At 45.9% G+C, this 57,671-nt stretch carries 55 protein-coding genes (1 of these 55 running past the window's edge); 40 read left to right on the forward strand and 15 right to left on the reverse strand.

What is annotated here, in order from left to right:
* Positions 1–277: 277 nt before the first annotated feature.
* Genes HNR77_RS20290 through HNR77_RS20310 form a run of 5 tightly spaced genes read right to left on the reverse strand, consistent with a single transcriptional unit; the run spans position 278 to position 3,123 of the window.
* Positions 278–577: a metal-sulfur cluster assembly factor gene (locus tag HNR77_RS20290; RefSeq protein ID WP_184188320.1), complete on the reverse strand. Its 300-nt coding sequence runs from the start codon at positions 575–577 to the stop codon at positions 278–280.
* A 25-nt stretch (positions 578–602) separates the two neighbouring features.
* Positions 603–1,835, reverse strand: coding sequence for a hypothetical protein (locus tag HNR77_RS20295; RefSeq protein WP_184188323.1), 1,233 nt, complete (start codon positions 1,833–1,835; stop codon positions 603–605).
* A gap of 13 nt (positions 1,836–1,848) precedes the next feature.
* The gene (locus HNR77_RS20300) at positions 1,849–2,502 is read right to left on the reverse strand and encodes a DUF2249 domain-containing protein (protein WP_184188326.1); all 654 of its coding nucleotides are present in this window, start codon (positions 2,500–2,502) and stop codon (positions 1,849–1,851) included.
* Complete coding sequence (locus HNR77_RS20305) at positions 2,495–2,872, reverse strand: hypothetical protein (RefSeq protein ID WP_184188329.1); 378 nt, start codon at positions 2,870–2,872, stop codon at positions 2,495–2,497. Before HNR77_RS20305 ends, HNR77_RS20300 begins: the two co-directional genes overlap by 8 nt.
* Before the next feature lie 17 nt (positions 2,873–2,889).
* Entirely contained in the window at positions 2,890–3,123 is a 234-nt protein-coding gene (locus tag HNR77_RS20310) for a DUF2249 domain-containing protein (RefSeq protein ID WP_184188332.1), read from the reverse strand.
* A gap of 322 nt (positions 3,124–3,445) precedes the next feature.
* On the opposite strand from HNR77_RS20310, the gene moaA reads away from it, so the two are divergent.
* From moaA to HNR77_RS20340, 6 genes are read left to right on the forward strand one after another with little or no spacing between them, the layout of a single operon-like run.
* Complete coding sequence (gene moaA, locus HNR77_RS20315; protein WP_184188335.1) at positions 3,446–4,444, forward strand: GTP 3',8-cyclase MoaA; 999 nt, start codon at positions 3,446–3,448, stop codon at positions 4,442–4,444.
* A gap of 46 nt (positions 4,445–4,490) precedes the next feature.
* Positions 4,491–8,207, forward strand: coding sequence for a nitrate reductase subunit alpha (locus HNR77_RS20320; RefSeq protein WP_311768654.1), 3,717 nt, complete (start codon positions 4,491–4,493; stop codon positions 8,205–8,207).
* Positions 8,197–9,669 (forward strand): nitrate reductase subunit beta, encoded by a 1,473-nt coding sequence (gene narH, locus HNR77_RS20325; protein ID WP_184188338.1) that lies wholly within the window; start codon positions 8,197–8,199, stop codon positions 9,667–9,669. The genes HNR77_RS20320 and narH overlap by 11 nt, the downstream gene beginning before the upstream one ends.
* 17 nt (positions 9,670–9,686) lie before the next feature.
* Complete coding sequence (narJ, locus tag HNR77_RS20330) at positions 9,687–10,343, forward strand: nitrate reductase molybdenum cofactor assembly chaperone (protein ID WP_184188341.1); 657 nt, start codon at positions 9,687–9,689, stop codon at positions 10,341–10,343.
* Between the two features lie 14 nt (positions 10,344–10,357).
* A complete protein-coding gene (narI, locus tag HNR77_RS20335; protein ID WP_184188630.1) occupies positions 10,358–11,065 on the forward strand; it encodes a respiratory nitrate reductase subunit gamma in 708 nt (235 codons plus the stop codon).
* The gene (locus HNR77_RS20340; protein ID WP_184188345.1) at positions 11,066–12,577 is read left to right on the forward strand and encodes a nitrate/nitrite transporter; all 1,512 of its coding nucleotides are present in this window, start codon (positions 11,066–11,068) and stop codon (positions 12,575–12,577) included. It begins immediately after the preceding gene.
* A 190-nt stretch (positions 12,578–12,767) separates the two neighbouring features.
* Here HNR77_RS20340 and HNR77_RS20345 read toward each other — a convergent pair whose 3' ends face one another.
* Entirely contained in the window at positions 12,768–13,469 is a 702-nt protein-coding gene (locus tag HNR77_RS20345) for a Crp/Fnr family transcriptional regulator (RefSeq protein WP_184188348.1), read from the reverse strand.
* 114 nt (positions 13,470–13,583) lie between these two features.
* Between HNR77_RS20345 and HNR77_RS20350 the strand changes: the two genes are divergently transcribed.
* Both HNR77_RS20350 and HNR77_RS20355 read left to right on the forward strand, forming a co-directional pair.
* Positions 13,584–14,324 carry a YwiC-like family protein gene (locus HNR77_RS20350; protein WP_260410724.1) on the forward strand — a complete coding sequence of 247 codons (741 nt, stop codon included), beginning with the start codon at positions 13,584–13,586 and terminating at the stop codon, positions 14,322–14,324.
* A 222-nt stretch (positions 14,325–14,546) separates the two neighbouring features.
* Entirely contained in the window at positions 14,547–15,272 is a 726-nt protein-coding gene (locus tag HNR77_RS20355) for a ZIP family metal transporter (protein ID WP_184188351.1), read from the forward strand.
* A gap of 157 nt (positions 15,273–15,429) precedes the next feature.
* Here the strand turns inward: HNR77_RS20355 and HNR77_RS20360 are convergent, their stop codons facing one another.
* From HNR77_RS20360 to HNR77_RS20370, 3 genes are all read right to left on the reverse strand, one after another.
* On the reverse strand, positions 15,430–15,852 hold the full coding sequence (locus HNR77_RS20360) for a YlbF/YmcA family competence regulator (RefSeq protein ID WP_184188354.1): 423 nt from the start codon (positions 15,850–15,852) through the stop codon (positions 15,430–15,432).
* Between the two features lie 123 nt (positions 15,853–15,975).
* Positions 15,976–16,659 (reverse strand): Crp/Fnr family transcriptional regulator, encoded by a 684-nt coding sequence (locus tag HNR77_RS20365; protein WP_184188356.1) that lies wholly within the window; start codon positions 16,657–16,659, stop codon positions 15,976–15,978.
* A 93-nt stretch (positions 16,660–16,752) separates the two neighbouring features.
* Positions 16,753–17,745 carry a multicopper oxidase domain-containing protein gene (locus tag HNR77_RS20370; RefSeq protein WP_184188636.1) on the reverse strand — a complete coding sequence of 331 codons (993 nt, stop codon included), beginning with the start codon at positions 17,743–17,745 and terminating at the stop codon, positions 16,753–16,755.
* Between the two features lie 243 nt (positions 17,746–17,988).
* Between HNR77_RS20370 and HNR77_RS20375 the strand changes: the two genes are divergently transcribed.
* From HNR77_RS20375 to HNR77_RS20405, 7 genes are all read left to right on the forward strand, one after another.
* Positions 17,989–18,633: a hypothetical protein gene (locus tag HNR77_RS20375; protein ID WP_260410725.1), complete on the forward strand. Its 645-nt coding sequence runs from the start codon at positions 17,989–17,991 to the stop codon at positions 18,631–18,633.
* 50 nt (positions 18,634–18,683) lie between these two features.
* Positions 18,684–19,334 carry a hypothetical protein gene (locus HNR77_RS20380; protein WP_184188358.1) on the forward strand — a complete coding sequence of 217 codons (651 nt, stop codon included), beginning with the start codon at positions 18,684–18,686 and terminating at the stop codon, positions 19,332–19,334.
* Complete coding sequence (locus HNR77_RS20385; RefSeq protein WP_184188360.1) at positions 19,334–19,891, forward strand: hypothetical protein; 558 nt, start codon at positions 19,334–19,336, stop codon at positions 19,889–19,891. The genes HNR77_RS20380 and HNR77_RS20385 overlap by 1 nt, the downstream gene beginning before the upstream one ends.
* A 64-nt stretch (positions 19,892–19,955) precedes the next feature.
* The gene (locus HNR77_RS20390; RefSeq protein WP_184188362.1) at positions 19,956–20,735 is read left to right on the forward strand and encodes an SMI1/KNR4 family protein; all 780 of its coding nucleotides are present in this window, start codon (positions 19,956–19,958) and stop codon (positions 20,733–20,735) included.
* A gap of 14 nt (positions 20,736–20,749) precedes the next feature.
* Positions 20,750–22,051, forward strand: a complete 1,302-nt coding sequence (locus HNR77_RS20395; protein WP_184188364.1) for a hypothetical protein — start codon at positions 20,750–20,752, stop codon at positions 22,049–22,051.
* A gap of 37 nt (positions 22,052–22,088) precedes the next feature.
* Positions 22,089–22,529, forward strand: a complete 441-nt coding sequence (locus HNR77_RS20400; protein WP_184188367.1) for a hypothetical protein — start codon at positions 22,089–22,091, stop codon at positions 22,527–22,529.
* Positions 22,526–23,137 carry an SMI1/KNR4 family protein gene (locus HNR77_RS20405; protein WP_184188369.1) on the forward strand — a complete coding sequence of 204 codons (612 nt, stop codon included), beginning with the start codon at positions 22,526–22,528 and terminating at the stop codon, positions 23,135–23,137. Before HNR77_RS20400 ends, HNR77_RS20405 begins: the two co-directional genes overlap by 4 nt.
* Before the next feature lie 124 nt (positions 23,138–23,261).
* Here HNR77_RS20405 and HNR77_RS20410 read toward each other — a convergent pair whose 3' ends face one another.
* Positions 23,262–23,606 carry a hypothetical protein gene (locus HNR77_RS20410; RefSeq protein ID WP_184188372.1) on the reverse strand — a complete coding sequence of 115 codons (345 nt, stop codon included), beginning with the start codon at positions 23,604–23,606 and terminating at the stop codon, positions 23,262–23,264.
* A gap of 165 nt (positions 23,607–23,771) precedes the next feature.
* Between HNR77_RS20410 and HNR77_RS20415 the strand changes: the two genes are divergently transcribed.
* The 3 genes from HNR77_RS20415 to HNR77_RS20425 all read left to right on the forward strand — a co-directional run bounded on the left by HNR77_RS20415 (position 23,772) and on the right by HNR77_RS20425 (position 26,701).
* On the forward strand, positions 23,772–24,611 hold the full coding sequence (locus HNR77_RS20415; RefSeq protein ID WP_184188375.1) for a cupin domain-containing protein: 840 nt from the start codon (positions 23,772–23,774) through the stop codon (positions 24,609–24,611).
* A gap of 362 nt (positions 24,612–24,973) precedes the next feature.
* On the forward strand, positions 24,974–25,648 hold the full coding sequence (locus HNR77_RS20420; RefSeq protein WP_260410726.1) for a DUF1361 domain-containing protein: 675 nt from the start codon (positions 24,974–24,976) through the stop codon (positions 25,646–25,648).
* Positions 25,649–25,675: 27 nt separating this feature from the next.
* Entirely contained in the window at positions 25,676–26,701 is a 1,026-nt protein-coding gene (locus HNR77_RS20425; RefSeq protein WP_184188380.1) for a serine hydrolase domain-containing protein, read from the forward strand.
* A 158-nt stretch (positions 26,702–26,859) separates the two neighbouring features.
* Here HNR77_RS20425 and HNR77_RS20430 read toward each other — a convergent pair whose 3' ends face one another.
* Positions 26,860–27,840, reverse strand: a complete 981-nt coding sequence (locus HNR77_RS20430) for a serine hydrolase domain-containing protein (RefSeq protein ID WP_311768655.1) — start codon at positions 27,838–27,840, stop codon at positions 26,860–26,862.
* A gap of 187 nt (positions 27,841–28,027) precedes the next feature.
* On the opposite strand from HNR77_RS20430, the gene HNR77_RS20435 reads away from it, so the two are divergent.
* From HNR77_RS20435 to HNR77_RS20480, 10 genes are all read left to right on the forward strand, one after another.
* Entirely contained in the window at positions 28,028–29,095 is a 1,068-nt protein-coding gene (locus HNR77_RS20435) for an ankyrin repeat domain-containing protein (RefSeq protein ID WP_184188386.1), read from the forward strand.
* 279 nt (positions 29,096–29,374) lie between these two features.
* The gene (locus HNR77_RS20440) at positions 29,375–30,679 is read left to right on the forward strand and encodes an SPFH domain-containing protein (protein ID WP_184188389.1); all 1,305 of its coding nucleotides are present in this window, start codon (positions 29,375–29,377) and stop codon (positions 30,677–30,679) included.
* A gap of 1 nt (position 30,680) precedes the next feature.
* Complete coding sequence (locus HNR77_RS20445; RefSeq protein ID WP_184188392.1) at positions 30,681–31,427, forward strand: hypothetical protein; 747 nt, start codon at positions 30,681–30,683, stop codon at positions 31,425–31,427.
* Positions 31,428–31,450: 23 nt separating this feature from the next.
* On the forward strand, positions 31,451–31,822 hold the full coding sequence (locus tag HNR77_RS20450; protein WP_184188396.1) for a hypothetical protein: 372 nt from the start codon (positions 31,451–31,453) through the stop codon (positions 31,820–31,822).
* 35 nt (positions 31,823–31,857) lie between these two features.
* The gene (locus tag HNR77_RS20455; protein ID WP_184188399.1) at positions 31,858–32,280 is read left to right on the forward strand and encodes a hypothetical protein; all 423 of its coding nucleotides are present in this window, start codon (positions 31,858–31,860) and stop codon (positions 32,278–32,280) included.
* Between the two features lie 213 nt (positions 32,281–32,493).
* Positions 32,494–33,099: a cupin domain-containing protein gene (locus HNR77_RS20460; protein WP_184188401.1), complete on the forward strand. Its 606-nt coding sequence runs from the start codon at positions 32,494–32,496 to the stop codon at positions 33,097–33,099.
* A gap of 181 nt (positions 33,100–33,280) precedes the next feature.
* Positions 33,281–33,946, forward strand: coding sequence for a hypothetical protein (locus tag HNR77_RS20465; protein ID WP_184188404.1), 666 nt, complete (start codon positions 33,281–33,283; stop codon positions 33,944–33,946).
* Positions 33,947–34,481: 535 nt separating this feature from the next.
* Positions 34,482–36,071: a methyl-accepting chemotaxis protein gene (locus HNR77_RS20470; RefSeq protein WP_184188407.1), complete on the forward strand. Its 1,590-nt coding sequence runs from the start codon at positions 34,482–34,484 to the stop codon at positions 36,069–36,071.
* A gap of 24 nt (positions 36,072–36,095) precedes the next feature.
* Positions 36,096–36,521 carry a chemotaxis protein CheW gene (locus HNR77_RS20475; protein WP_184188410.1) on the forward strand — a complete coding sequence of 142 codons (426 nt, stop codon included), beginning with the start codon at positions 36,096–36,098 and terminating at the stop codon, positions 36,519–36,521.
* Between the two features lie 11 nt (positions 36,522–36,532).
* Positions 36,533–38,551, forward strand: a complete 2,019-nt coding sequence (locus HNR77_RS20480) for a chemotaxis protein CheA (protein ID WP_260410728.1) — start codon at positions 36,533–36,535, stop codon at positions 38,549–38,551.
* Between the two features lie 162 nt (positions 38,552–38,713).
* Here the strand turns inward: HNR77_RS20480 and HNR77_RS20485 are convergent, their stop codons facing one another.
* Positions 38,714–39,604 (reverse strand): LysR family transcriptional regulator, encoded by an 891-nt coding sequence (locus HNR77_RS20485; protein WP_111273383.1) that lies wholly within the window; start codon positions 39,602–39,604, stop codon positions 38,714–38,716.
* 114 nt (positions 39,605–39,718) lie between these two features.
* Here HNR77_RS20485 and zwf point away from each other — a divergent pair, with 114 nt between their 5' ends.
* The 4 genes from zwf to HNR77_RS20505 all read left to right on the forward strand — a co-directional run bounded on the left by zwf (position 39,719) and on the right by HNR77_RS20505 (position 44,782).
* Positions 39,719–41,242 (forward strand): glucose-6-phosphate dehydrogenase, encoded by a 1,524-nt coding sequence (zwf, locus tag HNR77_RS20490; protein ID WP_184188413.1) that lies wholly within the window; start codon positions 39,719–39,721, stop codon positions 41,240–41,242.
* 43 nt (positions 41,243–41,285) lie between these two features.
* Positions 41,286–41,951 (forward strand): fructose-6-phosphate aldolase, encoded by a 666-nt coding sequence (fsa, locus tag HNR77_RS20495; protein ID WP_184188416.1) that lies wholly within the window; start codon positions 41,286–41,288, stop codon positions 41,949–41,951.
* Between the two features lie 69 nt (positions 41,952–42,020).
* Complete coding sequence (gndA, locus tag HNR77_RS20500) at positions 42,021–43,439, forward strand: NADP-dependent phosphogluconate dehydrogenase (RefSeq protein ID WP_184188418.1); 1,419 nt, start codon at positions 42,021–42,023, stop codon at positions 43,437–43,439.
* A gap of 239 nt (positions 43,440–43,678) precedes the next feature.
* On the forward strand, positions 43,679–44,782 hold the full coding sequence (locus tag HNR77_RS20505; RefSeq protein ID WP_184188420.1) for a metallophosphoesterase: 1,104 nt from the start codon (positions 43,679–43,681) through the stop codon (positions 44,780–44,782).
* A gap of 36 nt (positions 44,783–44,818) precedes the next feature.
* On the opposite strand, the gene HNR77_RS20510 is transcribed toward HNR77_RS20505, so the two are convergent.
* Positions 44,819–45,835 carry a hypothetical protein gene (locus HNR77_RS20510; protein WP_184188422.1) on the reverse strand — a complete coding sequence of 339 codons (1,017 nt, stop codon included), beginning with the start codon at positions 45,833–45,835 and terminating at the stop codon, positions 44,819–44,821.
* A gap of 361 nt (positions 45,836–46,196) precedes the next feature.
* On the opposite strand from HNR77_RS20510, the gene HNR77_RS20515 reads away from it, so the two are divergent.
* Positions 46,197–46,769 carry a 5' nucleotidase, NT5C type gene (locus HNR77_RS20515; protein WP_184188424.1) on the forward strand — a complete coding sequence of 191 codons (573 nt, stop codon included), beginning with the start codon at positions 46,197–46,199 and terminating at the stop codon, positions 46,767–46,769.
* 34 nt (positions 46,770–46,803) lie between these two features.
* On the opposite strand, the gene HNR77_RS20520 is transcribed toward HNR77_RS20515, so the two are convergent.
* On the reverse strand, positions 46,804–47,685 hold the full coding sequence (locus HNR77_RS20520; protein ID WP_184188426.1) for a helix-turn-helix domain-containing protein: 882 nt from the start codon (positions 47,683–47,685) through the stop codon (positions 46,804–46,806).
* A 137-nt stretch (positions 47,686–47,822) separates the two neighbouring features.
* Here HNR77_RS20520 and HNR77_RS20525 point away from each other — a divergent pair, with 137 nt between their 5' ends.
* The 7 genes from HNR77_RS20525 to HNR77_RS20555 all read left to right on the forward strand — a co-directional run bounded on the left by HNR77_RS20525 (position 47,823) and on the right by HNR77_RS20555 (position 57,371).
* Positions 47,823–50,495, forward strand: a complete 2,673-nt coding sequence (locus tag HNR77_RS20525) for a family 78 glycoside hydrolase catalytic domain (RefSeq protein ID WP_184188428.1) — start codon at positions 47,823–47,825, stop codon at positions 50,493–50,495.
* A 150-nt stretch (positions 50,496–50,645) separates the two neighbouring features.
* Positions 50,646–51,734 (forward strand): acyltransferase, encoded by a 1,089-nt coding sequence (locus HNR77_RS20530; protein WP_184188430.1) that lies wholly within the window; start codon positions 50,646–50,648, stop codon positions 51,732–51,734.
* 246 nt (positions 51,735–51,980) lie between these two features.
* Entirely contained in the window at positions 51,981–52,166 is a 186-nt protein-coding gene (locus tag HNR77_RS20535) for a hypothetical protein (protein WP_260410730.1), read from the forward strand.
* 40 nt (positions 52,167–52,206) lie between these two features.
* Entirely contained in the window at positions 52,207–52,512 is a 306-nt protein-coding gene (locus tag HNR77_RS20540) for a hypothetical protein (protein WP_184188432.1), read from the forward strand.
* 252 nt (positions 52,513–52,764) lie between these two features.
* Positions 52,765–53,604 carry a BglG family transcription antiterminator LicT gene (gene licT, locus HNR77_RS20545; RefSeq protein ID WP_184188648.1) on the forward strand — a complete coding sequence of 280 codons (840 nt, stop codon included), beginning with the start codon at positions 52,765–52,767 and terminating at the stop codon, positions 53,602–53,604.
* A 342-nt stretch (positions 53,605–53,946) separates the two neighbouring features.
* The gene (locus HNR77_RS20550) at positions 53,947–55,860 is read left to right on the forward strand and encodes a beta-glucoside-specific PTS transporter subunit IIABC (protein ID WP_184188435.1); all 1,914 of its coding nucleotides are present in this window, start codon (positions 53,947–53,949) and stop codon (positions 55,858–55,860) included.
* A 68-nt stretch (positions 55,861–55,928) separates the two neighbouring features.
* Entirely contained in the window at positions 55,929–57,371 is a 1,443-nt protein-coding gene (locus tag HNR77_RS20555; RefSeq protein ID WP_184188437.1) for a 6-phospho-beta-glucosidase, read from the forward strand.
* Positions 57,372–57,597: 226 nt separating this feature from the next.
* Here the strand turns inward: HNR77_RS20555 and HNR77_RS20560 are convergent, their stop codons facing one another.
* On the reverse strand, positions 57,598–57,671 hold the 3' portion of the coding sequence (locus tag HNR77_RS20560) for a S8 family peptidase (RefSeq protein WP_184188466.1). Its footprint extends 1,087 nt past the window's final position; the window shows 74 of its 1,161 coding nt (coding positions 1,088–1,161); the start codon falls outside the window, past its right edge; the stop codon is at positions 57,598–57,600.

Here is a 57,671-nt window from a genome sequence, read left to right on the forward strand (position 1 = left end):
CATGATACTTTAATTATAAGCGAAAAAGGTACAGTCTCCACAATTTTCTTGAGAGCTGTACCTTTAACATGGAATGGACTTTTTCAGTGGCCTCGGCTCCGACAGGGGTCTCTTTTTTCATGCTGAAGTGAGTGTGATGAGAAGAAGAAAATAGAGGGATAAAAAGGAGGAAAAGTGCTTTATCCTGTCAGAGTAAATTGAAACAACACAAAAACGTACCTTGGCCTGATGAAATCAGAGCTTTAGTACGTTATTTTGATCGTGATATAAGCACTTTTTAAAAATACCCCAGCATCTCCTTGGCTTCTCTGGACATCAGCTGTGGAGACCATTGTGGCTCCCATACTACCTGTACGTCAATATCGGATATATCGGTGTTTTCTTGTAAAACCCATTTCACCGCACCAACGATCGTATCATGAAGCGGACAGCCTGGTGTAGTCAGCGTCATACGTACCTGAATACGTTCAGGTTCTTCTTTCACTTCATAAACTAGGCCAAGGTCAACAATGTTGACGCCAAGCTCAGGATCATAGACTTCTTTTAAATAGTTAAGCAGTTCCGAGGTTTGTTGCATCTTGTTCACTCTCCATTCCATGTTGTTATCGTCTGAACACCAAAGCGATATTCCAGATATACAGAATCGAAACGATAGACAGCAACGTCCCGCCAATCATCATGACTTCCGCGAGATTAATCAGAATGCCGCTGACTAACAGAAGGCTGAAAGACGCCATCGCGAGCATGCCATGTTTGATCTTTTTTTCACGTAATATGCCAGCCATAAGCGGAGTTCCGGGCCGTCCGGCAAGCTTGCCATATTTGTGGGTCCACCATAGGAAGGGAACAATTTTGGAAGCATAGCCGAGTATAGTCAGGGACACCCAGCCTCCAAGATATACCCAGCCGGTGAGCAGAACAACACGTGAGTCAAGCAGCAGCTCTGTGCTCTGGGCACTATAAATTAACAGCGCAATTGCATATGCAGTCAAAGCTCGGCTTACATAAACAGTCCAGCGAATGCCGGGGCCGGGATTGCTTTTGTGGCGTTTCTCCTGAATCTGCTCCAGGTGGGCTGCATAACAGATCAGTGCTCCGGTTATAAGCAAAAGCGCGAACCAGAGCAGGCTGCCCTGGATACCTGTTAGAAATGCAATGGCACCTATAATAACAGCAGCATTCCAGAGGGCTATAACCGCCTTTTGCAAACGGGTGGGGATGTCATGAGAGAGATAGAACATGGGCAGCATCTTGTAGCTGAACCCGGTAATCAGCATGCCAAACCAGCCGAGAGTACCTATCCAGATATGAGCGCCAAACAATCGTTCATGCAGACCGTTCCAGTCGCCAAAAGCAAAATCAAGTCCCATCAGCAAGCCCGATAATCCGGTAAGCACTAGATATAGACAGGCACAGGCTGCACTGATCGTCACCGGGTTCCATTTCGAAGCTCGAAAGAGGGTGACAGTCATATTCCAGCCAAAGAGCAGAATACCGGATAAAGCAAGTGTGGCCGAACCTGCAATCCAGATCACATCTGCGCTAATAAAGCCAATCAACATGCCTGCAGCACCGATGCTGAACAAGAAATAGTGGCAGTAACCAAGCACTTTACTGTAAATATTCGTTTGCAAAATGACATGGATCAACTGATAGACAGCACCCATCGCCAGCATGGTGGCCCACCCGAGCACAAACAGATGAGCGTGAAACCAGCCTTCAGGTCCTCTTAATTCATCACCAAGCCAGCCAGTCAGTGATAGCAGAGAAAATACATGATACATGATAAAGCCAGCAATGCCTGTGATGATAAAAAGAAACGGCAGCCTGGACATGGCTTTCGCCTCCTTATCCTTTTTCGATGCTGACTTTGGCTGTTCCATCCGTTTGCTCCTGTACCGTGTATCGACAACCGAGCTGATTCAATTCCTCAATTAAAAATACAGGCACACGGTCATTGTGAATCAATACAATTTCTCCTGGTTTGCAGCGTTTGAGAGCGGCTAATGTGCGCATCATCGGCTGAGGCGGCTCCAGTCCGCGATTGTCCAGAACGATGGTCGGCTCTTTCAGTTCCTGTGTTATAGCCTCCTCTGGCAAAACCTCGGATTTCGAAGGTTCAGTTATCGCTGGAGGTTGCCCTTCACAGGAAGGTATGACATTCTCTGAAGCCAAGCCCTCAATCGACGAGGAATCTAATTTGTTCCGAGCCAGCGTACTGGATTGAACCGCCGCAGAGATTTTCCCTGCAGCGGTTTTGTTTTTTTTGTGCACAAACGTGGTCACCCAATGATTGGATTCAAGACGCTCTGATGTACTGGAGTATCCTTTCATTTTCAGAATGCCAAGCAGTGGAGTTGGCTTGAATGGCGCATGCAGGACGAATACGTCTTCGTGCTTCAGTTCTTTGACGGTATCCATAATGAGCTGGAAAGGTTCTAACTTTTTGCTCAGGTGAGGACGAACGTCCAGTGCCACAATGTTAACGACAGTTTCAGGCATTGATCTTCACATCCGATTCGGTGCTGACTGTTGTGGCGGTGCTCGTCTGCTGAATCAGCTTGACCGAAGATTCATATAAAGCAGCCATGCCACCGTACAGGGCATAGAAGAATGAGTCGGGTGCATCAAGGGAGAAAGAGAGATAGGATTTGGGGCCCATCTCAAGCACACGCTCAAACAATCTCGCACTTTCATAGGCATAAAAGCAGAAATGAGTAAATTCAAACACGGGCATTTTCTCGTAAATCGTAATGATCTCTTGTGCATAGGTTGCCTGCTCACGCTGAGCAATCTGAATCATGGATGCAGCATCTTCGAGTCCCAGCGTAAGACGCAGTGTAGTCTCGTTTATGATTTCAACATGCGCCATTTCCGTTCAACTCCAATCTATCGTTTCGTGATTTTGACTTGAAACGTTATAGGACCTTGTTCGATATATTCCCATTCAAAACCGTCGGGATGTGTCGATTGAAACTGGAAGCGGAGTGGTTTTGGATCGTGATCGTTCACTAGCAGCATCGCTTCCTCCGGCTGAAGGGCTTCGAACGTTTCAAAGATGATTTTATGTTTCAGATGAGGCGGATACTCTGTCGCATTAATGGCTGCAACATATGTGTTCATGGGTCATTCCTCCAAATTGGGATTAGTTGTGGTGTTGCAACTTGATTATAGAAAAGCAGACAGGAGGGCTGTGTGAGCCTGCTCACACCTTTATTTTTGTCATAATCTCGCCTTATTTAAGCTGGAATCCTGTTCGGAAAAGGGCTCTGGAGCATTCATAAATATGCAACTGTGCGTTATGTTTCAGTTCTTGTGATATTTTGCACAGTTAGCAGAGCCGGGCATCATTATGCTTAGCCCATGATTGACAGTGCATGTAAGGAAGCGAGTGTTTTCCTTCAGCCGATGTCATGAAAGCACCCGAGAGAGAGGAGGTACGTGTATGGAATCAAAGTTATTAGACCCGTTTGGACGTGTGCATGATTACTTGCGAATATCGGTTACAGACCGTTGCAATCTGCGGTGTGTGTATTGCATGCCGGAAGAAGGAATGCAGTTTGAACCAACAGAACGCATCCTGTCCTATGAAGAAATTACATCGATTGTCCAGGCACTTGCTCCGCTGGGCATACGGAAGCTGCGATTGACTGGCGGAGAACCTCTGGTTCGCAAGGGGCTGGATCAATTGGTTGCCATGCTATCCGCTATTCCGGGGATTGAAGACATTGCATTGACAACCAATGGCATATTTTTGGCACCTCATGCCGAGATGCTGAAGGCTGCAGGTTTGACACGCGTTAACATTAGTCTCGATTCGCTCAAACCGGAGCGATTTGCGCGTATTACACGGGGCGGGAAGGTACATCGTGTGCTGGAGGGCATTGAAGCCAGTCAAAGGGCTGGATTCAAGCCAATCAAGCTAAACGTTGTACTGATGAAGGGTATAAATGACGATGAGGTAGAGGATTTTCTACGCATGACGCTGGAGAACCCGATTGATATTCGTTTTATTGAATACATGCCCATCGGAAATAGTGGAACCGGTTGGAAGTCGAGTTATTTGCCGCTAGAACATGTGCTGAAGACTTGCGGAACCAAGTGGAACTACGAAAGCCGCGATGTGTATGGCAATGGCCCAGCGGACAGTTATCGGATTGTTGGGGCCGCTGGAACGTTCGGGCTGATTCGTCCGGTCAGCAGTCATTTCTGCGGCAGTTGCAACAGACTCCGGTTGACTGCCGACGGCAACATTAAGCCGTGTCTGTACTGGTCGGATGAGTATAATGTTCGTCCGCTCGTCGGTAATGACAAGGCGGTGCAGGATTTGTTTTATAAGGCGCTCGGCACCAAACCCGAAACTCATGACATGGTAAAAGCCTTGAAAGGGCAGCAGATTAACGGAACACCTACGCTGCGGCATATGTCGCAGATTGGAGGATAGGAAGTGCGAAATCGTTTCAACAGGTCACTATTGTGGGAGGACAACAATGAGCAGCGAAAGCATGCCCTGGATGGGCAAACTGAAGTATTTTGCTAAACGTGAGAAAAACGCAGAAGGCTGGAGTGAAATGTCCCCGGTTAACCGGGATTGGGAAGATGTGTATCGGCGTCGTTGGCAGCATGATAAAGTGGTGCGTTCTACACACGGTGTGAACTGCACGGGTTCGTGCAGCTGGCAGATTTATGTCAAGGATGGCATCGTGACATGGGAAACACAGGCGACGGACTATCCATCCACCGGACCGGATATGCCTGATTTTGAACCACGTGGATGTCCGCGCGGGGCAAGCTTCTCATGGTATCTACATAGTCCACTGCGTGTAAAACACCCTTACGTGCGTGGGGCGTTACTGGAAATGTGGCGTGACGCTTTAAAAACACATGGCGATCCTGTTCGTGCGTGGTCAAGTATTGCGAATGATCCCGTCAAAGTGAAACGATACAAGTCGGTACGCGGTAAAGGTGGATTGGTTCGTGCGTCATGGGGGGAAGTGACAGAGATTATTGCTGCTTCCATGATTCATACGATCAAAGATTACGGTCCTGATCGGATCATTGGTTTCTCCCCAATTCCAGCGATGTCCATGGTCAGCTACGCAGCTGGTTCCCGTTTCTTGTCTCTCGTGGGTTCACCACTGCTTAGTTTCTACGACTGGTACGCGGATCTGCCGCCGGCATCCCCGCAAATCTGGGGGGATCAGACGGACGTGCCGGAAAGTAGTGACTGGTATAACTCAGGATACATTTTGGTTTGGGGTTCCAACCTGCCGATGACCCGTACGCCGGATGCTCACTTCCTTGCTGAAGCACGTTACAAGGGAACAAAAGTCGTTTCCATCAGCCCCGATTATGCAGAATATGTGAAGTTTGCTGACACTTGGATGTCCGTAAAACAGGGTACAGATGGTGCACTTGCCATGGCCATGGGACACACCATCCTGAAGGAATTTTATCTGGAACGTCCTACAGATTACTTCATGTCCTACGCGAAACAGTATACGGACTTCCCGAATTTGTTGATTGTGGAAGAGAAGGATGGCGTAAACGTTGCAGGCCGCTTCTTGCTAGGGGAAGACCTTGGCATCGAGGGCAACAATATGGCATGGAAAACCCTTGTATATGACGAAAATACGGGAACTTATGCGATTCCAAAAGGCAGTATGGGCTTCCGCTGGGGTGAAGAAGGTACGTGGAATCTCAAAATGGAACAAGTGGATACCGGTGAGCCGATTGATCCAAGACTGTCGATGCTCGGTGTGCATCATGATCTCGTAACCTTGCAACTGCCTTACTTCGATGACGAAGGAAGTCATGTGATGGAACGGCAAATCCCGGTGCGCCGCATCTGGGTTGATGATCGCTGGATTACGGTTACTTCAGTATACGATCTCGTGCTGGCGAAGTACGGGGTAGATCGTGAAATGACTCGTTCAGCAGACTCTACTGAAATCGTTGCAGGAGTCGTTCTGGAAGCGGAAGAGGATAAACCCTTTACACCTGCTTGGCAGGAGAAAATTACCCGGGTTGATCGTGATACCGTCGTTCAGATCGCACGTGAGTTTGCACAAAATGCGGTGGATACACAAGGTCGTTCTATGATTATTATGGGGGCTGGCATCAACCACTGGTACAACTCTGATGTTATCTATCGTGCCATTATCAACCTGCTTCTGATGACGGGTTGCCAGGGGGTTAACGGTGGAGGCTGGGCTCACTATGTCGGTCAGGAGAAACTGCGTCCGGCCGAAGGCTGGCAGACGATTGCATTTGCACGTGACTGGAGCGGACCTGCGCGTCTGCAGAACGGAACATCCTTCTTCTATTTTGCAACAGATCAATGGAGATATGAGGAGACCCCAGTCGGAGAACTGACCTCAGCACTTGAGGGCGATCCGCGGTTCCAGCACGTTGCCGACTATAATGTCATGGCTGCGCGCATGGGCTGGCTTCCATCCTATCCGCAATTCAACCGCAACTCGATTGATTTGCATCAGGATGCACTGAATGCGGGGGCAACGACAACAGAAGAGATCGGAGCCTATGTGGCATCTGAACTGCAAAATAAAAATCTGAAATTTTCGATTGAACAGCCGGACGATCCGGCGAACTTCCCGCGTGTGCTGTTTGTATGGAGAGCCAACTTGATCTCAAGCTCGGGCAAAGGACATGAATATTTCCTCAAGCACTTGCTTGGTGCTACGAACGGATTGCTGAATGACGATGATCTCGGACTTCGTCCAGAGCATGTGGAGTGGGTGGATGATGCACCGGAAGGCAAGCTGGATCTCATGGTCAATATGGACTTCCGCATGGCAGGTACAGCCATGTATTCCGATATCGTTCTTCCGGCAGCAACATGGTATGAAAAAAGCGATTTGAGCAGTACGGATATGCACCCGTTTGTGCACCCGTTCAACCCGGCGGTTGCTACGCAGTGGGAATCCCGTTCAGACTGGGATACATTCAAGGAGATTGCGCGTGTGTTCTCCGAAATGGCTGCACAGCAGTTCGATGGACCACAGAAGGAGATTTTGGCTACACCGCTGCTGCATGATTCACCAGATGAACTCGCTCAGCCGTATGGAGAGATTAAAGACTGGAGCGCAGGAGAATGCGAAGTGATTCCGGGCAAAACGATGCCGCATATTCAGGTGGTTGAACGTGATTATGCTGCGGTCTACAACAAAATGATCAGTCTCGGGCCGAATGTGAAGGATAAGCCGATCGGTACGAAGGGCATCTCTTGGTCTGCAACGGAGGAATACGAGAAACTGAAAGGCATTTTGGGTGTGAATCGCAAAGATGGCATTGGACAAGGATGTCCCGATCTGAGTTCAGATCGTAATGTCGCTGAAGCCATTTTGACGCTATCCACCACCACAAACGGCAAGATGGCTGTACGTGCATGGGAGTCACTTGAGAAGAAAACGGCACTGCATCTAAAGGATCTCGCAGAAGAACGCTCGGAGGAATGTTTCACCTTCGATGAGATTACGTCGAAACCGAAAACAGTGATCACGTCACCTGCATTCAGCGGATCGGAAAAAGGCGGACGGCGGTATTCACCGTTTACAACCAACGTGGAACGTTTGATTCCATGGCGTACGCTGACAGGCAGACAACAGTTCTATATCGACCATGCGATGCTGCGTGAGTTTGGCGAGACACTGGCGACCTTCAAACCGATTCTGAAACATACACCGTTCCATCCAAACAGTAAACGTCCGATCGAGGGCGGCAAGGAAATCGTGCTGAACTATATGACACCGCATAACAAATGGTCTATCCACAGTATGTACTATGATGCACAGCCGATGTTGACTTTGTTCCGGGGGGGCCCAACGATCTGGATGAACCACGAAGATGCTGAGGACGCGGGTCTGGTGGATAACGACTGGATCGAATGTTTCAACCGCAACGGGGTTGTTGTGGCGAGGGCGGTCGTCACACACCGTATTCCGCGCGGAGTAGCGTTTATGTATCACGCTCAGGATCGTCATATTAATGTTCCGGGTACGAAAATTTCACAGACTCGCGGCGGTACGCATAACAGTCCGACCCGTATTCATGTGAAACCAACCCATATGATCGGCGGGTACGCCCAGTTAAGTTATGGTTTCAACTATTATGGCCCGACAGGCAACCAGCGTGACCTGAACGTCATCATTAGAAAACTGCAGGAGGTGGATTGGCTTGAAGATTAAAGCACAAGTCAGTATGGTCATGAACCTGGACAAATGTATCGGATGCCATACATGCAGCGTTACATGCAAAAACACCTGGACGAATCGTCCAGGTGCAGAGTACATGTATTTTAACAATGTCGAAACAAAACCAGGTGTTGGTTATCCGAAACAATGGGAGGATCAGGAGCGTTATCGCGGCGGCTGGGAGATGAAAAATGGCAAGCTGGAGCTGAAATCCGGTACACGGGCAAGACGTTTGCTGAACATTTTTCACAACCCGGATCAACCAACGATTGACGATTACTATGAGCCGTGGACTTATGATTACGAAAAACTGACCAACAGTCCGGAGAAGAAACACCAGCCTGTTGCAAGACCGAAATCCCAGATTACCGGAGAGTACATGAATCTGGAATGGGGTCCAAACTGGGAAGATGACCTCGCGGGTGCTCATGTCACGGGGATGGAAGACCCAAACATGAAAGGTGTCGAGGAATCGATCAAAATGGATTTTGAACAGGTATTTATGATGTACCTGCCGCGGATCTGTGAACACTGTTTGAACCCGTCCTGTGTGTCCTCTTGTCCATCAGGAGCGATGTACAAACGCGAAGAGGACGGCATCGTGCTTGTTGACCAGAATGCTTGTCGTGCATGGAGATTCTGTGTATCGAGCTGCCCATACAAAAAAGTATATTTCAACTGGCAGACAAACAAAGCCGAGAAATGTACGCTTTGCTTCCCGCGGATTGAAGCGGGTTTGCCAACGATCTGTTCCGAAACTTGCGTGGGCCGTATCCGTTATATCGGTCTGATGCTCTATGATGCAGATCGCATTGAAGCGGCAGCTTCAGTGGAAAATGAAAAGGATCTGTATGAGTCCCAAATGGATGTATTCCTTGATCCGAATGATCCTGAAGTCATCCGTGAAGCACGTGCAGCAGGCATTCCGGAGGACTGGATTATTGCAGCACAGCAGTCCCCGATCTACAAAATGGTGATTGACTGGAAGATCGCATTGCCACTTCACCCTGAATACCGCACGATGCCGATGGTATGGTATATTCCGCCGCTGAGCCCAATCACCAACCGGGTAGAAGGCCAAGGAAGTTCGCTGGAAGCGAGCGATATTTTCCCGGCCATTGATAACATGCGTATTCCGGTTGAATATCTCGCGAACCTGTTGACTGCCGGAGATACAGGGCGCATTCGTGAAGTGTTGCGCAAAATGGCTGTAATGCGGATTCATATGCGCAACCAGCAGACCGGCAAAACGAGTGAGTCCGACTTGCTGGATAGGGTAGGCATGAGTGCGCAGGAAGTGGAAGATATGTATCGTCTGCTCGCTATAGCGAAATACGATGATCGCTTTGTAATCCCGCCAGCTCACCGTGAGGAAGTGGCGGATCTCTTCAGTGAACAAGGCAGCTGCGGTCTTGACTTTGCAGGCGGCCCTGGTTCTTGCGGCGTATTCTCATAGGAGAGGAGACAACAACGATGACCATTGATATCGATCCAGAACCAATCGTGAAGCCGGGGTATGACACGGAAACAAGACGAATGGTCTGCAAACTGATCTCCTATCTGCTGCAATATCCGGATACCGAGTGGAGAGCGGGATTACAAGGCGTACAGGAAGCTGTTCTTTCGATCGCTGATGAAGAAGTGAAGCAGACCGTGTTAACCTTCACCAGAGATGCACAGGCTGTCGATGCCATTCGGTGGCAGGACGCTTATGTTCGTTCGTTTGACTTTGATAAAAAATCAAATCTCTATCTCACTTATGCTCTGCATGGGGATGAGCGGGATCGCGGGCCGGCCCTGATTGATTTGAAGCGCAGATATGAAGCGGCTGGTTTCTATATGGAAGCCAGCGAGCTCCCGGATTATTTGCCTATGGTGCTTGAATTCATTGCCGAGGCTCCGGAGAAAGATGCCATCGGAGTTCTGGACAGTTGCCATAAAGCGCTGGTGTCGATGACCGAAAGCATTGCAGGACAAAACAGTCCATACGGTCCACTCCTTAAGCTGATGTTACAGGTGATGCCCGAGCCGTCTGTTTCGGACATACCTGAACCAAGCAAAGAAGAACAGAGACAACCTCTCGGCGGTCTGAATGAGATCGTTGAGCTGATGAGGAGGGGCAGTCGGTGAGTACACTGGAATTCATGTTATGGGGTGCTCTCCCGTATATGGTCATTGTGTTTTGTATCACAGCGACCATCTGGAGATATGTAACCAATCCGTTTAGCTGGACGTCGAAATCTAGTGAGATGCTGGAGAAACGGATGCTGCGATGGGGAAGCTTACTCTTCCACATCGGCATTTTCGCCGTGATTTGCGGACATATTGCGGGATTGCTTGTACCGATCGAATTTTACCACTGGATCGGTCTGAGTGACGAAGCCTATCATATGGGCGCTGTGTTCGGCGGGTTACCGGCAGGAATTATTGCATTTGCCGGTTTGGTTATTTTGTTGGTACGCCGCTATACGGCTCGTAGAGTGCGCGCAACAAGCAGCGTTGGGGATTGGCTAGCCCTTGCCATGTTGGTCATTGTTATTGTGACTGGTATTTTGGCAACTTCAGCCAATGCGCTAAACCACAGTGGGTTTGATTATCGTACGACGATTAATCCATGGCTGCGTGGGCTTCTGGTCTTCCAGCCTGATCCGGCCCTGATGCAAACTGTGCCAATGAACTTTAAAGTTCATATTCTGCTTACATTTGTGTTGTACTGTGTGTTCCCATTCACACGTCTCGTTCACATGCTGAGTATGCCCCTCGGATATCTCAGACGTAGCTATGTGCTCTATAGAAGAAGAGATGGAGCAGTGTATCCGAATCAGGAACAACAAAAGGAAAGGGCGATGTAAATGCAGCAACAAGGTAAAGTTCAACTGCCCTTGCAAACCGCAAGTTTGATTCTCGGTTTCATGGTATGGGTGATTCTGTCGTCACTTATGCCTTTCATTAAAGAAGATATCGTGCTTACGTCATCACAGCTGGCTTGGGCAACGGCGATTCCGGTATTGATCGGTTCGGTTGCCCGTGTTCCGATTGGGTATTGGACGAACCGATACGGGGCACGTAACATTTTCATGATCAGCTTTGTGTTGTTACTGGCTCCGGTATGGTGGGTAAGCCGTGCAACATCTTTCAGTGATCTGATTATTGGGGGATTTTTCCTCGGGATCGGAGGGGCTGTATTCTCGGTCGGAGTAACCTCACTGCCGAAGTATTATCCGAAAGAGCGCCACGGTTTCGTGAACGGGATCTATGGTATTGGTAACCTGGGTACGGCACTTTCGGCATTTGGGGCCCCTTTGGTTGCTGCTCAAGTGGGTTGGTCCAAAACCGTATTATTTTACAGTATTCTTCTAATTGGTATGGCGGCACTGAATTTTGCGCTGGGAGATAAAAAAGAAACACGTGTCACCCTTCCTCTGATGCAGCAGCTAAAAGATGTATCTCGGAATAACAAGCTGTGGCTATTGTGTTTGTTTTACTTCCTGACATTCGGTTCATTCGTGGCATTCACCGTCTACTTGCCGAACTTCCTCGTAACCAATTTCCATATGGATAAGGTTGATGCCGGACTTCGCACCGCAGGATTTATTCTGGTCGCAACAATCATGCGTCCGGTTGGCGGATGGCTGGGTGACAGATTTAATCCGTTTAAAATATTAATGTTTGTATTCGGCGGGTTAACGGTCGCAGCAATTGTGCTATCCTTCGCGCCATCCTTCTATATCTATACGGTAGGCTGTCTGACGGTTGCGCTCTGCGCAGGGACAGGGAACGGTACAATTTTCAAATTAGTGCCAATGTATTTCGTTAAACAAGCAGGTATCGCTAACGGTATGATCTCAGCTATGGGTGGATTGGGTGGTTTCTTCCCTCCATTGATGCTGACGTTGCTGTACAGTATGACAGGACATTACGCGATTGGATTTATGGCTTTATCTCAGATTGCACTCGTAAGTCTGGTGCTTGTCATCTGGATGTTCTACCAGGAGAAGCTTCAACTGTCTGCAAGCATTTTGGAGAATACGATTGAAGCGATTCTGGTGACGGATACGAACAGTGTTATTCGTTCTGTGAATCCAGCCTTCACGGCAGTTACAGGTTATACAGCTGAAGAAGCGGTTGGGCAGAAGCCAAGCATGCTGAAATCAGGCAAGCAGGATAAAAAGTTTTATGATCAGTTGTGGCAGGAACTGCGTGACAAAGGATACTGGCAGGGAGAGATCTGGAACCGGAAGAAAAACGGTGAGGTCTATCAGGAGTGGCTCAGTATTACAGCGATTCGTAATGAAGCTGGAGAAGTCAAATATTACGCAGGTATGTTCAGCGACATGAGTAAGCCCGATCTAACAATTGCCTGAATCATGCTTTGAACGGAAGAGTTTTGAAAAAGTGATCCAACATACAGCAAGAGACCTTAACTTGAATTACAGTAGTTAAGGTCTCTTTTTGCACAAAGGGCAGTCATACATTCACACTGAAGAAAGAAGAAATAAAGAAGAAGAAAGAAGAAAGAAGAGACAAGATGCACGAAGCAGCTTGCCGTTATGCTCATGCATCTCGTTGTTCCTTCAACGCTTGCAGGTTATGAATGATGATGCGACTTCGATCAACCTCAAGCAACTCATCTTTGGAGAGCTGGTTCAGCAGTCGATTGGCTGTTTCCCGTGTTGTTCCGATTGAATTGGCAAACTCCTGGTGTGTCATGGGCAGATTAATGACAACCTTGTCCGCCTGCTGTTGACCATGTTGCTCGGCAAGCATAAGAAGAAAGGAGAGCACACGATTACGAACGTCCTGTCCAGAAAGTACTTGTAATTTATCTTGTAATTCGCGTATTTTATCGCCGAGTACACGCATAATTTTGATGGCAATCGAAGGTGTGCTTAGCATCAGGCGTTCAAAATGCCGGACGGGAATCGCCAGCAGGCTTGTCGGCGTGATTGCAACAGCGGTAGCAGGATATGGATGCGCATTAAAAAATCCGGTATGAGGGAACATATCTCCTGTTTTGAGGAAGGAGACAATCTGTTCATGTCCGTTCTCATCTGTTTTGTACGCTTTGACAATACCGGTACGGATGAAGAACACCGCTTCTTTTTCGCTACCTTCACTAAAAATGACTGTTTTTTTACTGATGCTTCGGGATATAGCGATTTCTTCCACCTTTTTCAACTCTTCGGGGCTTAAATCCTGAAAAATAGGGAACTGCTGCAGAAATTCTGCTGCGTTATCTTTATTTACCCTGGTCATATGAATTCATCCTCTCTATAACGCTTCTATTTAATATTTTCGCTTGATCTTCGTATCATCAGAGATTAAAGCCTCATTTTGTAATAACAGATCGGATCGGAGGTTGTGATTCAATTGAAAAGCAACGCAAGTGCAAACCTAAAACCAATCGTTATCCCTCATGAGCACGGAGGGTGGGCGATGGTCAGTGTGCCTTTTCTCGTCGGAGTGGCGGCTAGCAGCCCTCAGTGGCTTCATGTGCCTCTGTTCATAGCTTGGCTTGGCTTATATCTGACCGCATATCCTTTGCTGCAATCACTCAAACGGAACGCGAATCGGCAGCGCTTATATACATGGGCCGCCATATACGGCACGATTGCCCTACTCTGTCTCATTCCGGCTGTTATTGGTCATTCATCACTGTTATGGTTTGGCCCTATATTAGTTGGATTGCTTCTGGTGAACATTTGGCATGTGAGACATAAGGCTGAAAGGTCGCTGACCAATGACCTTTGTGCGATGCTGGTGTTCTCCCTTGGCGGAGCAGCAGCTTATTTGATTGGCAGCGGTGAATGGGACTATGGCATGGCCATCGTGGTGTTATTTTCTTTTTTACATTTTACAGGAAGTACGTTCTTTGTGAAATCGGTCTTTCGGGAACGTAGCAATCCACGTTGGATTCGGTTGACACGTCTTGTCCATGTTGTACTGTTGTTCATTCCGGCTATGGTTGGGCACCCATGGATGGGGCTGGCCTATGTCTATTCCGCTGCACGGACATTCCGCTATGCAGGTCAAACCCTGCGTCCCATGAAGGTAGGGATCATCGAGATCATTGGAACGGTACAGTTCCTGCTCTGGTTCATCCTGCTGTAAATGACATCATTTTATCATAACGTGCTTGAAGTCCACTTCAGGTGACATAGGTCACACCGCCATCGGATTGACATGAATTGATGAAGATTTGCAGGGTGGAACGGCTCGTTTAACCCATTATTTTATGAGAAAAAGTCCACTGAATCAGGTGATTGTTTTTATTCTGTCAACCGGGGTTAATGGGAGATAAAACAATCTTGAACAAGGGAGGGGCCAACCTGGATGTGGATTGCAATGATGTGGGGCGGCATCTCCGCCTCAGCGGTTGTCATCGGCGCACTTGCCGCCTTATTTATGAAGATTCCGAAAAGGGTCATTGGCTGGATTATGGCTTTTGGAACAGGCACGTTGATTGGTGCAGCAACATTTGAGCTTTTGGGAGACGCCTTGAATGATGGAGGCATGCTGCCAACAGCGATCGGTTTTACCGCAGGAGCCGTCGTGTATACCCTGTTTGATTGGCTTATATCGGCCAGAGGTGGCTCGGATCGGAAACGTTCCAGCAAAAAAGACTCCAGCCAGCAAAGCGGGCTCGGCATATTCGCAGGCACGGTGATGGATGCGATTCCCGAGTCGATTATGCTGGGTGCCAGTTTGCTGGCTGGTAACGGTGTTAGTGTGGTGCTGGTGGTCTCGATCTTTGTCAGCAATATTCCGGAAGGATTGTCCAGTACGGCAGGGTTAAAGAACAGCAAGTATAGCAAAGGCAAAATTATACTGATGTGGCTTGGTGTATTGCTGATCTCTGCACTTGCCGCATTGGGCGGGTACCTGTTTCTGGAGCATCTTCCAAAGGAGATGGGGGCAGCAATTGGTGCTTTTGCCGGAGGAGGCATTATAGCCATGCTTTGTTCAACGATGATGCCAGAGGCTTTTGAAGAGGGAGGCCCTGTAGTGGGATTAATCGCATCGATGGGATTGCTTGTGTCGTTGCTTTTGGATATCTGAGTTGCAAGATGTTTTCATGCTGTCAGAACGAACTCTAAATCCATGAAACCTTATAATTTCAGATAGATAAGATAGCAAAAGAGTATCCCCTCAGATGTACTCTGAGTTATGGATACTCTTTTTTGAAAGTTAAAGGAGATTATAGCAACAACCGAAATTAGTGGGCGGAGCAACTTCCGCCGCATCCGCAGGTTTCCTTACCGAGTTCTTTAGCTTCTGGCAGACGATTTAATTCAACGGATTTTGTAAAATAGTTGCTTATCTGCTGGTGCAATTGGCTGAACTCACGTTGCGCATAAATAAATCTGCGAATCAGCGGGTGATCATAGAGCGCGCGTTCTTCCTCTTCGTAAATTTTGATCTCCGATTCAAGCAATTCAATATTTTGACGCTCTTTCTCTTCGAGTGCCTGATGTTTCTCCATAAAGCGTTCATATTGTTCTGTCGCTTGCTCGTCTGCGGCAAACTGATCGATCATCTCACGCATTTCTTTATAGCCTTCATCCTGTAACAGTAAGGAGCATAGCTCCTGCATTTTATGCATGATGATTTCTTTGTCCATTTTAACGATCGTAGTCATAGGGTTAGCCTCCTGATAAATCTTCTCTTGTTATCCACTGTATACTGTAAATCAGACGTTCACTGTGACGATGCTCACAACCTAGATTAGATAGTTTACATATGCAAGCAGACGATTAATGCATCAAGTGATCATATCTTTCAACTCCTGCAGCTGCAGAATGCGAATCTCATTGCCATTCACTTGAAGTAGTTGCTGATGCTGCATGATGTTTAATTTTCGGCTCAATGTCTCCGGTGTAATCCCTAAAAGTAAGGCCATATCCTTTTTGAAAACAGGCAAGCGGATCTCATGCTTTGCATGATTTCGAGTATGGAAATCAAGGAGCAGCTTCGCAATTTTTTGCTCCGTCGTCATTGCGCTAATGGAGCTATTCCATTCATCGGTTTCACTGAGCAGACTGGTGATGGCAAGCAGGAAATGATAAGCAAGTTTGGAGTCATGCTCAAGTAATTGGTCAAAGTCCTGCTTCCGGATGGAGCATATCGTAGAGGTTTCAAGAACCTCTGCATTGGATTGATGTGGTGTCTGATGTAACAATGAACTTTGTCCGAAAAAATCACCTGAGAACAAAAAACGTATAATATGCTCCTTGCCATTCTCGTTATATTTGGATAGCTTTACACTGCCTTGATGTATTACAAAAAGCGTGTCTGAACGCTCGCCTTCCTGGACAACATAGTCGCCTTTATGATATTTGCGAGTATGGAGAAGAGAGGTCAGCAATGCAGCGTCCGCAGGATCAAGATGCTGAAAAAGCGAAACTTTGGAGTAACAGCCATCGTTTTTTTCGTGGTCACAGATCATCTCATAGTCACCTCTTCGTTTCGCATAATGAATGGTTGTACGTTGTAATGTTCAGGCTGTGGATTGCATCACTCCACTTCACGATTTTCTTCATTAATGAGACATGGTTTTACCCCCGTGATCTTTGCCATCCTTCGTCACACGAAGCACCGCAGAAGCGCCTTTATCTACATGTTTGAATTGATGGGTTACGATGGGATAGTCACCTTCCTCGGTGACGGTAAATTCAACGACCGCGCCTCCGCTGGCTGGCAGCAAAACGGTCTGAATACCATACTCGATGTTTCTTGGATTACCGTCCGTGTATACCCGATCCATCATCGTACCTACAACATGGAAGGAAGAGACTTCATTTGGGCCTGCGTTGCTGACATAGAGGCGTACGGTATCTCCTACCTTTGCTAGCAGAGGATGTTCCTTCAGGGTGTAGGTATTGCCATTAAAAACGACATACTCGGGTTCCCCATTTACAAAAGAATTATAATCATGCTCTTTGTACCATTCACTTTGCACAAGAGTATAGGAACGGTCAACCAAATAATCCGAAGGGTATCCTGCTTTGGGTTCAACAATAATCGTGCCATACATGCCGTTGGCAATGTGGGCGAGGGTTGGTTTGCTTCCGCAGTGATACATAAATACGCCTGGATTGGAGGCTGGATAGGTGAAAGTGCCTTCTTTTCCTGGCATGACATCAATGAATTTACTGCTCGGAGAAGCATGAACGGCATGCATATCCATCGAGTGATTCATGCGGGTATCTTTATTTTTTAACGTAAAAACGATCGTATCCCCCTCATTGACACGCAGGACAGGGCCAGGTGAAGTTCCATTAAACGTCCAGGCGTTATAGATCACACCTTTTGCAATTTCAATATCGGTCACTTGGGAGGTCATCTCAATATATACGGTTTGGCCTTCTCTGCGAATAATCGGGTCAACGGGAGGTTGACTTGGCGCCGTGCTGGAAAAGGCTTCTTCATTTAAGTTGGGTTGAACGGGATTAGAGGAACTACAATGAGAGAGTGCAGCTGTAAAAATCGTCAGAATCAACGTGTATTTATAGATGTTAGGAAACAAGAGCATACGTTCACGACCTTTCAACTAGCAAGTGATGATTTTCACAAAAACGTACTTGAGAGATGATTATTTTAAGAATCCTTAAGTCTAGATTACGACATCAATGAAGTAATCGGTGTGACGGGGCACACACTTATGTAGGACTATGGATGTTATTTTGAGTGGTCAAGTCTGGATTTGTTGTGCTTGCGTTGAGAGTTTCATATAATTTGGGGGATGGTTATATGGAACAATATGGGGCAAACGAGGTTGATTCAGCAACAGATTCACGGAAGAGGTGATTTTGAATTGAAACGTTTCGAGGATGAAGGGGCGTATAAATACAGCTATTATGCTGTACTGCATCGTGGTGAACGAATTGATGTCAAATGTCCTGAATGTGGAGGGCACGCTTATATCGAATGCGCTAATGGCGAAGTGCAGTGGAGATGCAGCCAGTGCTACGCTCAGGCGGTCAAAGAAGAAGACTACGAATATACCGGCAGAGGATATTGTGCAGTATGTGAGCGTTGGATTAGTGTAGAGGTAACGGATGAGAAACAGATATCCCATCCGCTAGTACATGTTACGTGCCCACACTGTGGAGCCATTAATCAGGCCGAGATGCACAAAAGACCAACCAGCCGAGGTTATTATCGTGAAATTCAAAATGGCCGAGATCCTCTCTTTGATCTGGAGTTATATTTTCTGGATCATGTACGGGGCAAGCAGATTTGGGCTGTAAACCGGGAGCATCTGAATTATCTGATTGCATATGTATCGGCTGACTTGCGAGTGAAATCTGGAGGGAAATGGATCAAAACAGCTTCGCACAGCATTCCTGCTTATATTAAAGATGCCAAAAACAGAGAAACGGTCACCCGTGTGCTGTCAAAAATGCAGCATAACTTCTAAGCTTTGCATCAGACATCGTGGATATTAGTTGAATCGGGGAGAGGGAAGCATTGAAAAAACGAATCATATTCAGTGTTATTTTGTTTGTTATCGCTATGTTGTGTATCCCTGGATTTTTTATTATGCAAACTTATGGTGTATTTCAAAAGGAAAAGGTGTTATCCGATTACGCCATTGCTGTAGATGTGCAGGGGAAATCGTATCAGACATGGCCGATCACTAACAGCTTTGCAGCGATGGATAAAAAGGGAGAAGATCGTCAGCTCTACTATCGTATAGATACGAGTGGACTTGAAAACTTGTTCCAATTGGCGTACAGAGAGTATGAGGTTAAACCCGGAGGAGATAACCCGTTTCTGGATGGACAAGTGGAATATCTGCAACCCGAGCACAAGTATGTTCGAACCGAGAAGAAATACGAGAATGCCAAAGACTTTGTAACCCTCCTGACACTGGTGGATCGTGAGGGAGACGTGATTTACACCTATGAACAAACGGGCAAAGGTGATGACAACCTGGTAAAGTCTATCATTCATCAAGGCATGAGCCGCACAAGCAACCGTGGTTCAGGACCTGCTCGTGACCCGTATCTGAACATTACGGCGTTGTTTCGTGAGAAGCTGCATGTGGATGTAAAACTGACAGTGGACGAAGAGCATAAAGTGGTAACGATTCGAATGAACAAAATGGAGGGAAAATGATGAATATGTATGGTGTACTGCATGGACCATCATACTTGGATGGACTGACGAAAAGCGAAACCGAAGGTGTGGCTCATGAGGTGGAATGGAATGGCAAGCTCCAGGCTCGTGATGGACATGATCAGTTTCATATTTTTTATTATGGTGACCTAGATGAGGATGATCTGATTCTGTGGCATGATATGACACCGTTGTTGGTTTATGCCGAACATACCGTTACCGGAGAACGTTATCTGCTGATTGATGCGGCGAAGCACGGCTATGATGCGATGCTGTGTGAGACGTACCCCGAGGAAGACGTGAACAATCGCCCCCTTCGACCTTATCTGGACGTTGAGGGTGAGGATACCTTTGAAGTTCATCTGACAGCGTTCTACAACGTGCCTTGGGATGAGGAGTTTGGCGAGGATGTTGAGGAAGATGGGACGTATGAGCTGGTTACAGGAGAACGTGTGCATTTTAATGAGGTCAAGCGAAATGGTTATGATGCATTTGCGATCCGCATTCGTAATCGGAAAGGTGTAGAAACCGAGATTGTGCAGGAAGAGCTGGCCTAAGTGGTAACGGAACTGATTTTGCCGGGGGAAAGTTGGAAAATTCAACGCTAGGAGCGATTGTCGAATGTATATTGTGTCTCATGTATTCAAGCCGGTATCTATGCAAGAATTGCAGCAAGTGGAGCAGAAGCACAGCATTCGTCTGCCTTTGGCCTATCAGCGTTGGATGCAGCAATATGGGGAGGGTACATATTCAGGCTGGATGAATGTGCAGCGACCTGATTCTGAGGTTTTGAAGCCATTTGTGGAATATGATCTTTGGGAGCATACAGACGAAACACCAATCAACCAGCAGCAGTTGCAGGAATGTGTGTGTATCGGGACTTCGGTGGATGGAGACTTTCTGGCTGTTCATGCACAGGTGGAGGGGCTGATCTGGCTTCCACGGCATGATGAACAGATCACGCTGTGGCCGTGCGGCGATCAGTCCTTCGCTGAAATGCTGGATCAGATCTACTGTGGATATTATCAAAAGGAAGAGCCTTTTAGACCCGCGTATTACGAACCATGGAATGAGAAGCGGAAGTATACTTTTTATCATTATACAGGTAAAGAAAACGGGCTTTCCATGAAAGAGCTGGCTGGTCTTTGCCAATCGCAGTTCTCGTGGGATCTGGTCATTGAAGACGAATATACCTGCAAGCTGTTCCGAGCATCAATCGGTGGGTATGTGCGCTTTAATTATGCCTATGGACGAGAGATTGCACTGTTTTTTGAGGAAGCAGAAGTGCAACAGGAGACAGAGGATCAGAAAAAGAAAGTGCAGGAAACTCTGGACATACGGAAGATACGACAGTTTCTGCTGGCACATTATTGTGCGGAAGTGAAGCAGCGAACAGAATAAGGGGGAGAAGAGGCATGAGCTGGCTTAATACAGAGATTGCTGAGAAATGGCGTATGGAAGGAAAGCGGTATGCAGACGATGTTAACACATTTGTCCGCAGCATGCTGCAGGGCGAGCAGCCAGACGAATCCGAGCTTTCAGATGATACTCGTCATACGATCAGTGCCAAAGTAATGAAAATGGTGAAGCAGGCCAACCTTCATGGGGAAGTGGAACGGCTTCGCAAGGAATTGCCGGCAGCAACCTGGCCGCTGAGCAACCATTTTCAAAATTCGATGCAGGCGGTTCAGGTTGCAGGTTATCTGAAAGAGGGAACGATTCTCTGTAATACAGGTTTGTCGTCGAATAAGGGCCAAGTGTACACGATGGATCAGCAAGGCTGGTGGCGCAGCCCGGATGCAGCATTTGCAGGCAGTTCGCCAGATGGAATGTACATTGCTCTCGCGAATAGCGAAGGGGTCCGTGTCATCCGTCAACCTGACTGCAGGCTGGAAGGAGAACAGGTGGCATTGTATCACTGGAGTGAGATCCAGGAGAATATCAGGGCCGTTTTACCCGGAATTGAATCCCTTGCGGACTCAACGCATCCCGAATATACGTTAGAAAAGCTGATACCTGTTGACCATGGGCGGACGTTACTGCTTCAGTCTGAATTGGGGATATACCTGATTGAGCAGGCGAAGGCAACGATTCTTCATCCGGATGTGGCCGAGATTCAAGAGTACGAATATGAAGATACCCGCTTATCCATGGGGCATGCTGCTGTTTCGTATGACGAACGCTGGATTGCATGGGGCAGCCAGATGAGCAGCCATACCGTTATGGATCGGAAAATGAACAAAATAGTTCAGATTGAGCCGCAATCCAGTTATCCGCATTGTGCAGCATTCAGCCGGGATCATCAGCATGTCTGGTTTAATGCATGTCATTTCTATAACGGAGTCACCATTCAGCTTCGATTAGCTGATATGGAGGGTCATGAAGACTCGGAAGAATGGCCGATCCTGGACGAGAACGCTCGTGTATATACGATGGTTGAGATTGAAGCAGGTATGATCATTGGTGATGCTTACGGTTATTTATATTGCATCAACAATGCAGGGCAGGAGCTTTGGCGGCATTTTGTCGGCTCAACGATCTATTCTCTGGCTGTATCTCCTGATCAATCACAGCTTGCAATCGGAACATATGGCGGTATGCTGCATCTTCTTGATCTGTGTTCGCAAAGTATGGATGAATACGGCATAGGCACAGGCACACTGCGTGAACTGGAGCGTTATGTTTTGTGGCGTGATGAGGAGCCGCTGCGCTGGTAATGTCGAATGAGAGATTTCAGGCTGGAGGATGATAGACATGGAACGCGAAGAGGCCGTTTTTTTATTAAAATGCCACGCATTCGCTTGTGATGATGTAACTCATCCTAAAGTGGAGCAAGGTTTTCTGGGTAGTCTTCGGCCCTTTCGCGGTCATTTAATCGAAGAGAACTTTCATGAGCTGATGAGCATATTACGCGTGCTGGCCCCGGAGCTTGCTCGTCCGGCGTTGAATCGCGAGGTAATAGCTTGTTTATGGAGCATTACTCATCTGGCGAGAGCCTGGGCGATTGAACCGGCAGGCATGCTTCGCAGTAATCATCTGATCTCGGAGGAGCAGGTGGCCGTAATGGAGCAGTGGCTCAGTATGTTCTCGTATGCAGTCATGATTTTGGTCGAAGATGGCGGAGAGCAGGAGGCCTTCTGGGAATATGAGCAGTATATACAAAATAGCGGTATCACGGAAGGGGAAGGGGTATGAAGTCTGAGCTACATATGATTATCGACAGATTACGGGATGAGATGAATCAGCTGTTGCACGATAAAATTAAGGATGAAGAGATTCGTCTGTTATATGACCGTTACCTTCAGCTGGAAGGGGTGGCAGAGGAAGAACTGGAAAGGTTCGAGCAGCAGTATAATGTTCGCCTGCCTGAGGATTTTCGGGCTTTTTACCGTCATACCAATGGTAGTGGCTATGGTCTGCATGTGCTGTATCCAGGGGATGCGGAGCAGGGGCGCTGTCTTCCGTTTTATCTGATGTCGCTGGAGGAGATGCAGGAGACCAAGCGATTTTTCTGCGATGTGGATGAGAGGCTGGAGGAGCACTATAAGGCTGAAGAAATTCGTGAGCTGGACCCGGAGATCAAGCCGTATTTATTCAACACCTCCTGGATTCCTTTTGCCGCGATGGCTGGCGGTTCAATTTATCTGTTGTTTGATTTTGATCCGGCGGAGGCAGGTACATACGGGCAGATTATTATGCATGTCCATGATCCGGACTTTGTGTATTATGCGGCTGCTTCCTTTACAGAATTGCTTCAAATGTCGAACCGCAACCTGAACCTTCTGGATGCTATTGAATACTAAGTGCACCTTGTACATTGAAATGCGGCTAGAAAATAAAGAAGATGAAAAGGCATCACGGTAGGAGCTTAATCCATAGCTCCTGCGTGATGCCTTTTGTTGGGTTAAACGTTTGGACTTTCAGGTGTTACCACTGGAAAAAACGATGACCATGGAACCCGCCGGGACCTCCAGGCCCACCGGGTCCCCCGGCTCCCCCGAGACCGCCCGGACCACCAGGTCCTCCAGGGCTGCCTATGTGCGGGCCGCCAGGATATCCCGGGTAATGCCCCGGATAGTGCCCAGGGTAGTGCCCCGGATATCCGCCATGCCACCATGGCCCCGGTCCCCCGATGGGATATGGAAAGGGCAGGGGAACAGGAACTACTGGTGGATAGGGATAAGGGTACGGATAAGGATACGGCGGTGGTGGCGGATAATACGGATAAGTAACAGGTTGTTGGGTTGTTGTTGAACCCGGTACATACGACATATAACTAGCCTCCAATGTCTGAATGGATGATATCAGCCTATGCGGCAAGGGCAGCAGCTGACACAGCAATATTAAAGGGAGTGAATTGGGCTCACGGAAATGGGCTATGGGCATAAGCTGAGGATATAGGCATCTAAACCGAGAGCGAAGGGCAGGCGTTTTATTTTGGCAACCTCATATATGGATTACACCTTACCAACCACACAATTCACCTATGATCTAAGCAAAAATCCGTTATTTAAGAAGGATGAGTATAACTACATTAACGCACTTTCAGTAAAACAGCTGAACACATTAGGTAACACATCGCTGCTTGATATTTTTCTCAGTAAAGGAAATGTCGTTGAACCTCACATTCATCAAAATGCAACCGAACTTGTTTATTGTATTAGCGGTGAAGCGGTGGTCTCCCTCATTAATCCGTTTACGAACCAACTGCTTCGTTTCCCGATTACACCCGGGCAAACTGCTAACGTCCCCCAAGGCTGGTGGCACTATGAAGTGGCGACAGCAGATCACACACATCTGCTTGCCATTTTTGATGCACCTGTGCCTGAAGCGATATTTGGCTCCGATATTCTGCGGCTGACCCCTGCCAACGTGCTGGCTCATACGTATTGTCTGAACGAACAGAAAGTGCAGGAGACTCTCGCCCCCATACAGAAAACGGTGATCATCGGCCCTCCTTCGGATTGCAAAACGCAAACGGCCCCTGCTTCGAACCCGATGCCTAATGTTGGACCTAATATCCAGCCTAATGTGCAACCCAATACGCAGCCTCATTTACAATCTAATGTGCAACCGAACATCCAACCCAACATGCAACCCAACATGCAACCTAATCCACAGCCTAATGTGCAGCCAAACATCGCACCCCATGTACCGCCTTATGTAAATCGCCTCCCATACTGGGGCACGTGGGTTGACCCTCGTATTATCCATGAGCCAGGGTGCCCTTACTACACCGAGCTTCCTGTGCAACAGAATTCAGATGAAAAAGCATAAACGATGAAGACAGAAAAATCTGGGGATAAGAACCCTGATAAACTGGTGTCGGTCAGAGCGCAAGCAGAAAAGTTGTGAACATGAGAACATAGAAAAAATTGAAGTTCGTAGTCATCGCCTCTCACTGGAGTCTTGTCTATATCAACACAAATTGGTTGTGAAAATTAAATCATACATGGATACGGACACTCATCTGAGTGTCTTATATTTTGGCGTTTCTTTTACAAAATGGAGATCGCTCAGATAGATATGGTATGATGCTAGTAGAATGTGAAGTGGTAAATATATGTAAATATTGAAGTATGATTTGGATTTTACAACAAGTGAGGTTGTATGCTTTGAAAAAACTGAATGGGTTGCACATGTTTATTTTTCTCAGTGCAGTCACGGTGGTTACAGTGGCCTTATACTACGTGGCTGCCGATTGGCTGAATCAGCGGTATTTCCGCTTCCTGATCTGGAATCTGTTTCTGGGCTGGCTTCCTTTTATATTCTCATCCATAACCTATGGGCTCAGCCAATTGAAATGGAAATTAGCGATATGGCTTGCGATTCCAAGCGGCATGCTATGGCTGCTCTTTTTCCCGAACTCATCGTATATCGTTACGGATTTGCTTCATCTGTCCTCCAGAAGTGCAAGATACGTTATTGGAAACAGTGTGAGCTTCAACTACTGGTATGATCTGAGTGTTGTGCTGATGTTTGTATGGACAGGTTTGCTTATTGGTTTCTTCTCCATGTATCAGCTTCAGGGTGTGATCTATCAACGCTTGGGGCGTGCAGCTTCCTGGATTTTTGTATTAGGAGGAACGGCACTGGCCAGTTATGGTGTTTTGCTTGGGCGTGTGTATCGGTTAAACAGCTGGGATGCACTAACGAATCGCGAGACACTGCTGCAATTGATGCATGAAAGTGTAAGCCGGTCTTCCTTGGCATTTTGTATGTTCTTTGCAACGTTCCTGATTACAATCTATCTCTCGTTATATTATTTGATTCATGCGAGAGAGTCGGGTCAACGGGATGAACGAACCAACTAATCACAAGAAGGTGCAGGTGAATTGAACATGCTGGATCATAAGAGGGCCATGGAAAAAGTGAAAGAGGTTATGGAGCAAAACGATTTCTCAGGCGTTGTTCTGTGCAAGCAGAATGGTCAGACGCTGTTTCAATTAGCGAGAGGATATGCGAATCGCAGTGATGAGCGTCTGAATGATGTGAATACACGTTTTGGCATCGCTTCGGGATGTAAGATTTTTACAGCGGTAAGTATAGCTCAGTTGGTAGAACAAGGGAAGTTTTCACTAGAGTCCAGATTACAGGATGTTCTGAATGTAACTTTTCCGGCATGGGACCCGCAGATTACGGTGCATCATTTATTGACTCATACTTCGGGCATACCCGATTACTTTGATGAGGAAGTTATGCATGATTTTTCGGAGCTGTGGAAAGACAGGCCGGTATACATGATGCAGCAGCTTCGTGATTTTCTGCCCATGTTCCAGCAGCTGCCGATGAAGTCTGCGCCTGGGGAGCGATTCCACTATAACAATGCAGCGTATATCGTGCTGGGGCTTATTGTAGAACAACATGCTTGCGTTTCCTTTGCCAGCTATGTGCAGGAGCATATTTTCAAACGATGCGGTATGCAGGATTCAGGTTATTTTCGCACAGATCAGCTTCCGCGTAATACCGCTACGGGATATATTGACGCTGAAGATGGGGGATGGACAAGCAATATTTTTTCGATTCCCGTACAAGGAGGAGCAGATGGGGGTGCATATGTGACTGCACCGGATATGCTGCGTTTCTGGGATGCTTTGCTGAGCCATACGTTATTGAGTGAAAAGATGACAAGTTACTTGTTAACACCACACGCGCATGATGAGGATGAGGAGTATTATGGCCTGGGTGTCTGGCTGGAGCTTGAGGCAGAGAAGACGATTAAATACCATGTGATGGGTTTTGATCCGGGCGTGTCCTTTATGTCAGGTGTATATCCGGAGCACGGGGTGCAGCTTGTGGTCATATCTAATCAAGAGTCGGGGCCATATCCGGTAACGCTGGCAGTAGAGCAGATGCTGAAAAAATAAAAAGGCCCTCACGCTTACCCGTGTTCCAGCTTAACAGCTTTGACGGGTGAGGGAGGGCATATCTTTCGAGTGCAGCGTGGGTGCAGCTTTCGTAAACCCTCGGTAAATTACCCGGAAGATCGCTGGACAAGGTATGCCTAATCCGCAGATTTGTTGCCTTATAAGCGAGCGAGTTTCCATAGTTCTGGAACGATCCATTTTGGAAATACATCCAGTGGGGGCTTTTCTTTTTTGCGTTTATCATTGGTCAGCACGGTTACAAGCTCCAGTTCGGGAACAACGTATACATACTGCCCTCCGAATCCTCTGGCATAGTAATAGTGCAGCGGACGATGTTGTTCTGCAGAGGTGTTATCTAATGCCGGGCTTCCGGCAATGTTCTCGTTTACTTTTGCAGGCTCGTATTGATCCACCCACCAGTGCCAGCCATAACTGCCGTGGTTGGGAGGGGACACCGCAATAAAAGGCTGCGTGGAACGTTGGACCAGGTCGCTGGATATGAGCTGTTCTTTTTCCCACCGTCCTTGCTGAAGGAAAAGTTGTCCGAACTTAAGCAAATCAGCCGGCAGCAGCTTCATCCCAAATCCACCTGTATGTACCCCCTGAGGGTCCTGCTCCCATTCATAATCGTGAATACCGAGAGGGCCGAACAGGTAACGCTCCGCATACGCGGCCACGCTCATTTCTGTACACTGCATCAAGATGGCGGAAAGTATCTGCGAGACACCTGAGTTATATTCCATGTGTGTGCCTGGTTTATGACGCAAGCTTTGCGCTAAAGCAAAATCAACCCAGTGCTCGGTTCGTGTCATACGTGGAAACGAATTTTGACCACCGAACTCGTCCCAGTTAAATCCGGCAGTCATCGTAAGCAGTTGCTCCAGTGTAATGGCTGGTTTACGCGGATCAGGATCAGAGGCAAGCTGCGGGAAAAAGGTGGATATCGGTGTGCTTGCTTCGGGGAGCAAGCCCTGATCCATAGCAATGCAGATGAGCGCGGAGACAAAGCTCTTCGTACATGAATTGATTTTGGCGATATGTGTCTCCGCTTGTGTATTGCGATAATGCGTGTAGACCACCTCGCTGCGCATACTGATCAGACAGCTTCGCAGATCGAGCGGTGGAATTGATTTTGCCAATGTATGTTGAAGAGTTGAGAGATTCATAGTGTCCTTTCTATGCGATCCTGTAAGTGTAGTTGTGAATGTAGAAATGAAAATCGTTGCCCATTATGTTAGCATAATCAGTGATGCATCTCAAAGTTTTTCATATCTAACGCGAATTGTTGTGATGTGACGAGGTGTATTTTACAAGGAGGTTAGCCTTTTGTATAAAATCGGTAATCAAGGAACGTTCCAAACATTGCCTGACCAAGCTCTTGCCATCTATGAGGGGAATGTTGCAGGTGTGGAAAAATTTTTAGATCCAAGCATGGGCCTTGGAGACAAAATATCCTTGAGCAATCATACTGAACTTACTCCGCTTGAACTTGCATTGATCTGTAACCAGCCTAAGGTAGTCAGACTGCTTGTAGAGCGTGGAGCTGAGCTTAATACCAAAAATAATCCGGCTATGCTCTATGCAGCGCGCTGGTGCGGGGCAGATACAATTCGTTATTTGTATGAGCAGGGGGCCAAATTAAACGGATTGAATCGTGTAAAATCAAGTGCATATGACGAAGCCTACTACGGCAATAAAAAGAATATCGCGGTGCTGAAAGAGCTCGGGCTGGATATCCGAAAATATGGCGGCAAGACGCTGCGCAAGGCAGTGTCTGATCATGATATGAAGACCGTGCAGTATTTGTTGAACGAGGGTGTAGATGTCAACTACAACGAGCCGGACATGGTATATCCGTACAAGGCAACACCACTCACCGTAGCTGTACGTCACAATAACATGCGAATGGTTGCATATCTTGTTGAACACGGGGCAGATGTGACGATGCAGGAAACCGATGGAGAGCGGGCTTATACGATTGCCGTTAGTCAGAAAAACACCGAACTGGCAGCGTATCTGAAGGCGCTTGAGCCTGAAGAGTTTCATGAGCTGAGCAATAAACTGTATACGTTAAAATCATATAAGCTGCCAGCAGCCTTGATCCATTTTTTAACGGAAGGTCCGCATAGAATGGAATTACCGGAGCGCCCGGCTGGCGTCGGGTATATTGAATTTTTTTCATTGACGGATACGATTGAGATGAAAATGGGGAGACAGAAGCTGCTGCGGTTATCCTCTAACCTGGATCAGTATTCTCATCTATTCATTGTGTGGAACCCAAGCAAAAAAATGATCGGTTATGCTGATATTGAACACAAAGAGCACGGTACCTTGTGTTCATTTGAGCAATTTCTGGCTGAACCTGCGGTCTATGTGGAACGTCTTCTGAATTAGCAGAATTTAATCTATAACTTGAAAACCTCTTACCTCACAACGTTGTGAATGCAAGAGGTTTTTCATGTTTTCTCTTAAATGTGCTCAAATAGGAAAAAATTCTCACGAAATATGAACTATACTAGTGCGAAAGAGGGTTGAAAATGGTAAAATAGCAATGCTCAAACATGAAAAAATAAGATAGATAGTGAAAAATGACGCAGAATGTTATTTTATGGTGATCAGAGACAGACAAGACCAAGCAAAAGTTATTAAATTTGAAGTGAGGAATACACACATATGGCTATTATTGATGTAATCAAGTACGACGGCTCTCCTGATGTGTTTGCCTGGAAGCATCCAGAGAGTGAATTGGGAACATGGACCCAGTTGATTGTTAATCAATCTCAGCAGGCTATTCTATTTAAGGATGGAAGGGCTCTTGATCTGTTCGGGCCGGGCAGACATACGTTAAGCACAGCAAATATCCCTATCCTGAACCGATTGATTAATCTGCCGTTCGGCGGGAAATCTCCTTTTGCAGCAGAAGTGTGGTATGTGAATCAGGTTAACGCTCTAGATGTTAAATGGGGCACGGCCAATCCGATTCAGATTCAGGACCCTAAATATAATATTATCGTTCCGGTCAGAGCCTTTGGGCAGATGGGGATCAAGATTGCAGACTCACGAAAATTTCTAATCAAACTGGTAGGCACACTGCCAGAGTTTAATCAGCAAAATCTAATCAATTACTTCCGTGGTTTGATTATCATGAACATCAACTCGATGTTATCCTCCTATTTAATACATAGAAAAGTAAGCGTGTTAGAGATTAATGCTTATATTGCGGAGATATCCAGACATTTTGCAGATACGATTACTTCTGCATTTGAAGAATTCGGCATCGAGCTGATCAACCTGTACATTCACAATGTCAATCTGCCTGAGGAAGATCCATCCGTCATTCGTTTAAGGGAAGCCCTCGCTCGCAAAGCCGAGATGGATATTATCGGATACACGTATCAGCAGGAGCGTTCCTTTGATACCCTTGAAGGTGCAGCCAAAAATGAAGGAAGCATGCAGTCCGACATTATGGGCGCAGGTCTTGGCATGGGCATGGGCGTTGGTTTGGGTGGTTCATTCAGCAGCGAGATGTCTCAGATGTCCAAAGTGATGTCTACAACAGAGACACCTTCTGTACACTTATGTTCGCACTGCCATCATCCGAATCAGCAGCAAAGCGCCTTCTGCAGTCAATGTGGCAAGTCCTTGGCTGTTAAAGCCATGACCACGGAATGTAATAACTGCGGGCAATCGATGCAGAAGGGGACCCGTTTCTGTCCGAATTGCGGTGATAAGTATCATGCGTGTCCTTCATGTGGAGCAGATAATGCAGAGCATGCGATTGAATGTGTTCAGTGCCGTGAACCGATGCCGAGCGCATGTCCCCATTGTAATCATATGAACACACCTCATACGAAATTTTGTGGTAACTGTGGTAAAGCTTTAGTTTTAAAGTGCAGTCAATGTCAGCACGAAGTTAAGCCTGGTCAGAAGTTTTGCCTGGAATGCGGAAACAATCTGCAACAAGGAGGGCGGACCTAGGATGATGAAACGAAGTAATATATTTATTTTAGATGTCATCTATCTCGTATGCCTGGTGCTGACTTCTCTTGTCTCATTTACGGTGTTCGCTGGCGGCTTGATATGGATGTCATTCTGGATTAATCTAGTCGCGTCTTATGCTGCGATTACAGCTTTGTGGTTGTTTGTTCGTTATGTGATGCAAAATATGGAGCGGTTTAGAAGGTTCGTCCCTGGTTACATCGCTATAGGTACGGTATTGGTCATTTATTTGGGATGTGTGATCTTCTATGGCTTGTTCACGGGTTTTGCTGATCAAGGACTGCGCTGGTTTGTCCTATTGCATGTCGTAACAGCAGCTGTCGCTTTCATGTTGTGTGCTATTCTTTTGATTTACATTCGGTCGGCAAGCCAGCACGAGAGCCTTGAGCAATTCAACGTTGCTAATCTGAGTTCGATTGAACAAGCGCTGGAGCAGCTGCTCAATACGATGCAGAATCCATCGAATCCGAGTGTAGATTATGACAGAAACAGAAAGTCTGTAGAGTCGATGATCGAGCTGGTGAAATACAGTGATCCGATCACGCCTGCTTCGATGGAGCGAGCAGATCGTCAAATTTTAATGGATATTGAATTGTTGAATGAGGAACTGGCATCACAGTATGGGGCAGGAGAAGTGATGGATAGTGGGCGGTTGGCAATGCAAATATCTCGTCTACAGTCTCGACTACGGGAGAGAAATCAACAGATTCTAATCCATAAATCATAATCCGGCATAAGGAGGGAAAAGTAGTGAAAAAGTTTTTCGGGATTATTTTAATCATTATCTCGTCATTAACCATACTGCTTTCTTTATTGTTGTTAACCCAGGGAGCAGATGTAGCAATTATAAGTACGATTATATTATTTATTCCTGGCGTTGTCGTGCTCGTTACTGGAATTAAACTGTGTGCTCGACCAAAAGCAAGAATGCAATCGGATCAATACTACGAATACTATGATCGTGAAGAAGAGTATTACGAGGACGAATATTATGAAGATGACTATGATGAGCCACAAGAACCGGTTTCAGTTAACTGCTCGGGATGCGGAGCGAAAGTGAAGGTGTATCCGAACCTGGCCGCGGATTGTGACTATTGTGGAACAACGATGCGAATTTCATAGGGTTGCATAACTTAATGCAATTAGGAGGATGTGCGTTGAGGAAGTTTTTTGGAATACTATTAATAATTTATGCCATAGTTCAAGCGATCGCATTTATGGATACTGAAAATGGAACAATATGGGCATTTATCCTTGTTGAATTTATTGTTATATTTTCCGCTATCCAATTGCTTAAGAAAAAGAAGGTTCCTCAAAAAAAGTTATATGGCGGGAACTATCGGATTGATTCATATCGAGATCATGACAATGGAGATAGTTATAGTCACTCAAGCTATACAGAGATAAATATAAACAGTGATAAGTATGATAAAGAAGATGAAGAAAAGCTGGAGGGAAATTTTGAAGAAGCACCAAGACTAGTTTCAGTAACCTGCACGGGGTGTGGAGCTAAGGTAAAGGTATATCGGCAGCAATCGGCGGATTGTGACTATTGCGGAACAGCGGTTGAGACTTCGTAAATCGTTTCGATTGGATGAGCATAAGAAAGATTGCAGCTTCACCCTGACTGAAGGGAGAGGCTGTTTTTCTGTCATACGGACTGTGGAAGATTTGATGGATTATAGCAAGGCAATTTCTTTTAAGGTTGTACAGCTCGGATGCAGTGTTAATCGTGGTTTTCTCCGCATACAGTACAACGACGAGATGTATGCCTAAGGAGGAGATGTTTCTTCATGATTAATCCGATCTTGCAGTCCCCAAACGTTCCATTAGCCGCAGATTCCAATGCTGTTGTAAACTACCGAAGAGACCCGCAGAATTATGTCACACAGCTTTTTGGGGAACAGTTGCCAACCATTGCGAATGGTTTTTTTAACGTATATCTGAGCAAAGGCACTGTCGTGCAGCCCCATTGGCACACCAATGTAACGGAAATGGTAATTGTAATCACGGGAGAGATCACAGCTTCAGTGTTTAATCCGTTCACGCGCGAACGCATTACATATCATCTGAAGCCGGGCCAGGTTTGTGTTTTTCCCAAAGGCTGGTTTCACTGGTTTATTGCCGAGACAGATGACGTGTATGTGCTGACCATTTTTGATCAGCCGACGCCTGATATTGTATTTGGCGCAGATTTTCTTGCTGCTACACCACCTGAGGTGGCTCATCGCGCATATTGTCTGGATGAAGAGGCTTACGCCAAAGCGGTTGCTTCAATTAAAAATGATGCAATCCTTGGCCCTCCGATTGGATGTGACAGTGCAGTTCTGGATCAATCCACGAAAGGAAAGGCTGCAGCGAAGCCTTTATCCACGAAGACAACTGCACAGCCTGAATGAAACGCCTCAAACCTATGTTTAACTACATCATTATTGACCAAAACCTGCGGCCACAGCCTTCGGCTTGCAGGTTTCTGCATGAATGATTAATATTGAATGGGATACTGCTTCGCAAGAGACGAGCCAGCATATCTCTTATCGCTTCGCAGAGAAGTCACACATAGAAAGTGAGGCAGCTTAAATGTCAATGTCAGAACTTGAAATGCTTGAAGTTTCTTTGAGATATGCCCCTATTGTCCTGTTTGATCGAAATGAACCGTTTTACCCTGACCTGGTAGGGGTCTCTTTGTTTGAACAGCCTGGACCATCCTCTTCTTTCCACAGAGAGATTCAATTTCCGACCGAAATCGTTCAATATGTGATCGAATATGCAATTTGGTGGGATTACGAGATTGGTCACCTCTATGAGATGGAACATGTCTGGATTCATGTGGGACATGACGGGCAAGTCGTGGATTGTGAGGCCAGCTTCCATGGCAGAATATTACGAGGATTGTTAAAAGAGAAGACCAACCTGATAGGTCAGCGGGTATGCTTGTACTCTCAGCCGGGGAAACATGCATTCTCACCGCTACCAGTGGTGTTTGAGTTACTGCCAAACCTGTATACAGCCGCCGGTCCTGATGCAGGAGAAGCAGGTTTGCTTGTAAATGAGATGTTTGAAGATTATTTTCAAACGAACGAGCAGATCGATCAGAAAGTGAAAGCTTATCTGCAAACAAAAGCCTTTATTCCAAGCATGGAATTTGAGGAGTACATATGGAAGCCGGAGATGTTTATAACTTGGGACAAGCTCTTCAAGCTCATCCCGAAGCGCATTGAGAAGTGTTTGGCAGAGCTGGAATAGAGATTAAAATGAATAATCAAGCTCTCTTTTCAGAGAGTTTGATTATTTTTTTCTGAATCTCAAATTTGGGTCTTTACTTTTTCGGGAAATGAAAATGATTACAAAAATGTAAAGTTATTATCCTGTAGCCAATCAAATGCTAATAGATTTTTGGTTTAGATAAGACGAAAGAACTATTAAGAAGTATTAAGAAATGTTAAGAAACATTAAGAAATATAGTACTGGTATAAATAAAAAGTAGTTCAAAATGATTATATAATGGATTTGAGGTAATATCTTTGATAGAGCTTATTTTTCGCGAAAACGAAAAAATGGTATGTAAATAAAAGATGATATTTATACATATTAAAATTAAAAGAGTCTTTATATTCAAAAAAAATATGCATAAAAGTGAAAAATTACAAATATTTAAACAATCTATTCAGTTTTATTACTTTTCTGTCGAAATAGATCTTATACTGTCTAGGGCTCGGCCTGGGGAAGGGGCTAGAAAGCTAAACTACATAACTGGACAAAAACACTAGGAGGAGATCATATGAAATGGTTCAGTAATTTGAGAACAGCAACAAAGATTATTTCAGCGTTTTTGGTTGTATCCTTAGTTTTGGCGACTCTGGGAATATATTCGATATTCACATTGAGAGACACGAATGATCGTATGGAGGAATTGTATAATAACAATTTAGTTTCAGTCAGAGAGCTAACCTCCGCTCAAGTTGATTATCAAAGATTGCGGGTTAACATTCGTGATTTGAATTATGAAACAGCAGCAGCAGAGCAAACGCGGGTCACTGAAAATATTGCTTCGATTCGTCAAAGTCTGGAAGAACGGTTTGCAACCTATCGACCACTTGCCACAACAGCAGAAGAAAGCGAGATGTTTCGTAAACTAGAAAGTCAGTATGAAAATTACATGAAATTATATGATCAAGGTGTTACGCTTGCACTTTCGAACGATGACGCAGGTTTTATCCAATTTTTGAAAGTGACTCTCAAACCGCCTGGTGACGAGGTTGTAAAAACATTGTCCAGTCTGGTTGAACTTAATGTAAATCTGGCACAACAAAATAATGCAAAGTCCGAGCAGGCTTATAGTAATGCCCTTACGGTAACCATTATCATGGTGGTTGGTTCTGTGCTTTTCAGCATCCTGATAGGCGTTATCATCTCCAGGTCCATCTCCAGACCACTTATGGCAATGCTTGATCTGGCAACTGAAGTAGCAGGTGGTAACCTGACGCTTAAATCAGATATCTCCAGCAAAGATGAAGTGGGTCAATTGGCAGTAGCGCTTAACCGTATGGTGGATAATCTGAGAACGTTAATCAACAACATTGTGATGAACTCCCAAAGTGTTGCGGCGTCCTCGGAGCAAATCTCCGCAAGTACACAGGAAATTGCAAGCACCAGCACAAGCCAATCCAGCGAGGCAAGCAACATTTCCGAATTGTTCAAGGAGTTGTCACTCGCGATTAATTCTGTGGCTGCTAGCGCTGAAGAAGCGGCGGAACTGTCTAATGATACCGTAAAAACGGCACGTGAAGGCGGTCATGTGGTACAAACTTCTCTGGAAGGTATGCAGGCCGTAAATATGAAGATGGCGAAGCTTGAAGAGGATTCACGCAAAATTGGCGACATTATCGAAGTCATTGACGATATTGCTGAACAGACGAACCTGCTTGCACTGAATGCTGCGATTGAAGCGGCTCGTGCAGGAGAGCAAGGCAGAGGTTTCGCCGTTGTCGCGGACGAAGTTCGCAAGCTGGCTGAACGAAGCGGTGAAGCAACAAAAGAGATTACAACGATTATTAAAGTGATGCAGGAAAATACAAGACAAAGTGTACAGGCTGTTGCTGACAGCGTGGAGCAGTCTTCCAAAACGGGAGTTGCTTTTGATCAAATTATTGAGATGGTGAACAACTCATCACAGAAAGTGAATGAGATTGCGGCCGCATGTGAAGAAGAAGCGGCTCAGGCAGCCGAAGTTATGAGCTCGGTGGAATCCATCTCGGCTTCCAGTGAGGAATCTGCGGCTGCTTCAGAAGAAACGGCGGCCACTTGTCAGTCTCTGGCACATCTGGCTGAAGAGCTTGCGAAATCTGCAGCAGCTTTCAAAACCCAGTAACTACAACGAATTGAGGGTGAAATGATGTCTTCACTTCAGAAAGAACAATATATTGAACTGGCTGTTGGCGCAGAGACCTGTGCAATTCGCATAGAAGAGATTCATGAGATTATCAAAATGCTCAGTATCACGGATATCCCGTTCAGCCGGCCTGAAATCAAAGGTGTCATGAATTTGCGTGGTAAAGTTGTTTGTGTAATGAGTCTGCGCAGCTTACTTGGCATGCCTGATGAACCTGAAACCAGAGCCACACGAATTATTGTGGTTCGTTACCGGGAAGAATATATCGGCCTAATTGTTGATCGAGTCAATAAAGTGACCACCTATTCGGAGATTCATCCGCCTTCTGAAGGACATGGACATTACCGTGAGGCGTTCTTTCAAGGGATCGGTCAACAAGAAGACGGACTGGTAGGTATTCTGAAGCTGGATGAGATATTGGGCAGTTAGGAGGAATTCATATGATGATGGACTTGTCTGCCTACCGTGACATTTTTATCGAAGAACTGAATGATCAATTGGAACGAATGGATCAATCTTTACTTGCGCTGGAGCAATCACCTTCTGCTGAACTGATCCAGACGTTATTCCGATCAGCTCACACGATCAAGGGCTCGGCATCCACCATGGATTTTCGTGAATTAAGTGATCTCACTCATGAGGTGGAATTTGCACTGGAATGGGTTCGCTCCGAGAAGCCGGAAATGACAGCGGAACTGATTGATACCCTTTTTCGTTCGGTGGATGCGATGAAGATGCTGCGTGATCAGTATGTGCGAGGGGAACCCTATACCGATGTTCGAGCTGTTGTGCATGAGATACATGCCTTGATTCGCAAACCAAAGCTGGATGTGAAGCTGCAAACCGCTGTGTTGAAGCAGATCACTGCAAATGCTGCACAAGAAGCGGTGCTGAATGGTAAGCAATTGTACGCTGTGCATATACTGCTTCGAGAGGATTGTATGATGAAAGAGCCAAGATACCATATTCTCCGTAAGCGTTTGGAGGAAGGTGGCGGCACTGTGCTCTCGTGCTCTACAGAAGACACAAGTCTTGATAATCAGAATACAGGTGAACAAGATGAACTCTATAGACAGTTTATAATGGTCATTGCTTCCTCATTAAGTGATAACAGAATTAAAGAAGTGCTTTCCAGTGATTCGGATATTCAGACCATCGATGTGAAGCCATACCTGCTGCATAGCAGTGAAACGGCAGCCACACTGGAGGAGTCAAAATCGGAAAACGAGGTAAGTGTAAGTATCTCGGAATCCGTCTCCCCTTCAATTGAAGATAAGGCAAAGACGATGCAGCCTACAGTCAGAGTAAATGTCGAGCGGCTTGATCATCTGATGAATCTGGTGGGTGAATTGCTGATTGATCAGACATCCTTGGCTGATCTGAGCAGATCTGGTGCCCGAAAGGATACCTCAACGCTGCTACAGAATATTGGCGGGGTATCCGATCATATGGGGCAAGTAATCAAGGAATTGCAGGATGGGGTCATGAAAACACGTATGCTGCCCATCGATCAACTGTTTAACCGATTTCCAAGGCTGGTACGCGACTTGTCACAGAAGCTGGGCAAAGAGCTGGAGCTTGTTATTCACGGAGGAGAGACCGAGCTGGATCGCATGATTATTGAGGAGTTAAGCGACCCGTTAATCCATCTCATTCGTAACAGTGCCGATCACGGCATCGAAAGTGAGCAGGTACGTGCGGCAAACGGGAAACCGTCCAAAGGTCGTATTACATTAACTTCATTTCATGAGGAAAATCATGTTGTCATCCGTTATTCGGATGACGGTAAGGGTATTGATGGCGAGAAGATCAAAGCATCTGCATTGTCTAAAGGCATCATCAATGAAGAGCAGGCTGCGCGATTGAATACAGACGAAGCCGTTCATCTGATCTTTGAGCCCGGGTTTTCCACAGCTTCGACAGTCAGCGATGTATCCGGCCGGGGTGTCGGTATGGATATTGTGCGAAGCCAGATCGGAAGGCTTAACGGCATCATCGATATTGATACGCAGGTGGGCGTAGGCACGACCTTTACAATTCGGCTGCCGCTAACCCTTGCTATTATCAAAGGGCTGCTGGTGAAGGTTTCAGGCCGTGTCATGATCCTGCCGATGTACAACGTAGCCGAGATTGTACGAATTATGCCAGCCGATATTCAGATGATTCAGGGTCAGCAATCCATTCTTAATCATGGGCGTATTGTACCCTTTTACCGCTTGAGTGAGAAATTGAATTATGCCAATTCGGAGCGTCGCTCCAAAACGATTCCTATCGTCATTGTACGCTCGGTTGACAAAGTTGCAGCTTATGCGGTAGATGAAATCATCGGGAATCAGGAAGTGGTTATCAAGACACTCGGCACATATCTTGGCGCAATGAACCATCTATCTGGTGCTACCATTCTGGGGAATGGTAAAGTAGCTCTGATTCTGGACGCATCGTATCTTGTAAGCCATTAAGGCATCACCTATCCTGATCATATACGTATGGTAGGAGCGCTTTTGCGCTCTTCCGTAAAACCTCATAGCCAAACATAGCAAACAGCCACAAAGTTCCGGTTAAGTCTGGAATCTTGTGGCTGTTTATGTTTATTAATAGATGAATGCCAGTAGGCTATCAAGTCAAGTCTGTGCCTTGAAAATCAAATCCATAAACCGATTGGCAGCCGAGGAGATCGGCATGTTGCGTTTGGTCATGATTCCGACGTGGGAAGGCGGGAGTGGCACGTCCAGCTGAATCTCAAACAGGGAGCCATCCTCCAGCTCTTTGGAGATGAACTCACGTGTGACATAGGAGATACCCAATCCGCGGCGGGCGAACTCTATTAACAGATCAACACTGCCGACTTCGATCTCAGGTTTCAATGTGTAGTTGTAGCTGTTGAAAAGCTCGGTAATAGCCATTCGAACCCGACTGTTTCTGGAAAACAGGATGAGCTCATGCTCAAGCAACTGTTCAAGGGTTAGTACTTTTCCCTTCAATTGGGCATAACGCTCGCCTGCAACAAAGCAATCCTTGAGCTGAATGCTCTCGCGAACTTCGAGTTGAGGATCAACGATTGGCATTCGTACAACGCCAAGATCAATTTTACCTTCCTTCAGAAACGTAATGACTTCGGGTGTCGTGCCATGACTTAAATGCAGCTTGATGTTAGGGTACTGAATATGGAATTCCTCGATGTACGATAACATGTAATGCTTGAACAGTGAGTCGCTGCCGCCGATCCGCAGTTCCCCGTTGTCCAGGTTTTTGAGTGCAGCCATCTTCTCTTCTGCGAGCGAGATCAGAATTTGGGACTGTTCGATATAGGAATACAGACTTGCGCCCTCCTGAGTTAATGCAACACCTTTGGAATTTCGATAAAAGAGGGTGAGTCCAAAGCTGTCCTCCAGCTGTTTAATCGCATGACTGACGCTTGGTTGTGTAATGTACAAAGCTTTGGCGGCCTGAGTCAGACTGCCTGTTTTGGCAGCCCAATAGAAGACTTTATATAGCTCATAATTTGTTGTCATAGATATCGTCTATAGCTCCTGTGAAATATATTAATTACTTGTATAGCTATAAAACGTATTATAGTGTAACTACAGCAAAGAAACCAGAGTTACTTGGAAGGAGCACGGTAAGAGATGGAACCAACTACGATTGTTTTATTTGGAGCTACTGGTGATTTAGCCAAAAGAAAAATATATCCTGCCTTATATAATCTATATCTTGAGCGTAAGCTTCCAGAAACCTTCTCCCTGATCGGCATGGGCCGCAGAGAGTGGTCGGATGAATTTTTCCAGGCTCAAGTGGAAAAATCTTTACATGAATTCTCCAGACGTCAGGGAGATCATGATTCGGTCAAATCATTTGTGAAAGCTTTCCGATACAGTGTATTGAATATCAGCCATAAGGAAGATTATATAAAGTTACTGCAATTGGTTGAACAAAGAGAGGCCGAGCTGGGCATTCCATCCAACCGTTTGTTTTATCTCTCTGTTGGACCAGAGTTTTTCGAACCGATTGCTGAAAATATTCAATCAAGCGGGCTGGGTTCAACGCAGGGTTGGAAACGTCTTGTTATTGAGAAACCTTTCGGTCATGACCTGCAGTCTGCTCGTGACCTCAATCGCAAGCTGAGCGAATCCTTTACGGAGGAAGAGATTTACCGGATTGACCACTACCTGGGCAAACCGATGGTACAGAAGCTGGAGACGCTGCATCAGAGCAACCCGATTATGAAGGCGCTCTGGAACAACCGTTACATCTCCAACGTGCAAATTACTGCCAATGAGACTGTAGGCGTTGAAGAACGTGCATCCTATTATGATCATGTCGGTGCTGTTCGCGACATGTTCCAGAACCACATGCTGCAATTGCTGATGATGATGGCTATTCAGCTCCCATATAACAGCACTTCCGAAAATGTGGGACAGAAGAAAAAACATATCATGGAATCCATTCAGCCATTGCAAAAGCAGACGGTGGGTGCAAGTATCATTCGCGGACAGTATGCTGCAGGCAGCATCCAAGGCAAACCGGTACATGCATACACCGATGAGCCCGGGGTAGCGGAGAACACGATGAATGACACATTTATTGCGGCCAAGCTGCAAATTGATGATTTCTTCTGGAGAGGTGTTCCGTTTTACATCCGTACGGGTAAAAGAATGAAGGAGAAGTCAACACGAATCGTGATTGAGTTCAAGGAACCTTCTGGCCAGGGCCACCTGATCAAGAATAACGGTTCGAAGCCGAACCTGCTTGTGATCGAGATGAGCCCGGATCAAAGCATGACTCTTCAATTGAACGCAAGTGATCCTGAAAATAAAGGTGAATTCAAGCCGGTTCACATCGATCTTGCTCCAGATCAGGGAGATCTGGCCGAGGCTTATGAGAACCTGATTCGCGATGCGCTGCATGGTGATCCAACATTTTTTGCACATTGGGATGAAGTTGAGTTATCCTGGGCTTGGGTACAGCCAATTCTGGATGCATTTAATGAAAATCTTCTTCCGCTTCACTTGTATGCTGCCGGAAGTTATGGTCCTGCGGAATCGGATGCCATGCTGGAGGCAGATGGTCACCACTGGTGGTTTGATGAGCCATCTGAACTGATTTCCGAGGAAGACAGCGACGTACCAATGGCAGTTAACGGCAACATCTAATTCAAAAAACTAAAAAACCAAAATAATCGGAGGTAATTCAATCATGAAATTTTTTATCGATACAGCTAACGTGGAAGACATTCAAAAAGCATATAAAATCGGTGTATTGTCCGGTGTAACGACTAACCCTTCTCTGGTAGCCAAAGAAGGGGTGAAATTCGAAGATCGCATCGAAGAAATTTTGAAGCTTGTACCTGAAGTTGAATCCGTTTCTGCTGAAGTAACGCCTGACGCACTGACAGCCGAAGAAATGATCGCACAAGCCAATGAATTGATCAAAATCAACAACAATGACAAAAATATTACGATCAAACTGCCAATGACACTTGCAGGTCTGGAAGCTTGCCGCTACTTGACTAAAAAGGGTGTTAAAACAAACGTGACATTGATCTTCACGGTGAACCAGGCGCTGCTTGCAGCTCGTGCAGGTGCAACATACGTATCTCCGTTCCTGGGCCGTCTGGACGACATCTCCGAAGATGGCGTGCAGCTGGTATCCAAAGTGGCTGAACTGTTCCGCACACATAACCTGGATGCTCAGATCATTGCTGCATCCGTGAGACATCCGGATCACGTTACACGCGTAGCGATGGCTGGAGCACATATTGCTACAGTTCCATTTGCAGTCATCGAACAAATCTCCAAACATCCGCTGACAGATCAAGGTATGGAGAAATTTGCAGCAGACTGGAAAAAAACAGTACAATAAGCTGCGCGTTGAGCGTGAACAAGCTTTAACTAAACATATCTATCATTCATGGAGTATTGGGAGGACATAATGAGTAAACAACAGATTGGTGTTATTGGACTTGCAGTAATGGGGAAAAACCTTGCTTTTAACATTGAAAGCAAAGGCTTCTCAGTAGCGGTATTCAACCGTTCCCCTGAGAAAACGCATGATCTGCTGAAGGAAGCAGAGGGTAAAAACCTGATTGGCACGTTTTCGATTGAAGAGTTCGTAGCTTCTCTGGAGTCCCCGCGCAAAATTTTGATCATGGTGCAAGCAGGTAAAGCAACGGACGCTACCATTGAGCAGCTGCTTCCACATCTGGATCAAGGCGACATCATCATTGATGGCGGTAATGCTTATTTCCCTGACACGCAGCGTCGCAGCAAAGAGCTGGAAGCAAAAGGCTTCCGCTTCATCGGCGCAGGGGTATCCGGTGGCGAGGAGGGTGCTCTGAAAGGCCCTGCGATCATGCCTGGTGGTCAGGAAAGTGCTTATGAACTCGTAGAGCCGATTCTGACAGCAATTTCAGCTAAAGTGGGCGACGATGCATGCAGCACGTATATCGGACCAGACGGTGCGGGACACTATGTGAAAATGGTTCATAACGGTATTGAGTATGGTGATATGCAGTTGATTGGTGAGGCGTACCACTTGCTCAAATCTGTACTGAATGTCTCTGTAAAGGAACTGCATGAAATCTTCACAGAGTGGAACAAAGGTGAACTGGACAGCTATCTGATCGAGATTACGGCTGACATCTTCTCCAAATACGATCCGGAAACGGGCAAACCGATGGTGGATGTCATTCTGGATGCGGCTGGACAAAAAGGAACAGGCAAATGGACAAGCCAAAGCGCGCTGGATCTCGGCGTACCGCTGTCCATGATTACGGAATCCGTATTCTCCCGTTTCTTGTCAGCCATGAAAGACGAGCGTATCGCGGCAAGTAAAATTCTGAACGGACCTAAAGCCGAAGCATTCTCGGGTGACAAAAAAGCATTCATCGAGAGCGTGCGCAAAGCGCTGTTCGCAAGTAAAATCGTATCCTACGCCCAAGGCTTCGCACAGATGCGTGCCGCATCCGACGAGTATGGCTGGGATCTGAAATATGGCAATATCGCGATGATCTTCCGCGGCGGCTGCATTATCCGTTCGCAGTTCCTGCAAAACATCAAGGAAGCATACGACAAAGACGCAGCGCTCAAAAACCTGCTGCTTGATCCATACTTCCAAAACATCGTAGAATCCTATCAGGATGCATGGCGTGAAGTTGTGGCAGCTGCGGTGAAACAAGGTATTCCGGTGCCAGGCTTCTCCAGCGCATTGTCCTACTACGACAGCTACCGCACAGAGCGTTTGCCAGCAAACCTGCTGCAAGCACAACGTGACTACTTCGGCGCGCACACATTCCAACGTGTGGACAAAGAAGGTTCATTCCACTTCCAATGGATGGATACGAACGAGTAATATAGTTACTAAATAAATACACCTCTTCCACACTTCGCTTTGAGTATGCTTACTCATCGGAGGCGGAAGAGGTGTTTTATTGTTTCAAAATCAAACATCATCAAATTGTAATAAAATGTACCTATCTGTAGTCTGCAAAAGCTGCTGGAGCCCTCTATTTACGTTATACTAGTTCAGACGGAACTGTATCCGTTAAAATAGCAGTATATTACTTTTTGAACGTGGGGGTCAGGCCAGGCATGTTTATACTCGTAGGTATTTTGTTTTTGCTCGTATATGGATTATTAGTATTCTACATAGGCTGGAGCGGCTGGAGCTGGATGAAACCTGTCGTGGCGGCAAGATTCCGCTGGTTGTATATTACAGGGCTTGTGTTCCTGGCGGTTTCCTTTATTCTGGCGCGGCTGTTTGGCAGTATTTCGTTTCTTGGCATTATCGGTTCTTACTGGCTGGCAATCTTCTCGCTGTTGTTGCTTATTCTGCCGATTGTACATCTAACGTTGTGGCTGCTGCGGTTGACGCGTATTCCAAGACATCACGCGCACAAATGGGCGGGAGTTGTTACGCTGGTGCTGCTTGTTACAACGATGGGGTATGGTATTTATAATGCGTACAGCCCGGTCGTCAGACAATACAACATTCAGATTGATAAAAAGGTAGAGGGGATCGACAAGCTGAACATTGTGATGGCGGCCGATATGCATTTCGGTCTGCTGTCAGGCCCTTCCCATGCGAAACGTATGGTGGAGGAGATCAACGCACTCAAGCCAGACCTCGTCTTATATCCAGGTGATCTGATAGATGACAATCTGGCGATGTATGAGAAAAGTGGAATTGCGGACATCATTCGTGATATCCATGCACCTTATGGCGTATATGCTTCGCTCGGGAATCATGACAAATTCGACGGACCGGTCGAGGAGCTGATTGCAGCATTGGAGAAAAGTAATATGAAGGTGCTGTATGATGATAAGATCGTTCTGGATAACCAAATTACGCTGATTGGACGCAAGGATCGAACGGAACAGGATCGGGCAGAGGTCGCAGAACTCATGAAAAATACGGATCTGAACCGGCCTGTCATCATGATGGATCATCAGCCTTATGATCTGGATATCGCCGAGCAGAACAAGGTGGACCTGGTTGTATCCGGTCACACTCATCGGGGCCAGATTGCACCAGCCCAGTGGATTACACAGGCCATCTATGAAAATGACTGGGGTTATCTGCAGAAGGGCTCTATGCATTCCATCGTTACCTCAGGCTTTGGTTTCTGGGGACCTCCAATCCGTACAAGCAGTCGTTCCGAGATTGTACAGATCAATGTGACCCTTGGGCAGTGAAAAAACAGCCTCTTCGAAAGAAGGGGCTGTTTTTGATTAATTCCGTTCACCGTTTGCCGAAATGGCTTCAAACGAGTAGAAGCTTCCTTTTTTATTTATTTTACCTACGATTGTAGTGGCCCCTTTTTTCGTGAAGGTATATTGGTTATCCTGGATACGAACGTTGTATCCCTTCAAATTCAGGCCAAAGATCGCTTTAACTTTAGGGGTTGCGACGGAGAGTGCTTTACTTTTACTCAGCTTAGGTTTAGCAAAAGACTTTTTGAAATCAGCATCATTATTCCAGTCCTTGCCCAGTTCGTTTTCCACCTTCCACACCTTGCCGGTGTTACTTCCGATATGCACGTAGTTCAAATTGCTGTCATCCTGATATTTCCAAAGTGTATCCTTGTTTGCTTTGGTAAGCAGCGCATAATCGAATGGTTTCACGGTGGATATGCCAAGTGTTTTGAGCGAGTTCCGGGCTTTATTGGTTAGGGCAGCTCGTGCATCCTTTATTTTATATTGAATACTTGCTGACATTTGGTTGTTGTGATCCACATCGACGTACAGACTTTGGTTAGGCCCCCAGATGACCCAGTAATTTTTGAGTCCGCCTTCGTTCACTAATTGATTTACACGCCATAAGGCCTCAACTTCGAATTTTTTGTCTTTATCGAAGGTGTTCAGAAAAGCGGTTATTTTGGTACGTAAAGCTTCATCCATGACTTTGTTGAGATCATCGGCTTTATAACTAATCATAGTGGAAGTAACTTGTCCCTTTTTGGGATCATAATTTTGAGAGAATTCAGCCTCGGCTGTGCCGGTCAATATGCCATTAATGTGCCATTCATCAAATGAAGTATCTACAGATGTAAATTGTATCGTTTGTTTACCAGCCAGTGTTGTGATCGCATCCGTTAACAGCTTTGTCGCTTTTTTATCCAGTTTCACAGTGCTTTGCTCATCCTGAACAGCCGATGATTCATTGGATTGAGCGTATGTGACGGGAGCTGTGGATAACAATAGTGTCATAGAAGTGATCGCTGCGGTTATAGAAACAAATTTTTTCAAGGTAATTCCTCCTGTATACATAAGTGTGATGGTATTAGATATTCATGCCTGGATACACTATTAACGTGGATGAAAAGGAAAATGTTGCATACTTCTATAAGTTAAGCTCTTTAAACAGATATTTAGGAACCAATTATACGATCTGGGGAGTCATCGATCTGATCAGTGCATTCAACCCGGCTGGTATCAGAAAGTAATTGCTTCAAACGGCGAGAATCTGGATTGATATGGGACGAATCAGCTTTGCTTCGTGGTATTTTGCCGCGGAGCAGAGCTTTTTTTTGTATTTATGTACATGAAAAATAAATGACGATATAGCAGACGAAGTGGTATACTGTGTTCGTATCAGGGAGGAATAACGATGACAAAACCTATGATTGCCGTGGATATGGATGACACGATCTGTCATCTGGTCAAACGGGCGATATACCATAACAATATCATTTACCCGAGCCATCCGCTTCAGTACGAAGATATGGTGCACTGGGATACTACACATTTGCGTCACCCGGAAAGTACACATGAGGTGTTCTACGGTCGGCCTGGTCTGTTTGAGGAACTCGAGCTTTATGACGAGTACGTGGTGGAAGAATTGAGCAAGATCAACGAGGCGTATGACCTGATTATTGTGACGGCCGCAGAACCCAAAACGGTCATGGAAAAGTGGAACTGGCTGCAGAAACATATGCCGTTTATTACGCTGGAGCAGTTTATAACATGCAAACGCAAAAATTTGCTGGCCTTCGACCTTTTGATTGATGACGGACCGCATAATTTGATTCCGGCTTTTGAGAGTGGGCGGAAAGTAATCTGCATCCCGCATCCATGGAACAAGCAGCAGCTTGAGCATTACGGGTTTCCCCAAATGTCTTTCTGGAAAGATGCGAAACTGTACATTGATGAGCTATTGCAGCCCCAAGGTCTTCATTTATAACATTTATTCGTACTAGCGTATCCAGAGTAGAAAGTTATACTCTGGATTTTTTGCGATAAGCTAGCGGAGTCTCACCTGTTATTTTTTTGAAGGCAGCATAAAAGGAATCCATGTCATGATAGCCAACCATTTCAGCGATCATACTTACTGTATAGTCGGTTTGCTTTAACAGTTCACAGCTTTTTTGAATGCGTAGATGTTGAAAATATGATCCAAATGTCTGTCCGGTATAGCGGACAAACATTCTTCCGATCTTCTTTTCACTCCACCGGGATAGCTGCACCAAGTTTTTCATATGAATGCGTTCACTGAGGTGCTGCCTGAGATAAAGAAGGATGGTTTCCATGTCATGAGGGGCGGGGGGATTGTTAGCGGAGTTCTGATCGTTCTCCTGTTGATTCTGTCTGTAAGTCATGATGATTAATTGGCTAACCAGCGCGTCTAACATGGCAAGAGAACCTGGCCCGGGAACGGAAAATTCACGGTACAACTGTATCATTATTTCTTCCAAGCGGCCGGAATGGTCTGTAACGGAAATATAATGCTGCCGGTTTTGCTCCAAATCCACCAGATGCTGAATGAGGTAATCATCCCGGAGAATGTGTTTCAGCGAATGTATTAATTCTGAATTAAACAAACAGTTGTAGATAATCAAGGGGGTTTTTGCTGCATCCGTGCTTATAGGGCGAAAGACATGAGGGACTCCAACAGGAATGACAAATAACATGCCCTTGTGGACAGGCACAATATCATCACCGATATGGTGAAAACCTCTACCTTCCGCAACGTAACTGTATTCAATGAAATCATGGGTATGAAAAGGCATCACAAAATTCTCAGAGCAGCGATTGACGAATAACTGCAACGGAAGATTCAGAAAGTATTCGCTTTTCAATAGTTCCACAGACATTTTCATGTACAGTCTCTCCTTCGAACAGATGGCTGTATTGGCGGATGAAACAGTCCGTTTTACCGGACATTTCAATCAATAGAATTAATATAATTATATCGTAACCTGCCAACGGAAGCCATAATGGAGAGGATGAGCACAATATGTTAAAGGTTAATGACCTTCGCTGTGAATATCGAATGAATCCGATAGGGTTGGATGTCCGGTCACCCCGACTGAGCTGGAAACTGGAATCGGATCGAAGGAACTGTATGCAGTTGTCTTATCAGGTTCAGCTGTCTCATGCACCCGATTTTGCAGATATTGTATGGGATACACAAGAGTTGAAATCAGATCAGTCCGTTCATGTCGAGCTGGGAGGTTTTCAACCTGCTGCCCGAACAAGGTATTACTACCGGGTCCGGGTTCGGGATACGGTCGAAGAATCATCCGGGTGGTCGGATACCGCTTTTTTTGAGATGGGCCGCATGGAGCACAGCACGCAATGGACCGGGGAGTGGATTACAGCCAGGATAGCTGGTGAACCTGACACTTCCTGTCCACGTATGCGAAATTGCTTTCAGATTGTGAAACCTGTTCTCGCTGCAAGAATTTACGCTACGGCACTTGGGCTGTATGAGCTACATCTGAATCATGCTCGGGTAGGTGAGGCTTATTTTACGCCAGGCTGGACTACGTATAGTAAGCGCTTGCAATATCAAACTTATGATGTAACCCACCAGCTTCAGTCTGGAGACAATGTGCTCGGAGCTTACCTTGGGGATGGCTGGTATCGGGGATATCTTGGCTGGAATAAAGAACGAGAAATTTTTGGTTCCACATCTGCACTATTGCTGGAGCTTCATATTCGATATGCGGACGGGTCTGAAGAAGTGATCGGTTCGAATGAAGAGTGGTCTGCTGCACCCAGTGCCATACGCATGTCGGATATTTATATGGGGGAAACCTATGATGCGCGTATGGAGAGTGACTGGGGTGATCAGTCCCGATACGAATGGTCACCAGTTGAGGTTCTTTCCTATCCCAAGAACATAATCGTTGCGCAGGAAAATGTCCCTGTTACGCAGATGGAGCGGCTCCAACCTGCAGCTTTGCTGACAACACCGCAAGGAGATCGGGTATTGGACATGGGACAGAACATGGTAGGCTGGATGAGATTCAGCATTGAGGGCAATGCAGGGCAGACGGTTGAGCTGCACCATGCCGAAATTCTGGATCACGAAGGGAATTTTTATGTTGACAATCTTCGTGCTGCAAAGCAAAGGATCCGATATACCCTTCATGGTCAGGGGGTGGAGACATATGAACCCCACTTTACATTTCAGGGCTTCCGCTATGTAAAATTAATTGGTTTTCCGGAAAAGGTTGCTTTGGATCAGTTTTCAGGAGTTGTACTGCATTCCAGCATGGATCGTACAGGCCACTTCGCTTGCTCCAGCTCGCTGGTCAATCAGCTCCATCATAATATTGTATGGGGACAGAAAGGGAACTTTCTTGACGTACCAACGGATTGTCCGCAGCGGGATGAGCGGCTAGGGTGGACGGGGGATGCACAAATGTTTATTAGAACCTCCGCATATCTGATGAATACGGCCCCCTTTTTTACGAAGTGGCTTCGGGATTTGCGAGCGGAGCAAGGAGAAGATGGGGGGATACCGTTTTTTGTGCCAGACCTGCGAAGCTCTACCTCTGAAGGCTGGGGAGATACAAGTCATTCCTCAGCTGCATGGGGGGATGCGGCCGTGATCTGTCCATGGGTTATATACGAAATGTATGGTGACGTGCGACTGCTCAAGGAGCAATATGAAAGTATGCAGAGATGGGTTGCGTATATTTATGAGCAGGGTGAGAATGCTTTCCTCTGGAATACAGGCTTTCATTTCGGGGACTGGCTTGCACTGGATTCTAAATCAGGCAGCTACGTTGGCACGACCGACATCCATTATGTGGCAACAGCATTTTACGCATACTCAGTCTCGTTGACTCGCAAAGCTGCGGCTGCACTCGGCAAGTTGCAGGATGCAGAGTATTATGATGAGTTGCATCGGAATATTGTGAAGGCGTTTCGAGACGAATATGTCACTCCTGCAGGCAGAATTGCAGTTCCTACTCAAACAGCACATGTGCTTGCCCTGCAGTTTGATCTGCTGGAAACATCAGCCTGTACTCGTGCAGCTGCTCAATTGACTGAACTGTTAAAAGAAACACAAAACCATCTTACGACTGGATTTGTAGGCACTCCTTATCTGAATCCAGTACTAAGCGATATGGGAAGGAATGATCTTGCTTATGAATTATTATTGCAGGAGGATTATCCGTCCTGGCTTTACCAGGTAACCCAGGGAGCAACGACTGTGTGGGAACACTGGGATGGCATGAGGGAGGACGGAAGCTTGTGGAGTGCTGATATGAACTCGTTTAACCACTATGCTTATGGTGCTATAGGTGAGTGGTTATACCGTTACGTAGCAGGTATTCGGCCTGACGAGAAGCAGCCTGGGTTTAAGAGGGTGCATATCAAGCCGCATCCAGGCCCGGGACTGGAATGGGCAGAAGCAAGCTATGAGAGCATGTATGGCAATGTAAAGTCCAGCTGGCATCGGCAGGCGAATGGGGTACTGGAGCTCTGTGTTCAGGTTCCAGCCAATACAAGAGCTGAAGTGCGTCTACCTAATGCTGATCGTCAAACAATTATGGAAAATGGCAGGCTGCTTGACGATTCTCCCGAGATTCAAGTTTTAGAGAGTTCGGGCACGCATGTGGACCTGACTGTAGGCTCTGGAAACTATCGATTCATCTATAGCATCATTGAATAAGAAGGTCATGAACACAGTTCAACCTTGTTTACTGAAAATACGAGAAATTAAGATTGTAATCTCCTCGCCAGCTGATTAAAATAAGATTTGGAATCTGGATTGCAGCCGGAAACTATCTTTCTACTATCAGTCACAAGTGAGGTTATATGTATGAGTCAACCGGTTGATCGGCCCCGGCGCATAGAGTATCTGGATCTCTACCGTGCAATTGCGATTATGGCAGTTGTGGCAATTCATGCAACATCAACAGCTGTTGCGCATTATCCAAAGAATACGTTTGATCATGATCTGTTTTACTTCTGGAATACGTTTTTGCAATTTGCAGTGCCAGCTTTTTTATTTTTATCTTCCCTGGTGTTGTTTTACAACTACAATGCGAAGCTGAATGAAAAGGGCTGGGTGCGTTCTTTTTACAAAAAGCGCATGTTCTACATATTCATTCCTTATGTTGCGTGGTCCTTCATTTATTTTGTCATTAAAAAGTGGCTGGCAGGCAAGGAGCCGATCGAAGACAGTATGCAGCTTGTGAAGCAGTTGATACTGGGCACAGCTCATACGCATTTGTACTTTTTTCTAATTATCCTTCAGTTTTATATCGTGTTTCCCTGGTTACTTGCCTTGACGAAAAAACCATGGTTTAAGCGATATATGCCGCTGTATTTTATTGCAGGGCAAGCGCTGTTCTACGCATTGCATCTACAATTTCATTTTGAACGAACAGGCAGCCTGCTGCCGAGTTATTTGATTGTTATTGGCTTTGGAGCCTGGATTGGACTGAACTTTGATTCCATGATGAAACAAATGAATCGTTTCCGTTATCTATTATTGGGTGTGCTTTTAGGGGCAGGATTGCTATCGATGTATGCCACCGACACCATCAAAACAGCTTTGATGGAATGGCCGACGTTAACCTTCACAATCCTGTTCATCATTCGCAATGCGTTTACACTATCTGCTTGTTTGCTTTTGTTAATTGTAAGCGAACGAGTGGGCTCAAGAAAACGGCGGAAGCAACATAAGGCGGCTCGTTTAATGGATTCTGTGGGAACTGTAGCCTTTGGCATTTTTTTAATTCATCCTTTAATCCTGCTGTTCTGGAGACGTGAGCTTACGGATGATCTTGCCCGTCATTTCAGTTTGGGTATTGTATTATCTTACATCGCTGCACTGATGCTCTCCTGGTTATGTGCCGTAGGTTTGCGCCGATTAAAGTGGGGATGGGTACTCATCGGCCGCTAATTAGGTCTAATTGGGCTTGAAAAACAGGTGAATAAGTATAAAGAGATTTTAAGCTCCTCTTGTGGAAAACTTGAAATCTCTTTTTTATTTGCGGCATAACAGGTATGATGAATTAATGTCCATTTCATAGAATTTATGGATGAACACGCGGTACTGACGAGCGCATAAAGATATCTGGCGAGGGGGAAACATGTTGAAACTGGTACCCCGGAAGGGAAACGTCTGGTCGGATTATTAAGGGAGGAAATGTTTCAGGCTGTTGCCAAAAGTGACCTGCCATGGTCTGAGCAGGACTTGTTGGATTCCATGATGTATTACCGATTAAATTCCAAACCGGGTGAGATTACACATGAGCGTTATCTTCGGATAAATAATACAAATATAAATCCAGATCAAACAGCAAGATTGATTCAGGAGCATTTCAGTTTGTAGTTTATTACAACTCACCTGATCATCAAAGAGGAGGAGAACCATGTACTTTTTTATGCTTTTTTTGGTTGGCGTTGTGTTATGTTTTTTGTTCCCTTATGGTCCAATGATCGTTGGGGGCATCATCTTTGCAGTGGTCATTGATCACTATCGCCAAACGTCATATATTCGTGAGGATATTCAGGCAATCAAAAACCATCTGAAATTAATGAACAAGGAAGAGCTGGAGGAGTATGAGATGGATCAGGTTTATAAAAATTCAGATCGGATTCCGTCGGAAAGAATGGATGTTATCAATCGACAAATTGAGCTCGAACTCGAGCGGGAGAATAAAAACAAAAAAACATAACCTATTTTTCAATGATTACAATCTGTTTTGGATAAAACTATAAATATCCATCCCTTGCCTTGGAAGCACTTTTTTTATCTGGATGGCAGATTGTCCATTTCACCCAAGACAGCAATTGTTTTGGTGTTGCATTCAGCAGTAAAATGTAATACCATGAACGCACATATAGTTCACATTGAAGAGATTAGGGCATGTCCAGAAACCTCAAGGCGCAGGTATGGTTTGCCTTTTTCTGTATATTGGAGTGATGAAGTGAAGATCGAGAAGGTGTTAAACAATAATGCGGTAGTAGCCATCAAAGATGAACAGGAAGTTATTGTTATTGGGCGGGGGATCGCTTTCCAGAAACGGGCGGGCGATATGATCTCTGACCAGCATGTTGACAAGGTGTTTACTTTACAGAATGAAGATATTCAGGAAAACTTTAAGGCATTAATCGCGAGTATACCGCTTGAGTACATGAAAGTGTCTGAAGAGATCATAGACTATGCCAAACGAAAACTGGGCAAAAAGTTAAATGACAGCATCTATCTGCATCTGACAGATCATATTCATTTTGCTATTGAGCGCTACCGCAACAACCTTCCGATTCGCAATGGCTTGTTATGGGAGACCAAGCAGCTGTACAAGGACGAGTATGAAGTAGGACTTGAGGCGTTAAATATGATCTGTGATCAATTTGGAGTGCTTTTGCCTGAGGATGAGGCTGGCTTCATGGCGCTGCATTTTGTGAATGCTGCACTGAACGAAGAGATGCCTAACATTCGCAACATGACACAGGTGATGCAGGAGATTCTGACCATTATCAAATATCACTTTAAAATGGACTTTGATGAAAATGCGCTGAACTACACTCGTTTTGTGACTCACCTGAAGTTTTTCGCCCAGCGGCTGGTAAAGGGCAAGCACTACAAAAGCAACAATGACGAGGAATTGTTTCAGATGATTCAGAAAAAGTATCCCGACGCACATAAGTGCTCTGAAAAAATCAAAAAATTCATTGAAAATAACTACACCTATCAACTGACTGACGAAGAGATGATGTATTTAACCATTCATATCGAGAGAGTTGTCAATGCCACTTCTGAGTAAACATGCGGGTTAACTTATTGAATAAAAAAAGTGCTTGCAAATGTAGTTCAGATGTACTATGATGATCCCAAGAAGTAAGCGCATACATGGTCAATCGGATTGTAACTGTTCAATCAGGCAATTCCGGCTGTAAGGCCCCAGGGTTGATCCCAGTGCTTGCCAAATATCTTAATCGAATACCAATGTGTACAGCCTTACAGGGTTGCAACCGTTAAGGGCAAAACCTGAATTGCTGAATAACATGACTGATTTCCGGATTTCCGGTACGTTGTGATTGTTCAGTAGTTCAGGTTTTCTTTGTTTCACAGACATGGGGAGTCTACTTAGAGAGGAAGAATGACAATGAGCAACTACGATCAATTGGCAAAAGACATTCTGTCACGGGTTGGTGGCCCGAAGAACGTAAACAGTGTATTTCATTGTGTGACAAGACTGCGGTTTAAACTGAAAGATGAAAGCGTAGCCAAAACGGAAGAACTTAAAAATCTGCCGGGAGTCATTACGGTAATGCAGAGTGGCGGGCAATATCAGGTCGTTATCGGCAATGAAGTGCCTGATGTATATAAAGCAGTGGTTAAAGCAGGTAACTTGTCTGCTGAAGGTCAAGTAGATGAGAATGATGCGGATGCAGGTCCCAAAGGCAATTTGTTTAACCGCTTTGTAGATATGATCTCCGGCGTATTTACCCCAGTTCTTGGATTGCTTGCAGCGACGGGCATGATTAAAGGTTTCACGGCAATGTTCGTGTCCCTGGGCTGGATTAGTAAAGAAGCTGGCACGTATGCCTTATTAAACGCCATTGGAGATTGTTTATTTTACTTCTTCCCAATCTTCCTTGGGTACACAGCCATTAAAAAATTTGGTGGAAGTCCATTCCTGGGGATGGCGATTGGTGCTTCTTTAGTTTACCCGACACTTGCGGGAATTCGCGGTGGGGAACCGATGTATACTTTGTTTGCAGGAACTTTGTTTGAATCACCGATTCGGATTGAGTTTCTAGGTATACCGGTCATTTTGATGGATTATGCTTCATCCGTTATTCCGATTATTATAGCAACGTTCTTCGCGGTCAAAATTGAACGTTTCTTCAAAAAGGTTATGCCTAAAGTAGTCAGCAATTTCCTGGTTCCATTCTGTACATTGCTTGTTATTGTACCCCTTACATTTCTGGTTATTGGACCAATTGCGACATGGGCGGGTCAATTATTAGGAGCATTCACATCTTCCATTTACGGACTGAGTCCGTTACTTACAGGTCTTGTAATCGGTGGTTTGTGGCAAGTATTCGTCTTGTTCGGACTCCACTGGGGACTCGTGCCATTGGTATTCGTTAACCTTGCGACCCTTGGCTATGATTCGATTCTGGCACTTTCTTTTGCAGCTTCCTTTGCTCAGATCGGTGCAGTACTTGCAGTTATGCTGAAAACGAAAAGCCAAAAGCTGAAAACACTCGGTGCACCTGCATTCATTTCCGGTATCTTCGGTGTCACTGAGCCAGCGATTTACGGTGTGACATTACCGCTCAAAAAACCATTTATTATGAGTTGTATCGCTGGTGGTATTGGTGGGGGGATTCTTGGTTTAGTAGGAACGAAAGGTTACATCATCGGTGGTCTTGGAATCTTCGGTTATCCAAGCTATGTGAGTCCTACAGAAGGAATGAATTCCGTATTCTTCTGGACAGTTGCAGCTACAATTATCGCATTCATTCTTGGTTTCATCCTGACATATGTTGTTGGCTTCAAAGATCCTGTTGAAAAAACGGCTGCGCCGGCACCTGTTCTTGATCCGAACCCGAACAACCGTTTTGAAATTGTAAGCCCAATGGCGGGTGAAGTGGTTGAACTGAAAGAAATTAATGACGTTACATTTGCAGGAGAGCATATGGGTAAAGGTATTGCGATTCGTCCTGTCAGCGGCAGAGTTGTATCTCCAATCACAGGTGTTGTGCAAACGGTGTATCGTACGAAACATGCAATCGGTCTTGTATCGGATGATGGTGTTGAGATGTTGATTCATATTGGTCAGGATACAGTTCAATTGAAAGGCCAGCATTTCAATGCACATGTGAAGGATGGCGACCGTGTTAATGCAGGTGATCTGATTATGGAGTTTGACCTTCAAGCGATTAAAGATGCAGGTTATGAGACAATTACTCCAATTATTGTAGCCAATACTCCTAATTATCTGGATGTTGTCGCTACCAAAACGGCAAGTGTGAACGAGCAGGATAAGCTGCTGACTGTACTGAGCTAATCGGAATGCATAGTATCTGACTAATCGATCGTAAAGATAACTATGGCGAATATAGGAGGTATACCTCAATGTTTGAACAACTAAAGACCTTCCCGGAGAACTTCCTCTGGGGAGGAGCAACGGCCGCCAATCAATTGGAGGGTGCTTATCTTGAAGGAGGAAAAGGGTTAACAACGGTTGACCTGATTCCGATTGGTGCGAATCGTTTTCCGATTGCACTGGGTAACCTGGATTCATTTGAACCCAAAGAAGGAGAGTTTTATCCTTCACATGAAGCGATTGATTTTTATCATCGGTATAAGGAAGATATTGCGTTATTTGCTGAAATGGGATTCAAGTGCCTCAGGCTTTCGGTAGCCTGGGCACGGATTTTTCCGAATGGCGATGATGCCGAGCCGAATGAAGCGGGACTTCAGTTCTATGATGACGTTTTTGACGAGCTGCTGAAGCATAACATTGAACCCGTCGTAACGATCTGCCACTTTGATGTACCTGTAAGTCTGGTGAAGAACTATGGCGGATGGAAAAATCGCAAGATGGTCAGCTTTTTTGAAACCTATGCTAAAACACTGTTTAATCGCTACAAAGATAAAGTGAAATACTGGATGACATTTAACGAGATTAATATGCTGCTGCATCTGCCTTATATCGGCGCAGGAATCGTGCTTGATGAAGGTGAAGACAAGGAACAGGTTTTGTATCAAGCGGCTCACCACGAGTTGGTTGCAAGTGCGCTGGCGGTTAAAGCTTGTCACGAGATCATTCCGAGCGCGCAGATTGGATGTATGCTGGCAGCGGGTATGGTCTATCCGTATAGCTCACATCCGGAAGATGTATGGAAGGCGATGGACAAGGATCGCGAATCCTTCTTTTTCATCGACGTACAGTCCAAGGGGGAATACCCGGGATACACGAAGCGGTTTTTCAGAGAAAATCATATCCACATTGATATGCAGCCGGAAGATGCCGACATTTTGAAGCAGCATACGGTCGATTATATCGGTTTCAGCTACTACGCAAGCCGCTGCACAAGTGCTGATCCTGAAGTGCTGAAGAACTCTACGGAGGGGAATGTGTTTGGTTCAGTGAAGAATCCGTATCTTGAAGCATCGGAATGGGGCTGGACCATAGATCCCAAAGGGCTTCGCATCACATGCAACCAGCTACATGACCGATATGGGAAACCGCTATTTATTGTAGAAAATGGCCTCGGTGCAACCGATGTATTGCTGGACGATGATACGGTTGAAGATGACTATCGCATTGCCTATCTGAACAGCCACTTTGCCGAGATGGCGGAGGCGATTCAGGACGGTGTTGAGCTGATCGGTTACACCAGCTGGGGACCAATCGATCTGGTTAGCGCAGGCACGGGAGAGATGAAAAAACGTTATGGCTACATCTATGTAGACAGAAATAATGATGGCAGCGGAACGCTTCGTCGTGTGAGAAAGAAAAGCTTTCATTGGTACAAAGAAGTTATCGCAAGCAATGGTGCACAATATTTCTGATTAAGGCGTTTATGCCTGAAAGTAGACAAAGAACATTCTCGTTATGACGGGATGTTCTTTGTTCGGTAGAAATTGAAATTTGGGCAGCAAAACCGTAAAACTAAAAAAGTTATCTAATAGAACTATGGAGCGTCATTTATTGATATAGAAGCTCCATGGTTTTTCATTTATTTGTGTGCTGCTGCCAGAGAGACACCATTCGTTCATCTGCTTGAGCGGATGGAGTTCAGGGTACCTGTAGACTCTGATATGCATTGAGTCTTCCATAGGTCCAATAGATGCCGGAACCCGAGATCGGAT

Origin of the sequence: Paenibacillus sp. JGP012 (assembly GCF_014203995.1) — a bacterium.
Classification (GTDB): Bacteria; Bacillota; Bacilli; order Paenibacillales; family Paenibacillaceae; genus Paenibacillus; species Paenibacillus silvae.

Excerpts from the sequence above, each read along its gene's own strand:
- HNR77_RS20290 (WP_184188320.1), bottom strand. The coding sequence starts at position 577 with ATGCAACAAACCTCGGAACTGCTTAACTATTTAAAAGAAGTCTATGAT.
- HNR77_RS20295 (WP_184188323.1), bottom strand. The coding sequence starts at position 1,835 with ATGTCCAGGCTGCCGTTTCTTTTTATCATCACAGGCATTGCTGGCTTT.
- HNR77_RS20300 (WP_184188326.1), bottom strand. The coding sequence starts at position 2,502 with ATGCCTGAAACTGTCGTTAACATTGTGGCACTGGACGTTCGTCCTCAC.
- HNR77_RS20305 (WP_184188329.1), bottom strand. The coding sequence starts at position 2,872 with ATGGCGCATGTTGAAATCATAAACGAGACTACACTGCGTCTTACGCTG.
- HNR77_RS20310 (WP_184188332.1), bottom strand. The coding sequence starts at position 3,123 with ATGAACACATATGTTGCAGCCATTAATGCGACAGAGTATCCGCCTCAT.
- moaA (WP_184188335.1), top strand. The coding sequence starts at position 3,446 with ATGGAATCAAAGTTATTAGACCCGTTTGGACGTGTGCATGATTACTTG.
- HNR77_RS20320 (WP_311768654.1), top strand. The coding sequence starts at position 4,491 with ATGAGCAGCGAAAGCATGCCCTGGATGGGCAAACTGAAGTATTTTGCT.
- narJ (WP_184188341.1), top strand. The coding sequence starts at position 9,687 with ATGACCATTGATATCGATCCAGAACCAATCGTGAAGCCGGGGTATGAC.
- narI (WP_184188630.1), top strand. The coding sequence starts at position 10,358 with ATGTTATGGGGTGCTCTCCCGTATATGGTCATTGTGTTTTGTATCACA.
- HNR77_RS20340 (WP_184188345.1), top strand. The coding sequence starts at position 11,066 with ATGCAGCAACAAGGTAAAGTTCAACTGCCCTTGCAAACCGCAAGTTTG.
- HNR77_RS20345 (WP_184188348.1), bottom strand. The coding sequence starts at position 13,469 with ATGACCAGGGTAAATAAAGATAACGCAGCAGAATTTCTGCAGCAGTTC.
- HNR77_RS20355 (WP_184188351.1), top strand. The coding sequence starts at position 14,547 with ATGTGGATTGCAATGATGTGGGGCGGCATCTCCGCCTCAGCGGTTGTC.
- HNR77_RS20360 (WP_184188354.1), bottom strand. The coding sequence starts at position 15,852 with ATGACTACGATCGTTAAAATGGACAAAGAAATCATCATGCATAAAATG.
- HNR77_RS20365 (WP_184188356.1), bottom strand. The coding sequence starts at position 16,659 with ATGATCTGTGACCACGAAAAAAACGATGGCTGTTACTCCAAAGTTTCG.
- HNR77_RS20370 (WP_184188636.1), bottom strand. The coding sequence starts at position 17,745 with ATGCTCTTGTTTCCTAACATCTATAAATACACGTTGATTCTGACGATT.
- HNR77_RS20385 (WP_184188360.1), top strand. The coding sequence starts at position 19,334 with ATGAATATGTATGGTGTACTGCATGGACCATCATACTTGGATGGACTG.
- HNR77_RS20390 (WP_184188362.1), top strand. The coding sequence starts at position 19,956 with ATGTATATTGTGTCTCATGTATTCAAGCCGGTATCTATGCAAGAATTG.
- HNR77_RS20395 (WP_184188364.1), top strand. The coding sequence starts at position 20,750 with ATGAGCTGGCTTAATACAGAGATTGCTGAGAAATGGCGTATGGAAGGA.
- HNR77_RS20400 (WP_184188367.1), top strand. The coding sequence starts at position 22,089 with ATGGAACGCGAAGAGGCCGTTTTTTTATTAAAATGCCACGCATTCGCT.
- HNR77_RS20405 (WP_184188369.1), top strand. The coding sequence starts at position 22,526 with ATGAAGTCTGAGCTACATATGATTATCGACAGATTACGGGATGAGATG.
- HNR77_RS20410 (WP_184188372.1), bottom strand. The coding sequence starts at position 23,606 with ATGTCGTATGTACCGGGTTCAACAACAACCCAACAACCTGTTACTTAT.
- HNR77_RS20420 (WP_260410726.1), top strand. The coding sequence starts at position 24,974 with ATGTTTATTTTTCTCAGTGCAGTCACGGTGGTTACAGTGGCCTTATAC.
- HNR77_RS20425 (WP_184188380.1), top strand. The coding sequence starts at position 25,676 with ATGCTGGATCATAAGAGGGCCATGGAAAAAGTGAAAGAGGTTATGGAG.
- HNR77_RS20440 (WP_184188389.1), top strand. The coding sequence starts at position 29,375 with ATGGCTATTATTGATGTAATCAAGTACGACGGCTCTCCTGATGTGTTT.
- HNR77_RS20445 (WP_184188392.1), top strand. The coding sequence starts at position 30,681 with ATGATGAAACGAAGTAATATATTTATTTTAGATGTCATCTATCTCGTA.
- HNR77_RS20460 (WP_184188401.1), top strand. The coding sequence starts at position 32,494 with ATGATTAATCCGATCTTGCAGTCCCCAAACGTTCCATTAGCCGCAGAT.
- HNR77_RS20465 (WP_184188404.1), top strand. The coding sequence starts at position 33,281 with ATGTCAATGTCAGAACTTGAAATGCTTGAAGTTTCTTTGAGATATGCC.
- HNR77_RS20470 (WP_184188407.1), top strand. The coding sequence starts at position 34,482 with ATGAAATGGTTCAGTAATTTGAGAACAGCAACAAAGATTATTTCAGCG.
- HNR77_RS20475 (WP_184188410.1), top strand. The coding sequence starts at position 36,096 with ATGTCTTCACTTCAGAAAGAACAATATATTGAACTGGCTGTTGGCGCA.
- HNR77_RS20480 (WP_260410728.1), top strand. The coding sequence starts at position 36,533 with ATGATGATGGACTTGTCTGCCTACCGTGACATTTTTATCGAAGAACTG.
- HNR77_RS20485 (WP_111273383.1), bottom strand. The coding sequence starts at position 39,604 with ATGACAACAAATTATGAGCTATATAAAGTCTTCTATTGGGCTGCCAAA.
- zwf (WP_184188413.1), top strand. The coding sequence starts at position 39,719 with ATGGAACCAACTACGATTGTTTTATTTGGAGCTACTGGTGATTTAGCC.
- fsa (WP_184188416.1), top strand. The coding sequence starts at position 41,286 with ATGAAATTTTTTATCGATACAGCTAACGTGGAAGACATTCAAAAAGCA.
- gndA (WP_184188418.1), top strand. The coding sequence starts at position 42,021 with ATGAGTAAACAACAGATTGGTGTTATTGGACTTGCAGTAATGGGGAAA.
- HNR77_RS20505 (WP_184188420.1), top strand. The coding sequence starts at position 43,679 with ATGTTTATACTCGTAGGTATTTTGTTTTTGCTCGTATATGGATTATTA.
- HNR77_RS20515 (WP_184188424.1), top strand. The coding sequence starts at position 46,197 with ATGACAAAACCTATGATTGCCGTGGATATGGATGACACGATCTGTCAT.
- HNR77_RS20520 (WP_184188426.1), bottom strand. The coding sequence starts at position 47,685 with ATGAAAATGTCTGTGGAACTATTGAAAAGCGAATACTTTCTGAATCTT.
- HNR77_RS20525 (WP_184188428.1), top strand. The coding sequence starts at position 47,823 with ATGTTAAAGGTTAATGACCTTCGCTGTGAATATCGAATGAATCCGATA.
- HNR77_RS20530 (WP_184188430.1), top strand. The coding sequence starts at position 50,646 with ATGAGTCAACCGGTTGATCGGCCCCGGCGCATAGAGTATCTGGATCTC.
- HNR77_RS20535 (WP_260410730.1), top strand. The coding sequence starts at position 51,981 with ATGTTTCAGGCTGTTGCCAAAAGTGACCTGCCATGGTCTGAGCAGGAC.
- HNR77_RS20540 (WP_184188432.1), top strand. The coding sequence starts at position 52,207 with ATGTACTTTTTTATGCTTTTTTTGGTTGGCGTTGTGTTATGTTTTTTG.
- HNR77_RS20550 (WP_184188435.1), top strand. The coding sequence starts at position 53,947 with ATGAGCAACTACGATCAATTGGCAAAAGACATTCTGTCACGGGTTGGT.
- HNR77_RS20555 (WP_184188437.1), top strand. The coding sequence starts at position 55,929 with ATGTTTGAACAACTAAAGACCTTCCCGGAGAACTTCCTCTGGGGAGGA.